This is a genomic window from Bradyrhizobium campsiandrae, from assembly GCF_014529705.1.
GTDB lineage: Bacteria > Pseudomonadota > Alphaproteobacteria > Rhizobiales > Xanthobacteraceae > Bradyrhizobium > Bradyrhizobium campsiandrae.
Genome location: NZ_JAANIH010000032.1, coordinates 1 through 57,671 on the forward strand (window position 1 = coordinate 1; position 57,671 = coordinate 57,671).

The following is a 57,671-nucleotide window of genomic DNA, read 5'->3' on the forward strand; positions in this document are numbered from 1 at the left end:
CGTCCGCGCAAACGCGCGGCGCTTTGGTCGCGAGGACTAGCCCCCGCTCCTGTACACCTGGATATCGAGATCCCGGATCTTCTTCCGCAGCGTGTTGCGGTTGAGGCCGAGCAGGTCGGCGGCGCGGATCTGGTTGCCGCGGGTGGCGGCGAGCGCGGCCGTCAGCAGCGGCACCTCGATCTCCTTGAGGATGCGGTGATAGAGGCCCGGCGGCGGCACGCCGTTCGGAAAGCCCTGGAAGTGCGATGAGAGATAGGCCTCCACCGCGCCGCCGAGATTGTCGACACCCTGCTGGACGGCGGCCCCCGGGCTGACCGAGGGCGGCGCCAGCTCACCGTCGATGACGGACGCCGTGATCACGTCCTGCGGATAGAGCGCGGCGAGGCGCCGGGCGAGGTTTTCGAGCTCACGCACGTTGCCGGGCCAGCGATGCTGCTTCAGCCGCTCCAGTGCCAGCGCATCGAGCTTCTTCGGCGGCAATCCGTCCTTCTCGGCGAGCGCGAAGAAGTGACGCACGAGATCCGGCAGGTCCTCGATGCGCTCGCGCAAGGGCGGCAGCCGCAGCGGCACGACGTTGAGGCGGAAGAACAGGTCTTCACGGAACAGCCCCTGCTGGATCAGCACGCGCAGATCCTTGTTGGAGGCCGCAACGATGCGCACGTCGGTCTTGATCGGGGTGCGGCCACCCACCGTGGTGTATTCACCCTGCTGCAACACGCGCAGCAGGCGGGTCTGCGCCTCCATCGGCATGTCGCCGATCTCGTCCAGGAACAGCGTGCCGCCCTCGGCCTGCTCGAACCGGCCGGAGGCCCGCGTGTTGGCGCCGGTGAAGGCGCCGCGCTCGTGGCCGAACAATTCCGATTCAATGAGGTCGCGCGGAATCGCCGCCATGTTGACCGCGACGAACGGGCCGTTACGGCGCTTGCCGTAATCATGCAGCGCGCGCGCCACCAGCTCCTTGCCGGTGCCGGACTCGCCCGTGATCATCACCGTGAGATCGGTCTGCATCAGCCGCGCCAGCACGCGGTAGATTTCCTGCATCGCCGGCGAGCGGCCGACCAGCGGGATCGCCTCCATCTCGGAATCGTCGTCCGGCGTCGCAACCCGCTCCTTCGGCTCGGCAAGCGCCCGGCCGACGATCGCGATCAGCTCCTTCAGGTCGAAGGGCTTTGGCAGATATTCGTAGGCGCCGCGCTCGGAGGCGCGGATCGCGGTCATGAAGGTGTTTTGCGCGCTCATGACGATGACGGGCAAGTTCGGCCGCATCTTCTTGATGCGCGGCAGCAGGTCGAAGGCGTTTTCATCCGGCATCACCACGTCGGTGATGACGAGATCGCCCTCGCCCTGGCTGACCCAGCGCCACAGCGTCGCGGCGTTGCCGGTCAGCCTGACTTCATATCCGGCCCGGGACAGTGCCTGGTTGAGAACCGTGCGGATGGCGGTGTCGTCATCAGCGACGAGAATGCTACCTGCGGGCATCGTTAATCCTCATTTTGCCCCCTGTGATGCAGACGACGACTTCCCGGCGGAGCCGTCGCGACTGCTGTGATCGGCGTGTTTGGCCGATGTCGAGTACATCGGCATCAGCACGCGGAAGGTGGTCTTGCGCGGCTGAGACTCGCATTCGATGATGCCCCCGTGATCGCCGATGATCTTGGCGACCAGAGCAAGACCGAGGCCAGAGCCGGTCTGCTTGGTGGTCACGAAGGGATCGAACAGATTGGGCAGAAGATCGTCCGGCACGCCCGGTCCATTGTCCCTCACGCAGAATTCGAGCGGCAGGGATACACGGGATTTTTGACCGGGGACTGACAGGCGCACGCCGGGGCGGAACGCGGTGGTGAGCTGGATTTCGGCGTCGGGGACGTCGATCAGGGCTTCGGCGGCGTTCTTCACCAGATTGAGGAACACCTGGATCAGCTGGTCCTGGTTGGCCAGCACCGGCGGCAGCGAGGGATCGTAATCCTCGATGAAACGGATGTTGCGGGCAAAGCCGGACTGCGCCAGCCGCTTCACGTGATCGAGCACGGAATGGATGTTGACCGGGCCGCGCACCACGGGCCGTTCGTCGCCGAACACCTCCATGCGGTCGACCAGCGTCACGATGCGGTCAGCCTCGTCGCAGATCAGACGCGTCAGCATGCGGTCCTCGGAAGACGCCTGCTGCTCCAGCAGTTGCGCCGCGCCGCGGATGCCGGAGAGCGGATTCTTGATCTCGTGCGCCAGCATCGCCGCCAGCGCGATCACCGAGCGTGCCGCGCTGCGGTGGGTCAGCTGCCGGTCCATCTTGTCGGCGATGGATCGCTCCTGCAGCATCACCACGATATGGCCGGGGCGCTCGGTCAGCGGCGCGACGTGGAGATCGACCTGGCGATCGCCCCCCATGCGCGGCGTGCCGAGATCGACCTTGTATTCGTTGACCGGCGAGTTCGACGAGCGCACCTGGTCGATCAGCGCCAGCAACGGACTGCCGAACGGCACCAGCTCTTTCAGCGACTGCCGCTTCAGGAACTGCGTCGAGATATCGAAGAAGGCTTCGGTCGCGATGTTGGCGCCGACGATCTTGCCGTCCGGCCCGATCAGCAGCACGGGATTGGGCAAGGCGTCCAGGATCGCATCGCTGTCGGACGACACATGCCGACGATGTTCAGCAGCTGAGCTCATGCAGCAGCGCTCCATGCGAAGTCGTCGAAGGCATCTTGCAGTGATCGGTCAACCTGGCCCGGGTCCTCGGACGTCAGGATCTTCCGGCGCCACGCCTTGAGCGTCTCGACCGGCGCACCGCTCGCATCGGCCGCGACATCAAGCGCCCAGCCGAGATGCTTGCGCGCATGCTTGAGGCCGACGCGCAGGCCGTAGAGCGCGCAAACGCCCTCATAGAGCCTGCGAATATAATGCAGCTGCGTCTGGAGCGACGGCGGGGCTTCGGCCGCCGCGCCCTTCAGCCGCCGGCCGATCTCGCCGGGCAACCAGGGCTGGCCATTTGCGCCGCGGCCGATCATCACGGCGTCGGCGCCTGAGGCCTGAAGCGCTGCGAGCGCCTTCTCATAAGAGGTGATATCGCCATTGACGACGAGCGGGATGGAGATGGCCTCACGCACCGCGCGGATTGCATCCCAATCGGCTTGCCCCTTGTAGAACTGGCAGCGGGTCCGGCCATGCACGGTGACGAGCTTGATGCCTGCGGCCTCGGCACGGCGCGCCAGCTCCGGCGCGTTGCGCGTGCGATCGTCCCAGCCGAGCCGCATCTTCAGCGTCACCGGCACCTTCACGGCTGAGATCGTCGCCTCGATCAGGCTCACGGCATGATCGAGATCGCGCATCAGGGCCGAGCCCGACTGGCCGCCGGTGACGTGGCGGGCTGGGCAGCCCATGTTGATATCGATGATGTCGGCGCCCTCGGCCTCGGCGATCCGGGCGCCCTCCGCCATCCAATGCGCCTCACAACCGGCAAGCTGGACCACGTGCGGCCCGACCCCGGTTGCTTCGCAGCGCAACCGCGACATGCGGTGGCCGTTGGCGAGCTCGTCGCTGGCCGTCATCTCGGAGACGACCAGACCGGCTCCCAACTCGGCTGCCAGCCGGCGGACGGGTGAATCCGTCACTCCCGACATCGGCGCCAGGAAGACCGGGGTAGCGATTTCAATATCGCCTATTTTCAATGGCTTGGAGCCTGGTCCTGCCGAGCCGGTCACAGTGGTCTCGTTGAAAGGGCAGCGCCTCATCGCGTCTGCCATGGTCTATCTTGCGCACAATTCTTGTGCAGTCAAGCGTCATGCCTACAGTTTAGACAGTTCTGCAGATCTTTCAAGTGCAGTGCAGCAAAATGCTGTTTCCCACAATCCGGGGAAACCCCCTTTTTTTGCGGGCCTGCCGTGCTAGAGGCATGCCGGCGATCACCCCCATACCCCGACGCTTCTCTTAACAATCGAATATTTGAGTCCTATGGCGAAATCACAGCGCACCGCAGTCGTTCTTGTCGCGGCCGGACGTGGCATGCGCGCTGGCGCCGGCGGTCCCAAGCAATATCGCGAGATCGGCGGCGTGCCCGTGATCTACCGCGCCATGGAAGCCTTCAGCACCCATCCCGACGTTTTCGCCGTGCAGCCGGTCGTGAACCCCGATGACAGCGCCATGTTCACGGCAGCGGTCGCAGGCCTCAGGCACGAGGCGCCAGCCAATGGCGGGGCGACGCGCCAGGCCTCTGTGCTGTCGGGCCTCGAAGCGCTTGCGAAGCACAGGCCCGACATCGTCCTGATCCACGACGCCGCGCGACCCTTCGTCTCTTCAGGCGTGATCTCGCGCGCGATCGAGGCGGCAAGCCGCACGGGGGCTGCGATCCCCGTCGTCCCCGTCACCGACACCATCAAGCTCACCAGTGCAGACGGCCATGTCGAGGACACGCCCGACCGCGCGCGCCTGCGAATCGCGCAGACGCCGCAATCCTTTCGTTTCGACGTCATCCTCGAAGCGCATCGTCGCGCGGCCAAGGACGGACGATCTGAATTCACCGATGATGCCGCGATCGCCGAATGGGCGGGATTGACGGTTGCGACCTTTGAAGGCGATGTTGCCAACATGAAGCTCACTACCCCCGAGGATTTCGTGCGCGAGGAAGCACGCCTGGCCAGCCTGCTCGGCGACATCAGGAGCGGCACCGGTTACGACGTCCACGCTTTCGGCGAAGGCGATCACCTCATGCTCTGCGGTGTGCGCGTGCCGCACACCAAGGGGTTCCTGGCGCATTCCGACGGCGATGTCGGCCTGCATGCGCTGGTCGATGCCATCCTCGGCGCGCTCGCCGACGGCGACATCGGCTCGCACTTCCCGCCGAGTGACGCCAAGTGGAAGGGCGCCTCCTCCGACCAATTCCTGAAATATGCCATCGAGCGCGTCACGGCGCGCGGCGGCCGCATCGCCAATCTCGAGGTCACCATGATCTGCGAGCGGCCGAAGATCGGTCCGCTGCGCGACACCATGCGCGCGCGCATTGCCGAGATCTCTGGGGTCGACATCTCGCGCGTCGCCGTGAAGGCGACCACCAGCGAGCGGCTCGGCTTCACCGGCCGCGAGGAAGGCATCGCGGCCACCGCGAGCGCCACCATCCGCCTCCCCTGGAGCCTGTAGGTCATGGCCGGCAGCGACGCACGCGCCCTCTCCCGCTCGCTGCTTGATCTCTGCCGGATGCGCAAGCTGACGATCGCAACCGCCGAATCCTGCACCGGCGGCCTCGTCGCCGGCGCCTTGACCGACATTCCCGGCTCCTCTGATGTCATCGATCGCGGTTTCGTCACCTATTCCAACGACGCCAAGCGCGCGATGTTGGGTGTCGAAGCAAGCACGCTGACCAATTTCGGCGCGGTCAGCAAGGAGACCGCGACGGCGATGGCGGTCGGCGCGCTCGAGCGCGCCGATGTCGATCTTGCCGTCGCCATCACGGGCATCGCGGGCCCGGGCGGCGCCACGCCGGGCAAGCCGGTCGGCCTCGTCCATTTTGCGGCTGCCGCACGCGATGGCCGCATCATCCATCGCGAGCAGCGGTTTGGCGCGATCGGCCGCACGACCGTCCGCCAGCGCTCGGTGGTCGAGGCGCTCCGCATGCTGATGGAGCTTGCCCGCGGCCCGCAAGCCGCCGCGAAGCCGCAACGCGCTGCCGCGAGCCGCCTGCGTCCCCGCGTCACGCGCACGCCGCGCCGCCACGTTGCCAAACGCAGGCCGCCAAGGTCGCCGCGGGGCTGACCGCACCCACACGCTGTTGCGCGCAACGCGTCGCGAGACGGCAGCGACGTGTTTGCTTGTCAAATTGCACGCAAATTTGTCGAAATCGATCGCGATGTGCGACGCAGCGCTGCGACCAAATCGTCGCTACGCCCAGGCGATCTTGCGTCGGAAAATATTGGCGCAATAATGCCGCTCTACGTTGTGGTCCGGAATCAACCGGACCAGCATTGTGGAGGGCGGCGAAGTGCTCGCTCGCACCGCGGCTTCGGCCGCACTTGTTGTCACTTTGGCCGCCTTTGATGGTGCGGCTGCGCAAACGGCCAATCAGCCGCCAGATACGATGGCGGCTCGGGTCGAGGCCTGCACGCCCTGTCACGGCAACAAGGGCGAAGGCACCAGCGATGTTTATTTCCCGCGCCTTGCCGGCAAGCCGGCAGGCTATCTCTACAACCAGCTCCTCGCTTTCCGCAGCGGCCGACGGAAATATCCGCCGATGAACTATCTGCTGGAATTCCTGCCAGATCCGTATCTGCAAGCGATGGCGGAGTATTTCGCCGGCGAACACCCGCCTTTGCCGCCGCCGGCGCCGAGCGAAGTCAGCAAGGACGTCCTCGCGCAAGGCGAGCAGCTTGCGACCAGCGGCGACGCCGGCCGCAACATTCCAGCCTGCGTGAGCTGCCACGGTCCCGGTCTCACCGGTATGCAGCCCGGTATCCCCGGTTTGCTTGGATTGCGCGCGCCCTATATCAGCGCCCAGCTCGGCGCTTGGCGGTACGGCACCCGCACCGCGAAATCGCCCGACTGCATGCAGGTCGTCGCCAGCCATTTGACCGAAGCCGATGTCACCGCGGTCGCCGCCTGGCTCGCGACGCGGCCTGCTCCCGACAATCGGGCTCCCGTGGCGAAGGGCACCTATGCGCTGTCCTTCGGCTGCGGCAGTCAGCCCAACTGACGAGGCGGATGATGGGCTCGAAACTGTCGATCGCACTCCTGGCTTTGGCCGCGCTCACCACGGTCGCGCGTGCGCAGGATAAGAATAGCGATGTCATTGCTCGCGGCGAATATCTCGCCCGCGCCGGCGACTGCACGGCCTGCCACACGGCACCGGAGGGCCGCTTGTTCGCCGGCGGCCGCGCCATGCCGACCCCGTTCGGCACGCTCTACACCTCCAACATCACGCCCGACCCGGAGACCGGCATCGGCAAATGGAGCGCCGACGATTTCTACAAGACCATGCACAGTGGCCGCTTCCCGGATGGCGGGCTGATCTATCCCGCGATGCCGTTCGCCTCCTACACCAAGGTCACGCGCGCCGACAGCGACGCGATCTTCGCTTATCTGCGGTCCATCCCCCCGGTGAACCAGAAAAACCGGCCGCACGAGCTGCGCTTCCCCTACGACAACCGCCAGCTCATCCTCGGTTGGCGCACGTTGTTCTTCAGCGAGGGTGAGTTCAAGCCCGATCCAACCAAATCCGACGAATGGAATCGCGGCGCCTATCTGGTTGAAGGCCTCGGCCATTGCGGTATGTGCCATTCGCCGATCAATGCGCTCGGCGGCACCTCGCAATCCGACGCTTTCAAGGGCGGCTTGATTCCGATGCAGAATTGGTATGCACCTTCACTCACCTCCAACCGCGAGGCGGGGCTCGGCGACTGGAGCATCAAGGACATCACCGATCTGCTCCAGACCGGCGTCTCCGCGCGGGGCGTGGTCTACGGCCCGATGGCCGAGGTCGTGCACAACAGCCTGCAATATCTCAACGATGCCGACACCAAGGCGATGGCGGTGTACCTGAAGGGCATTGCGGAGGCCTCCTCGCCTCCGCCGGCGAGCTCGACCCTGCCGAACACGGAGAGCAGCCTGCTCATCAGCCTCGGCAAGACCGTCTACGACAAGAACTGCGCGAGCTGTCATGGCACGCAGGGCGAAGGCAAGCCGCCGCACTGGCCGCCGCTCGCCAACAACCAGTCGATCGAGATGCAGTCGGCGGTCAATCCGATCCGCATGGTGCTCAATGGCGGCTATCCGCCGGGCACCAAGGGCAATCCGATGCCCTATGGCATGCCTCCCTTCGCCGGTCTGCTCTCCGACAACGAAGTCGCCGCCGTCGTTTCCTACATCCGCACCGCCTGGGGCAATCGCGGCACGCCGGTCTCGGCCCGCGAGGCCAACGAGCTGCGCTCCGCACCGCTGAACTGACGGGAGCCACATCCACCATGTTCAATTCCGATCCGCCGACAAGCCCGGCCGCTGCCGACCAGGCCGTCGAGGAAGTCGTTGCACAGGGGCCATCGGGCGCCATCGTGCTGGCCGGCATCGCAACGGCCTGCGTCGTTGCGATGTGGCTTGCGTTCTACCTGTTCGTCTTTCTGCCGCGCGGACCCCTGCAATGAGCGCGGAAGGCGCCCATGGCAGCAGTGCCGAAGTCGCCGCGCGTGTCGAGCGACGTTGGGCCACCGTTGCCGTGATCATCATCGTCGGCATGGCGCTGCTGGCGGCCTTCGCCGGCATCCATCGCGCGACCATGCCGCAGCCGCGTGTCGAGACCACCGATCCGTCGCGGATTCATCTCTCCGGCGAGTTCGTCGAGAGCAATCTCGGCAGCGTGCTCGAAGCCAACGGCAACGTCACCGTGCGTGCGATCGGCCAGCAATATTCCTTCACGCCGGCCTGCATCGTCGTGCCCGTGGATACGCCGATCACGTTGCGCGCCACCAGCGCCGACGTCGTGCACGGCATCCTGATCCAGGGCACCAACGTCAACACCATGCTGGTGCCGGGCTACATCTCCGAGCAGCTGATGCGCTTTACGAGGACCGGGGACTATCTGATGCCCTGCCAGGAGTTCTGCTCCTTCGGCCACGAAGGCATGTGGGGCAAGGTCAAGGTGATCGACAAGACCGACTTCGCAAATCGTGCGAAAGCCGGCGGGAGGCTGGGCTGTGTTGGTCAATAGGAAGCTCATTCTCGCCCATTTCTGGCTGGCGTTTGCGGTGTTCGGCGTCGCGTTGACGCTCGGCGCCTGGCAGATGTTCATTCGCAGCCCGATCGGGACATGGCTCTCCAACCCCGAGCTCTATTATCGCTCGCTGACCGCGCATGGCACCGTGATGGGCTACGTCTTCCCGACGCTGGTCGCGATGGGGTTCGGCTATGCCATCAGCGAATCTGCGCTGGAGCAGCGCCTGGTCGGCGTACGCTGGGCCTGGACCGGATTCTGGCTGATCGTCGCCGGCAGCGTCGTGGCGGTGATCCCGATCGCGCTCGGGCGCGCCTCGGTGCTCTACACGTTCTATCCGCCGCTGATCGGCAATGTGTTCTACTACCTCGGCGTCGTGCTGGTCGTCGTCGGCTCCTGGATCTGGGTTGCTTTGATGTCGGTCAACCTGCGGGTCTGGCGCAAGGCCCATCCGGGCGCGCCGGTGCCGCTGGCGATGTTTGCCAATGTCGCGGGCTCCTATCTGTGGGCCTGGACCGCAGTCGGCGCGGCGCTCGAGCTGCTGCTTCAGATCATCCCGGTCGCAGCGGGGCTGAAAAACACGATCGACGCCGGTCTCGCGCGCATCTTCTTCTCCTGGACGCTGCACGCCATCGTCTATTTCTGGCTGATGCCGACCTACATCGCCTATTACACGATTGTGCCGCGTGCGATCGGCGGCCGGGTCTATTCCGATACCATGGCGCGGATCTCCTTCATCCTGTTCCTGGTGGTGGCGATGCCGATCGGCATGCACCACACTTTTGCCGATCCAATGGTCGGTGCCGGTTTCAAGTTCATCCATTCAGCTTTCACCGCGCTGGTGGCGCTGCCGACGTTGCTGACGGTGTTCACGATCTGCGCCTCGGTCGAGATCGCGGCGCGGCTTCGCGGCGGCCGCGGCCTGTTCGGTTGGATGAGAGCCCTGCCCTGGGACAATCCGATGATGCTGGCGCTGGCGTTCTCGTTCGTCATGCTCGGCTTCGGCGGCGCCGGCGGTCTCATCAATATGAGCTATCAGCTCGATACCTCGATCCACAACACGCAGTGGATCACCGGCCATTTCCACCTGATCTTCGGTGGCGCCATCGTGATCATGTATTTTGCCATCGCCTATGATCTGTGGCCGCATTTGACCGGCCGCGAGCTGATCGATGTCAGGTTGATCCGCACCCAGCTCTGGCTGTGGTTCATCGGCATGATCGTGACCACCTTCCCGTGGCACTGGGTCGGCATTTTGGGCATGCCCCGCCGCATGGCCTATTTCGACTTCGGCGATCCCGCGATCGCGCCGCAGGCGCTCTCGGTGACGTTCTCCGCGATCGGCGGCTTCATCCTGCTCACCTCGGGCATCATGTTCATCGTCGTCCTGGCGCGCGGCATGCGTGCGCCTCGGGCCGACGCCGGCACCTATCGCTTTGCGGTCGCCGTGCACCAGCCGGCAACCGTGCCCGTCGCACTCAACACCCATGCGCTGTGGGTGGCGTTGATGATCGCGCTCACCATCACCAATTACGGCTATCCGATCCTCAACCTCGCGACCTCTGCGGGAACGTCGGTGCCAGCCGTCTATGTGGGAGCGCAGTGATGAGCAGGCGCGACCTCTTCACTTTCAGCAATCGCCACTTCTCGCTCGGCGTCGGCATCACCGCGGCGATTCTGATCGTGACCGCGATCGCCGGATTCGTCGTGCTGCCTTTCGCGCAGCCCTGGGTCCAATTCGCCAATGTCTGGGACGCGATCTGCAGCGCCGCCGGCGTGGTGCAACGCGCGGCAAACGTGACGGCGCCACAGCAGGAAAAACGCCTGTCGGAGGTCGTGCTGACTTCGCACACACTATCACGTCCAAGCCAGGAGGCGATCGGCCGCGGTGCGACGCTGGCGCAGCGCTGCGCGATCTGCCACGGCCCGACCGGCATCAGCCGCGCGGACTCGCCAAACCTCGCCGGCCAATATGCGGCTGTGATCTACAAGGAGCTGCATGATTTCCGCTCCGGCGCGCGCACCAACGCCGTGATGTCGCCCTTCGCCCTCAACCTGACCGACGATGAAATCGCCGATCTATCGAACTACTACGCTTATCTGCCGCGGCTGCCCGCCTACCATCCAACGCCGCAACTGCCCAAGCCCAACATCGTCATCTATGGCGCGCCAGTGCGCGGCATCGCGCCGTGCGGCGCCTGCCATGGCAGCCTCGACAACAAGACCGGCAGCCCGTGGCTGGAGGGACAGTCCGAGGCCTACATGAAAGCCCAGCTTCAGGCGTTCGCGGCCGGCGAGCGCCGCAACGATATCAGCCAGCAGATGCGCAACATCGCCCGCGCGATGACGCCACAGGAGATCGAGGCGGCCGCGGCGTATTACGCCTCGCAGCCGCCGGATGTGGTGAAGGCGGTGGATTGAAGTGAATGGTTCGTGCTCCGGACGTAGCGCTGCGCTTCTTCAGCGCTGCGCTGCAGAGCCGGGGCCCATCTATCGAGTGAGGGGTCTGTCGCTATCGGTCCCGGCTCTGCGTAGCAACGCTAAGGGCGTTGCAGCGCGTCCGGGACACGAGACTACGGGACACGAGACTACAAGGCTTACGTCGACGCCAGCTTCGGCCGGCCGTAGATCGCATCGGCCCGTTTCTCGAACGCGGTTGAAAACCGCGCGAATGCAGCGTCGAACATCGAGCCCATCAGCAATGCCAGCATGCGGCTCTTGAATTCGTAGGCGAGAAAGAAGCCGACGTCGCAGACATCGTTGCCGTCCTGCTGGCCTTTCGGCTCGAAGGTCCAGCGGTTTTCGAGGTTGCTGAACGGACCTTGCAGATATTCGACCAGAATTTTCAGATTGGCGCGGTCGAGCGTGACGCGGCTGGTGAAGGATTCCCTCACCAGCTTGAACGACACCGTCATGTCGGCGACCAGCACCTCGGTGCCATCGGGCTTGGCCACGCGCTGACGGATCTTCAGCGCGCTGCACAGCGGCACGAATTCCGGGTAGCGCTCGACATCGGCGACCAGATCAAACATCTCGGATGCGCTGTGATGGACACGGCGCTTGCTCGAAAATTTGGGCATATCGGTTCAGCGCGCGCTAGCTGCCCGCGCGGCCTTCAGTCTCGCAAAGTCCTCGCCGGCGTGATGCGACGAACGGGTCAGCGGGCTCGCCGACACCATCAGGAAGCCCTTGGTGTAGGCGACCTTTTCGTAGGAACTGAACTCGTCCGGCGGCACGTAGCGCATCACGGCGTGATGCTTGCGGGTCGGCTGGAGATATTGCCCGATGGTCAGGAAGTCGACGTCCGCCGAGCGCAGATCGTCCATCACCTGCTGCACCTCGTGGCGCTCCTCGCCGAGGCCAACCATGATGCCGGATTTGGTGAAGATGGTGGGGTCGAGCTCCTTGACCCGCTGCAGCAGCCGGATCGAGTGGAAATAGCGCGCACCCGGCCGCACCGTCAGATAGCGCGACGGCACGGTCTCGAGATTGTGGTTGAAGACGTCGGGCTTCGCCGCGACGACGACCTCGAGCGCGCCTTCCTTGCGCAGGAAGTCCGGCGTCAGGATCTCGATCGTGGTCGAGGGACACGCGGAGCGGATGGCGCGGATGGTCTGGGCGAAATGCTCGGCGCCGCCGTCGGCGAGGTCGTCGCGGTCGACGGAGGTGATGACGACATGGGCAAGACCCAGCTTGGCGACAGCCTCGGCGACGTTCTGCGGCTCGGCTGCATCCAGCGCGTTGGGCAGGCCGGTCTTGACGTTGCAGAAGGCGCAGGCCCGGGTGCAGGTATCACCCATGATCATGAAGGTCGCGTGCTTCTTGTCCCAGCACTCGCCGATGTTCGGGCAGCCAGCCTCCTCGCACACCGTGTGCAGGCCGTTGGCGCGCACGATGTTGCGGGTATCGGCATAGCCGCGGGTGTTGGGCGCGCGCACACGGATCCAGTCCGGCTTCGGCGGCGAAGCGGAGTCTGGGCGGTTCACCTTTTCGGGGTGGCGCGGGCGGAGCGGGTTCGTGATGGTATCGACAATAACGACCATGATCTGTCCGGTCTGTTCAGGTCCTACCTAGTCGGTCTGGGGGCCTGCCGCAACCCGGCTCGCGCCGCTTCAGGGAACATGGCAGATATGGGCAATATCCTGCTCTGTTCTCAGGCGATTCTCACCTCGAATGGCTCCAGTCTCGAAGACTTCCACGCCGCGGCTCGGCAAGGCCCTGAAGCGCGGCTTTTTCGATCGCGACGTCCGCGAGGTCGCGCCCGACCTGATCGGGGCGACCATGCTGGTCGACGGCGTCGGCGGGATCATCGTCGAAGTCGAGGCCTATCATCACACCGAGCCAGCGGCACACTCCTATAACGGGCCGACGCCCCGGAACCGGATCATGTTCGGTCCGCCCGGCTTTGCCTATGTCTACCGCTCCTACGGCATCCACTGGTGCGTCAACTTCGTCTGCGAGGCGGAAGGCTCGGCGAGTGCGGTCCTGATACGAGCGCTGGAACCGACGCATGGCCTCGCCGCGATGCGCCGCCGCCGCCATCTGCAGGATGTGCATGCGCTGTGCTCGGGCCCGGGCAAGCTGACCGAGGCCCTCGGGATCACCATCGCGCACAACACCCTGCCCCTCGATCGGCCGCCGTTCGCACTGCATGCGCGGACGGAGGATATCGAGGTCGCGACCGGCATCCGGATCGGCATCACCAAGGCGGTCGAGCTGCCCTGGCGTTATGGCATCAGGGGCTCGAAGTTCCTGAGCAAGCCGTTTCCGAAATAGCCTTACGACGCCTGCTTCAGCCGCTCCAACGCCTCCAGCAGCTTGGCCTTGCGGGCGAGCGCCGCCTCGCGCTTTTCGCGCTCCTCCTCGACGACCTCTTCGGCCGCGTTGGCGACGAATTTCGCGTTCGCCAGCTTGGACTCGGCACGCTTGATGTCGGCGTCGGCCTTGCCGATCTCCTTGTCGAGACGCGCACGTTCGGCGGCGAAATCGACCACGCCCTTCAGCGGCAAGGCGGCCACCTCGCCGCGCACCAGCAACTGAACCGCACCATCTGGCGCGCGGTCGGCGAAGGAGATGTCGGACAGGCGGGCCATGCGCTTGACGATTTCGGTCCAGCGCGGCGCGCGCTCCTTCGTCTCGGCCGAGGCGCCCGCGAGCACGAGCTCCGTCAGCGTCGCCGGGGGGATGTTCATCTCGGCGCGCACCGAGCGGATCTGCGTGACCAGGTCGATCACCCAGCCGATCTCGGCTTCCGCCTTGGGATCGGTGAAATCGGCATGGTCGAAAATCGGCATCACGAACGCGGGCGAGACCAACGGGTCGGTTGGTCCGGCCGCGGCGGCGAGCACCGCGAGCTGCTCCGGCGTCGGCCCGGATGGCTTCAGCGGCCACGGCGCCAACGCGAGCAAGCCGTCGCGCTTGGCCGTCACCTCCCACAGCTCTTCGGTGATGAAGGGCATGAAGGGGTGCAGCAGCTTCAGGATCTCGTCGCGTGCCCAGGCAACCATGGCGCGGGTCTCGTCCTTGGCGGGGCTATCAGGGCCAAGCAGCACGGGCTTGGCGAGCTCGACATACCAGTCGCAATAGACGTTCCAGACGAAGCGATAGATGCTACCTGCCGCATCGTTGAAGCGATAGGCTTCGATGGCTTCGGTCACCTCGCGCGCGGTGTGCGCGCTCTCATGCGCGATCCAGCGGTTCAGCGTCTCCTTGGCCTTCGCCGGCTCGAAGCCCTCGGGCACCGCGCAATGATTCATCTCCGCGAAGCGGGAGGCGTTCCACAGCTTGGTCGCGAAATTGCGGTAGCCCTCGACGCGGCTGGTGGCGAGCTTGATGTCGCGCCCTTGCGCTGCCATCGCGGCCAGCGTGAAGCGCAGCGCGTCGGCACCATATTCGTCAATCAGGTTGAGCGGGTCGATGACGTTGCCCTTCGACTTCGACATCTTGGCGCCCTTCTCGTCGCGGACGAGCGCGTGGATGTAGACCGTCGAGAACGGCACCTCCTTCATGAAGTGCAGGCCCATCATCATCATGCGGGCGACCCAGAAGAAGATGATGTCGAAGCCGGTGACCAGCGCGTTAGTCGGGTAGTAGCGCTGCACCTCGGGCGCGTCTTCCGGCCAGCCGAGCGTCGAGAACGGCCACAGCGCCGACGAGAACCAGGTATCGAGCACGTCCTCGTCTCGCGTAATGAAGCCTTCGCGCTTGTTGCGGTCGAGCGCCATCTCACGGCCCTGCTCGGCCGTGATCACTTCCTGCTCGACGTAATAGCCGAGCGCGTGGCTGATCGCCTCCTCCTCGGTCTCGGCGACGAACACCTTGCCATCGGGCCCATACCAGGCCGGGATCTGATGGCCCCACCAGAGCTGGCGCGAGATGCACCAGGGTTGGATGTTCTCCATCCACTCGTAATAGGTCTTTTCCCAGTTCTTCGGCACGAAAGTCGTTTCGCCCGAACGCACCGCCGCGATCGCGGGTTTTGCCAGCGTCTTGGCGTCGACATACCACTGGTCAGTGAGGTACGGCTCGATCACGCTGCCTGAGCGGTCGCCATGCGGCACCATGTGGGTGTGCGGCTCGATCCGCTCGACGAAGCCGAACGATTCCAGCCGCTCGACGATGCGCTTGCGCGCCGCGAAGCGATCGACCTTGTTGAATTCTTCGGCGAACTGCGAGGCGCCTTCCGGCAGATCCTTCAGATAATCCTCGTTGTCGACGAGGTCGAGGCAGCCTTCCCTGTCGAGCACGCTGATGCGGCGCAGGCCGTGGCGATTGCCGACCTCGAAATCGTTGAAGTCGTGCGCGGGCGTCACCTTGACCGCACCCGAGCCCTTCTCGGGATCGGAATATTCGTCGGCGACGATCTTGATCTTGCGGCCGACCAGCGGCAGGACGACGTTCTTGCCGATCAGTTTCTGATAGCGCTCGTCCTCGGGATGGACGGCGACCCCGGTATCGCCGAGCATGGTCTCGGGGCGCGTCGTGGCAACCACGATGAAGGTCGAGCGATCCTCTGGGTCGAACGTCTTGCCCTCGATCGGATAGCGCAGATACCAGAGGTGCCCCTTCACCTCGGTCTGCTGCACTTCGAGATCGGAGATTGCGGTGAGCAGCTTGGTGTCCCAGTTCACCAGCCGCTTGTCCTTGTAGATCAAGCCGTCGCGATGCAGCTCGACGAACACCTTGACGACGGCCTTCGACAGGCCCTCGTCCATGGTGAAGCGCTCGCGCGACCAGTCGCAGGAGGCGCCGAGCCGCTTGAGCTGGTTGATGATGGTGTCACCGCTCTCGGCCTTCCACTGCCAGACCCGTTCGAGAAACTTCTCGCGGCCCATTTCGCGGCGACCGGGCTGCTGGCGCTCCATCAGCTGACGTTCGACCACCATCTGGGTGGCGATGCCGGCATGGTCGGTACCCGGCTGCCACAGCACGTCGCGGCCGCGCATGCGCTCGAAGCGGCACAGGATGTCCTGCAGCGTGTTGTTGAGGGCGTGGCCCATATGGAGCGAGCCCGTCACGTTCGGCGGCGGGATCACGATGGTAAAGGGCGCGGCGTCGCGGCGGTCAGGACGGCCGGCCTTGAAGGCAAGGCTGTCCTCCCACACGACGGACATGCGGGCTTCGATATCGGCGGGCTGGTAGTTTTTCTCGATCATGGGGCTGCTAGAAAGCCGCGCGCGGGGTTCAAGTCAACGGAAAGCTCAGCGGCAAAAGGGCTTTCCGGCCCGACCGGCAGACCAAGTATGACACAGGAGCAGGGCTTTATCGGGGCCGCAGGCCCTGGCTCAGCGGCCGCCGCGCGAAACCCGCTCGATTTCAGCCTTCACGATGCGTTCGACGAGGCCCGGCAAGTTATCGTCGAGCCAGGATTTGAGCATCGGGCGCAGCATCTCCTTGACCAGATCCTCCAGCGTCCGTGCATTGCTGCTGAGCACCGTGTGGGCCAGGGAATTGAAGGCGGATTCGACCGCCGAGACCGTCGACTGGGCCAGGATCGGCTGCTGCGGCGGCAGTGGCGGCGCATCGTAATCGACCGGCGCGTAGGACGGCGCTGGCGCCGGACGAGGCGGCGGTGCCTCGGCGAATTCGAGATCGTCGCGCGGCTCGACCCTGCGGAAGCTTGGCGGCGGCGGCGCCGGTGTCGGCGCCGGATCCATCGCCATCTCGTCGGTCAGTTCGAGCACGTCGGGTTCAGGCTCCGGCTCGGGCTCGGGTTCGGGAGCCCGCACCTCGGGCGTAGGCGTGGCTTCGTCGAGGCCAGCCAGCAGCGCGTCGATATCGTCCTGGTTGTTGGGGCCCGCATCGGCCGCAGGCGCCGGTGGAGGCGGCGCGGGCTTCGAGGCCGGCGGCGGCGCTGGCTTCTCAGCGGCAGGTTTTGCGGGCGCAACCTTGGATGGTGGAATATCGGCCATCGCCTTTGGTGTGGGCGCAGCGGGCGCCGGCGCGGGCTTCGCAGCTTCCGCAGGCGGCGGCTTGGCCTCATCATCGGCAATGATGCGCCGGATCGAGGCCAGAATCTCCTCCATGGAGGGTTCTGTGACCTTTGCAGGCTGCGTCATCTCCGACTCCACATCATCAACGCCCTCGCATGCGTTGTTTTACACCAAGCACGACAGGATTGGCCGGTTCCGGATGTGCGCCCCGACATTTTCATCGCGGCAGCCAGACTTGTCCCCAGATCACGACGCAAAAGTGAGGCGGCGCGCCCCTGCCCCGTCACTCAAGCACGACGCATGCAACATCGAATGCGGGACGAATCGACCCGCACCTTCTTGCCAAGGCTATGTCAGGGATTTTGACGATTGCAAGCAAAGCGCCGGTCGGCCTCGGCTGTTTGCGAGGTCGACCGGAAGACTACGGCAATCAGCGTCCGTCGGGCGTGCGCACGCCGACCCAGCTGTCGCGGACCTGCTGGTAATGCACGCTCGGATCGTAAACGGTGGTGTTGAGGCCGAGCACCTGCGGTGCGAGGCGGCCAACCGCGCTCAGCACCGAATAGGACGCCACCACGCGGTCATGCTGGGCGGTGACGAGCGCGACGCGCGCGTTGACCAGCGCCTGCTGCGCGTTGAGGACGTCCAGCGTGGTGCGCTGACCGGCCTTGGCTTCTTCGCGCACGCCGTTCAGCGCGATCTCGGAAGCGGTGACCTGGGCCTGCGCCGACTGCACCTGCGCCTTGCCGGCTTCCAGCTGCCCCCAGGCCTGGACGACATTGGCCCGAGTCTGATCGCGGGTGGTTTCGAGATTGAGGCGCTGCTGAGCCAGGTTTTCCTTGGACTGACGGATCAGCGCATATTCAGCGCCGCCCTGAAAGATCGGCACGGAAGCCGTCGCGATGGCTGACGCGGTATTCGTTCGGAACACCGTCAGTTGCTGCTGATAGGCCGTGCTGGCGGTCGCCGCGACCGTGACCGTCGGCAGCAATGCGCCTTCGTTGATCTTGACCTGGAGATAGTTGACGTCGATCCCATACATCGCAGCGGTAACGTTGGGGTTCTCGACAAGGCTGAGACCCACGGCGGAGGCGATCGTCACAGGAAGGAAACGATCGACCGGGGAGCCAGGCGCGAGGTTCGTCGGCTCGTTCCCGATGATCCGGCGGAAATTCGCGCGGGTCGTCGTGAGATTTGATTCGGCGGTCAACGCTTGAGTCTTGCCCGCAGCCAGCTGAGCCTCGGACTGCGCCACGTCTGTGCGCGTGACCTCGCCGACATTGAAGCGATCGCGCGTTTGCTTGAGCGTCTGCTCGAGCACACGCACGTTGCTGCGCTGAACTTCGAGCGTCGCCGCATCACGCAGATAGTCCATGTAGGTCGTTGCCGCCTGCAACAGGACCGTCTGCTCGAGCACGCGCAATGCCTCGCGGGAACCCGAGACCTGACTCTCTGCCGCACGCGTCCTGTTGGCGGTCTGATTGCCGTTATAGAGCGTCTGGCTAACGGTCAGACTGGCGGCGTTGGGCTGAAGCGGCGGATCGCTATGAATCGCAAGACCCTTCTGCATCGCCTGGACATCCTGATATTGGTAGCCGGAGCTGAGGCTCAAATTGACCTTGGGGCGATAGCCGGACAGGGCCTGCGGCACGCCTTCGTCGGTCGAGCGCACTTGGGCGCGCTGTGCGTTGAGCTGCGGATTGTTTTGATAGGCGCGCACCAGCGCGGCCTCGATCGTATCCGCCAAGGCAGGCGCCGGCCCGGCAAGTGCCGCCAGGAGGACCGAAACCGCTGCTCCGGTGAAAAGCTTCACCCCATGCATCCCTGAAATTCCGTTCATTCTCACGCCAGGCTCGTGCCCGCGAGCCTGGTTACCGTATCCAAGTGGAGTCGTTGCCCCGCCGCAACATAGGATGCGGTCGAGCGCGACGGAACTACCTCCCGGTAGTTCTCAGTGGAAACTCTTCACGTGCAGCATCCCGGCCACACTTCTGATTCAGAACGGGATTTTAACAGGGTTTCGGCGCTCAGAAGACGAAGGCGGCGGCCCGTTCCAACCCCGGGAGCACGGGGGCGGCCGCATCGAACAGCGGCCGGTAGCCGAATTCGCCATGGGAACGGGTCACGATCATGGCCCTTGATGGCCGGGATTCGGCCGATACGCCCACCAGGCGTCCGCCCTCCTTGAGCTGGCCGAACAGTCCTTCCGGCGGGACCTCGGTGGCGCCGTTGAGAACGATCACGTCATAGGGCGCGGCGGACGAATCGCCCTCGGCACAGGCGGCGACCTTGCAGGTGACATTGGTGAGGCCGAGCGCGACGAAGGCCGCGTTAGCTTTCGCAGCCAGGGCCGAATCGCTTTCCGTTGCCGTGACTTGGCTTGCAAGCTTGGCGGTCAGCGCCGCGAGGTAGCCGGTGGCGCAGCCGACGACAAGCACATGGTCGCTCTCGCCGATCTCGGCGGCCTGGAGCAGCCTTGCGGTCAGCGCGGCCTTGATCAGATAGCGCTTGGCGGCGCCCTCGCTCACATCGAGGTCGAGGTCGAGATAGGCCAGGGCCTGCCGGCTGGCCGGCACGAACACCTCACGGGGAACCGTGAACATGGCGTCGAGAATACGGCGATCGGTGACGTCATTGGTACGCACCTGGCCATCGACCATTTTTTGGCGCGCGGTCGAGAAACCGGACATTTGCAGACCCTGCATGGCGGACGATGCCGCGGAGATGAGTTGGCGGCATCTTTGGAACAGGCTCTGCGAAAACGCAACACGTCCGTTGGCCGCTCGGCCAACGGCAAGACCCATGCGAGAGTCCGAGGCGGGACGGCCCCTATTCGATCGCGACCGCAAGGCGCCCGATCAGAGCCGCCACCTCGTCCAGTCGCGCCGAATCGGGAGTCTCGACGGCACGGGCGAGACAGGCCAAGCATTCATCGTCGCTGAGTTCTGGAATGTCAGCCGGCAGAATCGAAGGGGCCAAATGGGCGCGGTCGATCTGGATGTCGGGCATGGGAAACAGCTCCATAAGAGTCCGGCCCAGCCAAGTTCGAGTTGAATTAAGTCGATTTGGTGCCGCCGCCGCACACATCCACTTGAATGCGATTCTGCTGCGTTGAGAGCACAAGGACGTTGAGAGATCGAATGAGCGACATCGCGCCGCACATCAGGATACGATCGTAAGTCATTGAGAATAAGCTGAAATTTGGCTCCCCGGGCTGGATTCGAACCAGCGACCATCCGATTAACAGTCGGATGCTCTACCGCTGAGCTACCGAGGAAAAGGCGAACCAGTCGTTCGCGCGCGGCTGCGTATAACAAAGCCGGTTGCGCTTGCAAAGGACGAATTCGCCATCATTCGCTAAGCGTCGAGGAAGCGCTTATCCGGCCCCTCCTCGAGGGAGGTCAAGCCGAGGCTACTCGGCAATGAACGACGTGGTTTTGGTGCCGGGGTCATAGCGCAGCCGAAGCGCGGTCATCTTGCAGAGATTGACGTTCTTCCAGAGCACGGCTTCGTCGTAATTCTGCCAGTCCACGCGGATGTTCCAGACGCAGCCCTCGTCATCCTCGTCGAACTCGACATAGGTGCTGGCCTGGTTCTGCAAAACCTTGTCGAGCTCGTTGTCCCATTCGTCCAGGCCATCGTCGGGCGCGTTGAAGCCCAGGAACTTGATGGCATAGCCGGTCTCGTTGACGACGGTGACGTTGCGGGCGTCGGCGGCGAACGACGGGGCGGCGGCGATCGCAAGACCGATCGCGATCAGTCCAGAAAGAAAATACTTCATGTGAAATGCTCCGGATCGAAACGGGCTCCGGCGCCTGACGTCGATCGGCGCAGGCGCCGCGGCAACCAATGGCGTTGCCTTGATCGGTTCGTCCGGAGCGCGAACGAGAGGTTCGACACGCTCTCGATCCGCGCTCCGGCTCGTTGCACGACGCGAGACGCACAACGAGCCAGTTCATATCGTTTCGAATTCTCCGCAGCAATGAACCGGCATTCACAGTTCTGCGGCGCTCGTCTTCTCCGGCGCAGGGACCGCTGCCGGCGCAACAGCGGCACCATTGGCCTTGCCGGTCACGGCGCCGACCAGCGCCTTCACGGGATCATCGCCCGGCGCAAATCCGCTCTGGCGCAGGATCTCGTCGATCATCGGACGCAGCGCATGCACCTTGAGCAGCTCACCGGCAAGTCCCTCGCCGAAGCCCACGCCGCCGCCCGCAGCCCCGTTGCCGCCGAACGCACCGCCGGTGTGCAGGATGCGAACGTCCTTGAGGTTGGCGATCGGCCTCACCATCTCGGCCAGTGCCGACGGCATGGTCTCGATCCGCTTCTTGGCGATCTCGAAATCGATCACGTTGGCGCCGAGCTTGTTCTGCGCCTCGTTCTTCATGGTGATGACGGCCGCTTCCGCCTCGCCGATGTTGCGCACGCCGACCGCCTTGATCTTGTTGGACTCGGCTTCGGCCGTGGCCAGCGTCTTGACGGCCTCGGCGCGGTCGAGCGAGGCCTTCTTCTCGGCCTCCGCCGCGACGATCAGCTCGGTCGATTTGCGTTCGGCTTCCGTGCGCGCGGCGAGCACCTGGGTCAGACGGGCGCGGTCGGCGACCTCGACGGCGCGTGCCGTCACGACCTTTTCCTCGGCGGACACCGCGAGCGCTTCGGCCGCCTTGGCTTCGGCGACGGCTTCCGAGGTCTGCTTGCTCTTGGACGCGATCTGGATCTCGTTTTCCTGTGTCGCGATCTGGATCTCGCGCTGGGCGTCGGTCTTGCGCTTGTTGATGGCGAGATCCGACTCGATGACCGCAGTCTCCTTGACCTGCTTGGCACCCGCCTCCTTCTCGGCGACGGCGCGGTCGGTGTCGATGCGCGCATTCTCCTCGGTCAGGCGCGCAGTCTGGGTAGCGGTTGCGACCTCGGCGCGGGTGCTCGCGGTCTTGTTGGCGATGTCGCGTTCCTGCGACAATTCCGCTTCCTTCTTGGTCCGCTCGATTCCCAGCGTCTGCTGGCGCGCCTCGAGGTCCTTCTGCGCGATCGCGACCTCGTTGTCGCGAACGATGGCGTTGCGGTCGCGACGGCGCGTTTCGGTGATGGTCTTGAGCTGGGTGAGGCCTTCGGCGTCGAAGAAGTTTTCCGGATTGAAGAACTTGACGTCGGTCTGGTCGAGTTTTGTCAGTGACACCGACTCCAGCTCGAGACCGTTGGATTTCACGTCGGATTCCACGGTCGCTTGCACGTGCTTGACGAAATCGCTGCGCTTTTCCTGCAATTCCAGGATCGTCATGGTGGCCGCCACCGAACGCAGGCCGTCGACGAACTTGGCTTCGACCTGGTTGCGCAGGGCTTCGGCGTCATTGGTCAGGGCGCCCAAAGTCTGGCTCGCGAGCGCAATGCTCTCGTCGTCGGGCCGGACGCGGACATAGAATTCGGCGACGATGTCGACGCGCAGGCGATCCTTGGTGATGAGCGATTCCCGCTCCTTGCGCTCGACGGTGAGCCTGAGCGTCTTCAGATTGACGCTGGCATAGGAGTGGAAGATCGGCAGGATCATGGCGCCGCCGTCGAGCACGACCTTCTTGCCGCCGAGGCCGGTGCGCACGAAGGCCTCGTCGCGCGTGGCCCGCTTGTAGAGAATGGTGAAGATGATCCCGAGGACGACGATCAGCGCGACGCCGATCATGGCCGGGACTGCGATGTCGAACATGACTTTCTCCGCTAATGGACTTGCTGGCTTAGAGTGGCTTTGGACGGCTTGAGTTCATCGTCGGCCTTCACGGCGACGAAACGGGTGTCGACCCGGTCGACCAGGAGGACGAGGGTCCCCTGCGGCAATGGCGCCGAGTCGGGAGCCGCCACGGCCAGGACGAAATGCCTGTTGCCGTGGACGTCGGCGACGCTGACGCGACCGGGCGGCCCCTGGTCGAGCGGACCGACGACCACCTCCCCGACACGGCCGACGAGATCGCCAAGGCCGATGGCATAGCTCTCGTCCTTGGGAATGATCCGCGCGATACCCCGGCTCGCAGCTCGGACCAGCGGCACCGAGACGACGACCGCCGCGAGCGAGGCGATGCTCGCCGGCAGCGGCCCCGCCACCATGCGCGGGACGTCCTGGATCAGGAAGCCGGTGATCGAGAAGGCACCGAGCGCCAGCAACAGGAAGATCAAGAGCGGCACGCCGCCAACATTGATCCAGGAGATGGCATTGATCACGCCATTGTCGCTGGGATGGCTGAAATCGATGCTGGTGCCAAGCATCTCGCTCAAGGAGGCACCGACCAGCATCGTGACCACTTCGAGCGTGCCCACGATGAGGATCATGGCCGCCGCGATCGCGAACGGCCGGACCTCCGGCGCCATGACGTGTTCGAGCAATGTGCTCATGACACGATACTCGTCAGGAGCGCGACTTCAACCGCGCGAGCCTTGCCGCAATCTCCTTGTCGCGATGGAGCGCGCTGAGCTCGTCAATGTCGCTCGAATAGGGAATGCCCGGCGGAACACCCGTGACGCGCGACACCGCCCTGCCCGCTCGCAGCGCCTTCGCCGCCGCGGAACTGCCGCCACGTTTGCGCGGCGAGTTCGAAGCCTGGTGGCTTGCTTCCGCCTCGCTCTTTGCGAGATCGACGCGGCGCTGCTCGGCATCCTGGATCGCCGACAGCACCGCGCGCAGCGAGGTCACGCATTGCTCGATTTTCTCGTTGTTCTCGTCGATGGCGCGGGAGAGCACCTCGAACTGCGCCTCCAGGTCCATCTGCCGGGCGATGCCGGCGCGCGCGAGGTCGTCGCGGCCATCCGTGATGGCGCCCTCGATCTTGGCGGCAAGATCGGTCATCTCGCGTTCGATCTCGCTGCGGCGCGCATTGAGGCGGTATTCCTTGGCACGTGCGGCTGCGAGCGCATCGCGCGCCTCGCTCTCGGCGCGCTCGATCTCGCGGATGGCCTGGCCAACCACTTTCAGCTTGTTGTTGCCTTCCGCCTGCTCGATCGCGTCATAGGCGATGCCGGCGATCAGACGTCCGACCCGGGACAGGAAATTCTCGGGAGCGGCTGCGATGGTATCCATAGCGTTCTCCTCCTCTGGCAGACTGTTCGGCGTGACGCCGTAGTGAACCTCGAAACCGTCATCGGTGCGGATCAGATGCGCGGGCACGCTCTGGCCCCAGCCCTCCGCGTAGCCGGCGTAGTCGAAGGGCACGCTGAAGCGCCCCTGGACGGTCGAAATCGAAATGGTGGCCGGCCCCTTGATCTTGGCGAGCTTGTCGTCGAGCGGCAGGCGGCGGCCCTGCGCGGCGCGATATTCTGTGCGGTCGCGCAGCCCCAGCGTCACCAGCCGCGACGGCAGCGCGGTCTCTTTCCGGATCGGCTCATAGGCATGGGCGTGCAGCAGGACGACGTTGGAGCCCACATTATGGGTCCGCGCGACCTCATCCAGGATCTCCATCATGCGGTCATAGGCCCTGAACGTCGCCTCCATGGCGGCCTTGGCAGCCGGGTCAGGGGCAAGCCTGTATCGAAGCGCCGAGGGCGCATTCCGGGGCGACGGGCTCATGGAAAGCACTAAAGCACCATTTTGGTGCTTTACAAGAGGAAAGCTCGATCACGTTCCACTGATCCTGTTGTACTTACGGGTTAGTCGCTGTCGCCTGGAGCCGCGTTCAAGGCGGGTCATCACCACTAGATCACCGTCGATCAAGACTTCTTGCACGCAAAAGTTGCAATTCGAGGCGAAATGCAAGCTCTCGTGTTTCGGGCGCGCTGTAATGCAAGGCGTTGCTGTGCAGACCCGGGACCCGGGAGGCCACGCGGGTGGCGGCCACTCAGGCCCCGGCTCTGCATCCGCGCGGCGCTTCGCGCCCGGGCCTTGTCACGGCCGCCGGCACACCAGGTCGATCTCGATCAACGCGTCATAGGCAAGACCGGTGACACCGACGCAGGTGCGGGCCGGCAGCCTGCCCTCCGCGAAGAACGTGCGATACGTCTCGTTCATCGCGGCGTAGTCCTCCTTGAAACGCGTCAGATAGATTCGCGTCATCACGACATGCTCGAGGCCGAGATCGAGGCCGGCGAGCACGACCTTCAAATTCTCCATCACGGCGCGTGTCTGCGCGACGATACCCTCAGGCAGCACGCCCGGTGTCTGCGGCGTGTCCGGCATCTGGCCGGTGACGAAGACGAAGCCGTCGGTCTCGACGGCGTGGCTGAAGGGGGCGACCGGCTTCGGGCCGCCGCTGATCATGTGGAATTTCACCTGAGATATCCTTGTTAAGTCGCGTCCCGAAACAGGCGCTTGCTGAGGATGGCATGCACACCCCAATTGCCGTCGACGACCTGCGTGACGCCGAAATCGACGGCCGCCGACATCAACGCGATCGCTTCGTCTTCGCTGAGACCTTTGGTGTTCATCAGGAAGCGCCGCATCTTGCGGAATGCGTCCTTCATGGCGAGGTCGAGCGAGGATTTGGCGTAGACCTCGCTCTGGCCCTGCGCGCCGAACTCGGCGAGGTAATTGGGATGGCTGAAACCGGTCAGGACCCAGTCTGTCTCGGTCTCGATCAGGGGATAAGAGAGATCGGCGAAGGGACGACCGGCCAGATCGGCCTTCTTGTGCAGGATGACCTCGAAGGTGCCGGTCATCGAGCATTCGATTGCGGTGCCGCTGAGCTCGCCGTCGCCCTGCGTGGCGTGGGAATCTCCGACCGAGAGCAGCGCGCCGGGCACCGAGACAGGAAGATAGACAGTCGCTCCCTTCCCGAGCCGCCAATTGTCGAGATTGCCGCCGAAATAGGACGGCGGCACGGAGTCGACGAAATCGACCTCGCGCGGCGCCACCGCGATCACGCCGAAATGCGGCCGCAGCGGAATGCTGATGCCATCGAGCACGGCGTGGCGGCGCTTGATCGTGGCTGATACGACGGGAACGCCGGGATAGTCGTAGGTGGTGTGCACGACGCCGAAAGGGTCGGTCTGCGGCTCCCAGCGGTAGGAATACAGCGCGCGAGCGTGGGGCTCCTCGGGATCGTCGAAAATCTCGTAGATGGTGACGATCTCGCGCGGCTTGGGACCGCCGAGAAACTCGTTGTAGTGATAGCCCCACCAGGCCGCGACCGAGGAGCCGAACACACGACCGGCATATTTCGGATTGCGGCTTACGCGCGGCACGATGTCGAGGATGCGCACCTCCAGCACGTCGCCGGGCTGGGCATCCTTCACCGCCACCGGCCCCGTGCAGATGTGCACGCCAAAGCCCTCGCCCGCGCCGCGGCCGAACACGCTGGCATCCATCGGGCCGGCGCCGCGGCGATCGACGTTCTTCTTGTCGGCGGTCCAGCCGAACACGCTCTCCGCGCCGGCATCGCCCGCAATCATCAAGTCGGGATCGTCCGAGGCATGCTGCGTCAGTGTTTCGATCGTGATGGTGTCGCCGGAGGCGATCTCGATCTGCGGCGGCAACGATCGGCTGAAATAGCCCCAATGAACGCGGCTGGCTTCCACCGGGAGATGGTGATGCCGTCGCTCCGCTGAGCGCGTCTCTTCGCCACTGATGCGCGCGACGTCGCTGCGCGCCTCCGCGCTATTTTGATGCGCGCGCGCCAGCGCCTCCTGCGGCCAGCCGCGTTGTCCGGCGACACCATGCTGCGTGGTCGCCCGCTCCGCCTCCTGCTGGCGAAACTCGCGCGGCGGCAGGCCGAAACGATGGCGGAAGGCGCGGCTGAAATGGGCGGAATCGCCAAAACCATAGGCGTAGGCGATCTCCGAGATCGATCGATGTGATTCCGTCGGGTTGGACAGGTCGGCCCAGGCGCGCTGGAGCCGCCGCTCGCGGACGTAATGGGTAAAGTTGTCGCCGACCGTCTCGAACAGCTTTTGCAGGTAGCGCTCGGAAATCCCCTCGGCCTGTGCGACCCGCGCCGGCACCAGATCGGGATCGTCGAGCCGGCGCTCGATGGTCTGGCAAATCCGGTGCAGCAGCGCGGCCTGTGTCGCGCTCGATCCGGCATCCGATGTCGAGGCGGCCACTTGATGGGCAAGCGTCAAAAGCAGATCGACCAGTGACTGCGCCAGCGTCTTCCATTCGCCGTCGCTCAACGTGTCGAGCGTCCGCGCGGTCGCATCCAGCATACGCGCGAACACATCGGCGAAACCGCCTGGTGGGACCACGCGGGGCTCGCCGAGCCGCGGCTTGCCCGAACGGCGTCCGTGCAACGCCTCGGAGGTCACCGACAGGACGATGGCCCGCATGTCGCGCTGGAACACGATGCTCCAGTCGCCGTTGCGCGGCAGCAGCACGAGATGCCCGACCGGAACGATGCGATGACTGGCGCCGCTCTTGAGCACCATGCCGTCCTCAACCGGCATCAGCGCGATCGGAAGATCCTCGTTCGATGGCGTGAGTGGCGCGACGCTCTGCGCGCCTGCGGCCATGCGAGTCAGAGCAATGCCATCGGCATGACGATGCGATGCTGTGGCGTGTCCGTCGTAGAAGCTATGACTACCTGCCGGTTGCAGGCCGACCGCGGCCAGCACGTCCCGCCAGGCTTCGGGGCGGTCGTCTTGTGCGTAGGACTCGCTCGTGAATGGGCGGAAGCTCATCGGATCGACCCAGATTACGGTCGATCGAAGCAACCTCTGTGCCAGCCGCACGCGGTCATCCGTCGCAGCGACGGATCGCAAATGATCTCCGCCTGTGACGTGTTCATCTCGAAAACGGGCTATGCCTCAATGCATTAGTCGCAGCGAAAGATGTTCTTGCGGATCGTTCCGTGAACGCCCCAATTGGCATCCACGACCTGAGTGACGCCGAAATCGGCGCCGACCGACATCAGCGAGATCGCCTCGTCCTCGCTGAGGCCGTGCACGATCATCAGGAACCGGCGGAGCTTCCTGAACGCATCGCGCATCGCGCGGTCGAGGCTGGAGTGATTGGCAATCTCCGTTTGCGCGTCGGCGCCGAGCGCGGCGAGATAGTTCGGATAGGTGAAGCCGTAGAACGACCAGGTGTGGTCGGTCTCGAGCATGGGATGGTCGAGACCTTCGAGCTGTGTGCCGGCGAGATCAGCCTTCTTGTGCAGGATGAACTCGAAATCGCCGGTGAGTGAGGTCTCGATCGCGGTGCCGCCGAGCTCGCTGTCGCCCTGCGCGGCATGGGGATCGCCGACCGAGAAATAGGCGCCTGATACCGCGACCGGATAGAACATCCGCGCACCCTTGCCGATGCGCCAGTCGTCGATGTTGCCGCCAGTATAGCTTGGCGGGATCGAGCTGACGAAATCGGCCTCGGATGGCGCAAGGCCCATCGTGCCGAAATGCAGCCGCGCCGGCACCTTCACGCTGGAGAGGATGTTCTCGCGTTTCCTGATCGTGGCGTGATCGACGCGGACGCCGGGATAATCAATGGTGGAATGCACGATGCCGTCAGGATCGGTCTGCGGTGTCCAGACGTAGTTGTAGACGGCCTTCGCATAGGGCTCGCCCGAGGTGTCGAGCTCGAAGATGGTGACGACCTCGCGGGGCTTCGGCTCCTCGATCAGATCGTGATAGTGAAAGCCCCAGTTCGCCGAGACGTTAGAGCCGAAGCAGCGGCCGGCATGGCAGGCGCTGCAACTCGGCCGCGGCCTGACGTCGAGGATGCGCACCTCCAGAACATCGCCGGGCTCGGCGCCCTCGATCGCGACCGGGCCAGTGAGGAGGTGCACGCCGATTCCCTCGCCTGCGCCGCGGATGAACGGGCCTTCGGTCGGGCCCGAGCCGCGGCGCGCCACGGCCTTATGCTCGCGCGTCCAGTGGAACACGCTCTCGGCGCCGGGGTCACCCTGGATCATGCGCTCGTAATCATCGTTGGCGTGATGGGTCAGCGTCTCGATGGTGGCGCGATCGCCGGAGCGCAGCGTCAGGGCGGGCGGGACCTTCTTGGAGAAATAGCCCCAATGGACGGTCTTCGGCGAAACCGGCAGCGTGAAATGCTTCATGAATGGGCCTCTTCGGGAGTCTTGATTCTCGCGGAGGCCGCGCTCATCGCACCGCCTCCGGGGTTTTGTCGGCGTCCATTACGCTGAGGAAACGCGCGGTCAGCGGGTTGCGCGGGTTGGACAGCACCTCATGTGCCGGCCCCTCCTCGAGGATCGCGCCACCGGACAGGAATGCGACGCGGTCGGCGACCTCATCGGCGAAGCGGATCTGGTGGGTCGAGATGATCATGGTGAGCCCGTCGTCGATGGCGAGGCGGCGGATCACCTCCAGCACCTCGTTGACGAGCTCCGGATCGAGCGCAGAGGTGGGCTCGTCCAGCAGCAGCACGCTTGGATTGGGCGCGAGCGCACGTGCAATGGCGACGCGCTGTTGCTGGCCGCCGGAGAGGTGCCGTGGCAGCGCATCGGCGCGATGCGACAACCCGACGCGGTCGAGCAGCTCGGCTGCGCGGCGGTCGGCATCGATGCGGGTCATGCCATGGACCCAGCGCAGGGGACCTGCGATGTTTTCCTTCGCCGAGAGATGCGCAAACAGGTTGAATTGCTGAAACACCATGCCGACGCCGACACTGGCGCGTTCATTGGCGATCGCGCGCGGCGACAGCGGTTTGCCATCGCCGCCAAAACCGAGGCGCCGGCCCCCGACATGGATGATGCCGGCATCCCAGTTCTCAAGATGGTTGATACAGCGGAGCAGCGTACTCTTGCCGGAGCCGCTCGGCCCGAGTAGCGCCACCACTTCGCCGACGCGCACCGTGAGGTTGAGGCTGTCGAGAACTTTTTGCGGGCCGTAACTCTTGGTGAGGTCCCTGGCTTCCACGGCGATATTGTTGCGCGCGATCGTCGCCGCACGCCGAACGCGCTCCTCCCGGGTCAACGCCAGCGGCGGCGTGTCGGCGGGCTCCGGCTGTAAGGGTTCCGGCTTCTGCACGGTCGCATCGGCGAGGTCGGGTTGGGCGCCCAGATCGACGCGTCGCCATGGCAGATAGTCGGCCAGCCTGCGCCGGCGGCTCGTGGTGCGATCGAGATCAAGCAGCCGTTCGACGACGAGCTGGATGGCGCTGATGGTCGCGGTCAGCACGAGATACAATAGGCCCGAGGCAAAGAAGATTGAGAAGAAATCGAAGGTCGATGACGCGAGCTGAGTCGAGCGCAGCGTCAGCTCCTGGACCGCGACCACGGAGGCGAGCGAGGAGTTTTTCAGCGCGCTGACGGCCTCGTTGCCGAAGGCGGGGATCATGGTGCGGATCGCCTGCGGCGCGATCACGCGGCGCATCAGGACCTGTGGCGTCATGCCGAGCGCCTGCCCTGCCGTCACCTGCCCGCGGTCGACGCCGAGCACGCCGGCACGCAGCATCTCGGCGATGAACGGCGCCTCGTTGCAGGCCAGCGCAAGGCCGGCCGCAAGCACGGCCGGCAGCTTGAGGCCGATATGCGGCAACGCGTCGTAGGCGAACACCATTTGCAGGATCAGCGGCGTGCCGCGGAAGATCACGGTATAGGCCCTGGCGATCGCCGCCAGCGGCCAGAAGCGCGAAAGCTGCATGCCGGCGAGGATCAATCCGACGATCAGTCCGCCGCCGAGCCCGAGGGCAGTCACCTCCAGGGTGAGCTCGATGCCCTCGAGCAGATACGGCATGCTCAGGTAGTGGAGGAACAGCGACATCAGAGCGACATCAGTCGGCCGTCAGGATGTCGGGCTCCTTGAAGTTGTTCACATCGAGCCCATGCTTCTTCAGAAGCTCCATGTGCGTGCCGGCCTTCTGCACCTCGATCAGCGCAGCGAGCACCGCGTCGCGGAATTTCGGCTTGTCCTTGGGAACGGCGATGCCGACCGAATACGGGATCGTTACCGCGATCGCCTTCTCCAGCTTGTCCGGATAGGCCTTGACGGCGCTGTCGACGGTGTTGACGTCGTTGACATAGGTGTCAGCGCGGCCGGCAAGGATCGCCTGGATGCAGTTGGCGTTGTTGTCGTAGAGCTGCACGGTCGGCTCTGCCTTGCCGGCCTTCTTGCATTCGGGCGCCAGGGCCTGGACCAGCGGCACCTCGACATAGCCGGTGTTCTCGGCCGCGGCCGCGCCGCACATCGACATGTTGATGCCGTTGATGCCCTTCGGATTGCCCTTGGCGACCAGCACGCCGTCGAACACCTTCGAATAGGTGATGAAGTCGGCGGCTTTCGCGCGCTCCTTGGTGGCGTAGATGTCGGAAATGACGATGTCGGCCTGACCTGCCGACAGCGTGGTCAGGAGTGCGGCGAACACCACCGGCTTGTAGGTCAGCTTGAAGCCGAGGCATTCGCCGATGGCTTCGCCGAGATCGATATCGAAGCCGATATATTTGCTGGGATCCTTCGGATCGATCGTCTCATAGCCCGGCGTGTGCGGGTTGATGGCGTTGACGAGCGTCTTGCCCTTCCAGTCCGGATATTTCTCCTGGAGTGCGGCACAGGCCGCGGGCGGGGCGGCTTGCGCGCTGAGCGGCGCCGCGGCGACGAGGCCGCAAACCATGGCGGCGCCAAGCGCGGCCTTGCGCCATGACAACGCGCGCGACATCCCCCGGCGCGCGTGATGCAGTTGCTTGGGCAATCCCCGTCTCTCCATCGTCCCACTCCTTCGAATTGTCATGGCGCTCGCCATGTTCCAGATCTCGGGAGCGAGCCTAGGTGGAGTGCGCCGGGGAAAGCTTGTCCGCAGGCGTACAAAAAATTGGATGGAGCGGGCCCGCGATTTGGGCACCAAGCTGCACAAAATCTGTTCGCGGGCAGGAGGCAGCGGGATGCGCAATTTTCGAATTCGGGAGAACCAAATGATTGCGGATGATGCAGAGATCGGCCGATCAGGACATCATGTGGTGAAGCGGCTTGACGGAGATATGACGCCACCCGGCGCATCTACCCGCTGCGTTCGCCAGACCTCACGGCCATCCACAGGCTGTCCGCAGCATATCCACAGGCTGATTGTGCCGGATTCGTCAGCCTGCGCGAGGGACTTGCTGCGCACAAACCCACAGGCCAGCCATGTCAGCCGCCGGCCTGGTCGAACACGGTGCGGCAAGCCTCGCTCAAGCTTGAGCGGTTACGGCGCAGGCAGGCCGTAATGGCGCGGACGTTCGGGATTTCGCCGGCGCAGAGCCGGTAGACGTCGGGCGTGCAGGCCCGGCGCTGCTCCGGCGTGCCCTGCTGGGCCTGGGCGGCCGATGCAAACATCGTCAGGAACAGCCCGACTGTCGAGGCGCGATGCGCCCGGCTTCTCACACCTGCAAACCGCAAGAACCTCGCCTTCATGACCAGTCTCCTGTCTGCCCGCCCGACCCGCATTGGCCGGTGCGCACAGGGGTAGGAGAAATAAATCTCTGAGAATGTGATCTCTTTCACATTGGCCGCCGGCCCGAGGAACGATGGTTCCCGTGGGGATTTTTAGGAAGCGCTAACCAAACAGACCCCGATCGCCTGATCGTTAAAATGCGAACGATCGGGTCAATCGGGAAACAAACCGGCTTTGCGACAGTGCGCCATCCGCGTTCCGGAGGGTGTGATGAGCGAAGCCGAATTCAATTTGATGCTGGATGCCGTTCGGGACGCCATGATCAACGAAGATTTCGCGACCTTGCCGGAGGAGATTTTCGTGCCGCATTCGTGGAGCTTCGACGCGACGCCCAAAGCCGCGAATGACAATGAGGGCGCCTGGCCCTTGCTGCCGTTTCCGGACGGTTGGTACGCCGCCTGCTGAGACCTCTTAGCTGAGCCTGAGGCAAAACCCGCGCGGCCACGCAACCCACGATCAGGTCTTGACGCTCTCCTCGCCGCCCCGTGGTGCCCGGTCGGGCGCCGCTGGCGGAAAGATGCTGTCGTAGATCGCGCGCGCCTCGGCAATAAGGCGTGCCCGCTCCAGCTCGGATTTCGGGATAAATCGGACAATCTCGCCCACGTCTGCTCCTGCGCTTGTTGGGGCTTGCATCCCTTCGCAGATGCGAAGTCTATGCCATCGGGCCTGAATCGAGGGTTTCCGACAAGCCCCGGGCAAACCCGGTGGGCATGGGCGCGCAGGCTCCGTCCGCGCGATCTCGCGGGACGCGATCAAATATAGATTTAAGCTGGAAAATCAGAAGCTTATGATGGAGGCCACGACCAGAATTGAACTGGTGTACACGGTTTTGCAGACCGTTGCGTAACCACTCCGCCACGTGGCCCCGTAAGGGCGGACCAATATAGGGGATCAAGAGCTTAGGCAACCCCGACCGGCCGGCTAGACCTTCGCACCGCCGAGATATCGACCGGGAACAGGTTCGGTCGCGCCGGCCACCGCGATGCGCCCGCGCCGGCACCGTCTTGATCGGTGACGCGCGTCAGGCCCGTTTTTTGCCGCGGCGGAAATCGCGCCGGCGGCCCTTGGGCGCCGGCTTGGGCGCCAGTTCCGGCAACTCGGCCTGAACCTCGCGATAGCGCCTCAACATCCGTTCGAAGCTGGCGTTCAGCGTCTCGGCGATGTCGGGGCGTCGCTCGAGGCCGGCGAGCAGCGTAGCGGCGGCCTCGATGGTCGACAGTCCGTCCTTGCGCGGCTCACGCCGCAGCCGGCCATAGCGCGATGGGTGCGCCGGATTGAGGATGACGCGCTGGCATTTCAGCATCCAGGGATTGCGCCACCACAGCGCCTTGGCCTGGCTCCAGGTGCCGTCCAGCAACACCACGCCTTCGAGCTTGCCGAGGATGGCGCGCTGATTCTCCGCAACCTCGCCCTTGCGGTTGAGCGCGACGATCTCGCCCTCCACGTCGAGGTCGGCGGCGCGCGCCGAGCCCAGATAGAGCACGGCCCAGTGCGAGGCGTTGTCAATCGGGCGCCCCAGCGCCTTCGACAGGCTCGGCCAGGACAGCCCGACCCGCACGGTGGCGTCTGCGAAGTGCCTGGCAAGCAGCCGCGCCGTGCCGAGCGCCCTGTCCTGCTCCTGCGGATGCTGCAGGATCAGGAGCGACAGCTTGTTCTCGATCGGCGTGACGCTGTCGCAGATGCAGAGCGGCATCGGCTTCTGGCAGTGCGGGCATTCGGGAATGGGCTCGGGCGCAGCGGCCGTGGTCTCGGCTGGGTTCGACATGATCGCCGCTATACGCTTCGCGCGGCGGTCCAACAACCTATTCCGCCGGCGCCGCCAGCGCGCGCGGCTCCGATCGCCGCCGCAGGCGGTCGATCAGGAGGTAGATCACGGGCGTGGTGTAGAGCGTCAGGACCTGCGAGACGAACAATCCGCCGATGATGGTGATGCCGAGCGGGCGCCGCAGCTCGGTGCCGGGACCGGTCGCGACGACGAGCGGAATGCCGGCGAACAGCGCCGCCATGGTCGTCATCAGGATCGGTCGGAAGCGGGCCTGGCAGGCCTCGAAGATCGCCTCCGCCGATGACAGGCCGCGCTGGCGTTCGGCATCGAGCGCAAAGTCGACCATCATGATGCCGTTCTTCTTGACGATGCCGATTAGAAGGATGATGCCGACGAAGGCGATCACCGTCAGCGGCGTGTTGGTGATCTGCAGCGCGAGCAGCGCGCCGAGCCCGGCCGACGGCAGTGTCGAGATGATCGTCAGCGGATGGGCGAGGCTCTCGTAGAGCACCCCGAGCACGATATACATCGCCACCAGCGCGCCGAGGATCAGAAGCGGCTGGCGTCCGCTGGTCCTGGCGAAATCGCCGGCATTGCCGTCAAAGCTGCCGCGGATGCCCTCCGGCATGTGCAGTTCGTCGACCGCGCGTTGGATGTTTTGCGTCGCCGCCTGCAGCGGCACGTCGGGCAAGAGATTGAACGACACCGTGGTCGAGGGCACCGACTGCGAATGGTACACCGCAAGCGCCGCAAGCCCGCGCGTCGCGTGCACAACCGCGGACAGCGGCACCTGCACGTCGCCCGCGCCGGCGACATAGATGCGATCGAGATTGGACGGATCGACCTGGAATTTCGGATCGATCTCCAGCACGGTCATGTACTGGTTGCGCTGGGTGTAGATGATCGAGATCTGGCGCTGCGAGAAGGCGTTGTTCAGCGCATTGTCGATGTCCTGCACCTTGACGCCGAGCGTCGCGGCCTTCTTACGGTCGATGTTCAACGTGAGCTGAAGTCCGCCGGGATCGCGATCGCTCGAAATGTCGGTGATGCCCTCGACGGTTTCCATGCGCTTGGCGACGATCGGCGCCCATTTCTGCAACAGGTCGAGATCGGTCGACGCGAGCGTGTACTGATAGTCGGAATCGCTCTGCCGTCCGCCGGCGCGGACGTCCTGGGCGGCGAACATGAAGAGCCGGATGCCGGGCACGGGAAACAGCGCCTTCCTGAGACGGTCGATCACGACCTGCGTCGAGACGTGGTCGCGCTCCTCCGGCGGCTTCAGGGTGATGAACATGGTGCCGCGGTTGGAGGTCGCCGCGCCCGGACCCCCGCCTCCGCTGCCGACGGTCGAACCGATGCCGGCCACGGCCGGATCCTGCATCACGATGTCGGCGAGCCGCTGCTGCAGCGTGAGCATCGACTGGAACGAGATGTCGGCCGAGGCACGTGTCGCGCCGATGACGAAGCCGGAATCGTCGGTCGGGAAATAGCCCTTGGGCACCTTGGCGTAGAGCAGCACCGTCAGGCCGATGGTGGCGAAGAACACGAGGAGGGTCAGCAGCGGGAATTCCAGCACGGCGCGCAAGCTGCGGGCGTAGAACGCGACGATGCGCGACAGCGAGCCTTCGATCAGGCGGTCGAACAGCGTCGCAGATCCCGACGTCGTTTGCCTGATGTAGTGGGCGCAGATCATCGGCGTGACCGTCAGCGACACCAGCGTCGAGACCAGAATCGCAAAGGTCAGCGTCAGCGAGAACTCGCGCAGCAGCCGGCCGACGATGCCGTCCATGAAGATCAGCGGCGTGAACGCCGCAATCAGCGACAGGCTGATCGACACCACCGTGAAGCCGATCTGCCTCGCGCCCTCCAGCGCCGCCTGCATCGGCCGCATGCCGTGTTCGAGATTGCGGTACATGTTCTCGATCATGACGATGGCGTCGTCGACCACGAAGCCGACCGAGATCGCCAGCGCCATCAGCGACAGATTGTCGATCGAGAAGCCGGCGACCCACATCCCGGCGCAGGTGCCGGCCAGCGCCAGCGGCACGGAAATGCCGGCGGCGATCGTCGGTGTCAGCCGCCGCAGGAACACGAACACCACGACCATGACCAGGACGGCGGTCGCGAGCAGGGTCCACTGCATGTCCATCACGCTGGCGCGGATGGTCGTAGTGCGATCGACCAGGATGGAGACATCGACGCCGGCCGGGATCCACTGCTTCAGCTCGGGGATCAGTGCCTTGACCCGGTCGACGGTCTCGATGACGTTGGCATCGCCCTGCTTGGTGATCTGGATCAGCACCGCCGGCTGCTTGTTGAACCAGGCGATCGAGCGCGCGTTGCGGACGCCGTCCTCGATATCGGCGACGTCGGCGAGCCGGACAAAATTGCCGTTCGAGCTCTTGATGACGATGTCGCGGAATTCCTGCGCCGTACGCATCTGCCGGTTGAGCGCAAGCGTCTCGCTCTGGCGCTCGCCGTTGAAGATGCCGACCGGGCCGAGCGGGTTGGCGTTGACGATCGCGGTTCTGACGTCGTCGGTCGCGATCCCCGCATTCGACAATGCCACGGGGTTGAGCTGGATCCGCACCGCCGGCTGATCGGCGCCCGACACGGTCACGTCGCCAACCCCTGGCACTTGCGAGATACGCTGGGCCAGCACGGTATCGGCGACGTCGTAGATGGCGCTGGCAGACAGCGTCTTCGAGGTCAGCGCCAGCACGAAGACGGGCGCGCCAGCCGTGTTCGCCTTGCGGAACCGCGGCAGCGCCGGCAGATCGCTCGGCAAATCGACCAGGGCGGCATTGATGGCGGCCTGCACATCGCGTGCGGCCTTGTCGATGTTGCGGCCGATGTCGAACTGGAGCTGGATGTTCGCCGTGCCGAGCGAACTCGTCGAGGTGATCTGGTTGATGCCGGCGATTTCGCCGAGCCGCCGCTCGAGTGGCGCGGCCACGGTGGCTGCCATCACGGACGGATCGGCGCCGGGCCGGCTGGCCGAGACGAAGATGGCGGGGAAGTCGACGTTCGGGACGGAGGCGACGGGCAGGAACTCGTAGGCGACGCCCCCCAGCAGGAACAGCCCGATCGACAGTAGCGTGGTCGCGACGGGCCGGCGGATGAACGGCTCCGAGATCGATGCCATCACTGCATCCCCTCGGTCGCGCCGGCCGTGGGCGGCTCGGGCTCCGGCGGCGGCAACGCCTGCTCGAGGCGGCGGTTGATGCGGTCGAGCGCGAGATAGATCACGGGCGTGGTGTAGAGCGTCAGCAGCTGGCTCAGCAGCAGGCCGCCGATGATGGAGATGCCGAGCGGGAAGCGCAGTTCGGCGCCGGTGCCGCTCTCGATGGCGAGCGGCAGCGCGCCGAACAGCGCCGCCAGCGTCGTCATCATGATCGGGCGGAAGCGCAACAGGCAGGCCTGCACGATGGCCTCATGCGCCGGCATGCCCTGCCCGCGCTCGGCCTCGAGCGCGAAGTCGATCATCATGATCGCGTTCTTCTTGACGATGCCCATCAGGAGGATGATGCCGATCAGGCCGATCACAGACAGGTCCTGCCCGCACAGCATCAAGGCCAGGATGGCGCCGACGCCGGCCGAGGGCAGCGTCGAGAGGATCGTGATCGGATGGATGTAGCTCTCATAGAGCACGCCCAGCACGATATAGATCGTGATCACGGCCGCGAGCAGCAGCCAGGGCTGGCCGGCGAGCGCCTTGGCGAATTCGGCCGCGTCGCCGGCATAGACGCCGACGATGCTGTTGGGCATCTCGATCCGGGTCTCGATCGCCTTCACCGCCTCGACCGCGTCGCCAAGCGCGGCGCCCGGCGCGAGATTGAAACTGAGCGAGATCGCCGGGAATTGCGCCTGGTGCGAGATCGCCAGCGGCGCCGTGGTGCGCTTCAACGTCGCCACCGCATCGAGCGGCACCTGGGCATTGGGCGCACCGACCACGGAAGAGCTGGCCCCGCCCGGCAAGTACAGCTTCGACAGGATCGAGGGATCGCGCTGGTACATCGGCAGCGCCTCCAGCACCACGCGATACTGGTTGGCCTGGCCGTAGATGGTCGAGATCTGCCGCTGCGCGAACGCATCGTTGAGCGTGTCGGTGATGGCTTGCAAGGAGACGCCGAGCTGGCCCGCGCGGGTGCGGTCGACGTCGAGCTGCGCGCGCAAGCCGCCTTCCTGCGCCTCGGACGAGACGTCCCGGAACAAGGGATCGCGTCGCATCTCATCGACGAGCTTGCGCGCCCATTCCGACACCAGCGCCGCATCGGTGCCGGTCAGCGTGTACTGGTATTGCGAACGGCTCGACTGGGTCGAGATCTGCACGTCCTGCACCGGCTGGAAATAGACGGTCATGCCGGGAATGCCCGCCACCCGCTCCTTCAGCCGGGTCACGACGACGCTGACATCGTCGCGCCGCTCGCCGCGCGGCTTCAGCGTCATGACGAGGCGGCCGACATTGGTGGTCGGGTTGACCGAGCCGGCGCCGATCACGGAGACCACCCCTGTCACGTCGGGATCGGCCTTGATGGCGTCGGCGGCCTCGGCCTGGCGCTTTTGCATCTCGCCGAAGGAGACGTCAGGCCCGGCTTCGGTCACGGCCGTGATCGAGGCGGTGTCCTGGAGGGGCAGGAAACCCTTGGGCGCGACGGCGTAGAGGATCAGGGTGGCAATCAGCGTGACAAACGTCACGATCAGCGTGGCGCGCTGTCGCTCGAGCACCCAGAGCAGCGTGCGGTGGTAGAATTCGACGGTGCGGTCGATGAAGCGGCTGATGGCGGCGAGCCCCGGCACGGCCAGCTCCTGATGAGCGTGCTTGAGCAGCCGCGAGCACATCATCGGCGTCAGCGTCAGCGACACCACGGCCGAGGTCACCACTGCAATGGTCAGGGTCAGCGCGAACTCGCGGAACATGCGCCCCACCAGGCCCGACATGAACAGCAGCGGGATGAACACGGCGATCAGCGATACCGTCAGCGAGATCACGGTGAAGCCGATTTCGCTGGCGCCCTTCAGCGAGGCCGTCATCGCGCTGTCGCCGTTCTCCATGTGACGCACGATGTTCTCGATCATCACGATGGCATCGTCGACGACGAAACCGGTACCGATGGTGAGCGCCATCAGCGACAGATTGTCGAGACTGAATCCGGCAAAATACATGATGCCGAAGCTCGTGATCAGCGACAACGGCAGCGCCACACCCGCGATCAGCGTGGCGCGCAGCGAGCGCAGGAACAGCAGCACCACCAGGGTCACCAGCACGACGCTGAGGATCAGCGTGAACTGCACGTCATGGACGGAGGCGCGAATGGTGACAGTACGATCGGAGACGATGGTCAGGTGCACGCCGGCCGGAATCGCGCGCTGGACCTTGGGGATCTCGGCCCTGATCTGGCTGACGACGTCGATGACATTGGCGCCGGGCTGGCGCTGGATGTCGATGATGACGGCTGGCGTGCCCTGGTACCAGCCGCCGGTGCGGTCGTTCTCCAGGCCATCGACGATCTGGGCGACATCGCCGATGGTGACCGGCGAGCCGTTGCGGTAGGCGATGATGATGGGCTTATAGGCGTCGGCGGCCGCGATCTGGTCGTTGGCCGCGATGATGTAGGATTGCTGGGCACCGTCGAGCGAACCCTTGGGACCCGAGACGTTGGCGTTGGCGATCGCGGCGCGCAGATCTTCCATCGCGATGCCGTAGGCCGCGAGCCGGGCGAGATCCGCCTGGATGCGGACAGCCGGCTTCAGCCCGCCGAGTACGGACACGCGGCCGACGCCGGAGATCTGGCTGAGCCGCTGCGCCAGCAGCGTGTCGGCGATGTCGCTCATCGCCCGCAGCGAGATCGTGTCCGAGCGCAGCGCCAGCGTCATGACGGGCGCGTCCGCCGGGTTCACCTTGGCATAGGTCGGCGGATAAGGCAGCGTCTTGGGCAAGACGCCCGCGGCGGCGTTGATCGCAGCCTGCACGTCCTGGGTCGCGCCATCGATGTCGCGGTTGAGGTCGAACTGGAGCGATATCTGGCTGACGCCGAACGAACTCGTCGAGTTCATCGCCGTCAACGACGGGATCTGGCCGAGCTGTCGCTCCAGCGGCGCCGTGATCAACGAGGCGATCACGTCGGGACTCGCGCCCGGCAGCTGCGTCGAGACCTGCACCGTCGGGAAATCGACCTGCGGCAGCGCGGACACCGGCAGCGCGAAATAGCCGAGCGCGCCGCCAATCAGCAGCGCAATGCCGAGCAGCGAGGTCGCGATCGGCCGGCGAATGAAGGGTTCGGAGACACCCATGAGATGTGCCCGCCGCTCAGGCGGCTGTTGCCGGGATCATGGCTGCTTGGCTCCAGATCCGGATGGTTGTGCCCCCGGCCCCGGCGCCGGGCCGGTCTGGCCTTTCTGGTCGCCTTCGCTGCTCTTCCGCTTGGCGCGGAACTCGCCGTCCTTGCCCTGCCCGTCGTTCAAGCCTTCCTTCGAGCCATCCTTGGCGCCTTCCTTGGCGCCATCCTTTTTCTGAGCATCCGGCGCACGGCTGCGCTTGCGCGGGGCGAGATCGGCCGATGGCGTCTGCTCGTCGCGGCCGATGATGACCTTGGAACCATCGGACAGGTTGGCAAAGCCCGTGGTGACGACCTTGTCGTTCGCGGTGAGCCCGCTGGCAATGACCGCATCATGCTCATTCTGCTGCGTCACTGTCACCGGCTTGGCCGTCACGACGTTGTCCGCGCCGATGACGTAGCTGAACGTGCCGATCGGCCCGCGCTGCACCGCCGACGTCGGCACCACCAGCGCCTGTGACAAGGTCTCGACCTTGAGGCGGACATTGACGAACTGGCCGGGCCAGAGCTGGTAATTCGCATTGGGGAATTCAGCCTTAAGCTTGAGCGTGCCGGTGGTCTGATCGACCTGGTTGTCGATGCCGGTGAGCTTGCCGGTGTCGATCACGGTGACGCCGTCATTGCCGAACACGTCGACCGCCAAGGCACCCTTCGCGGCCGCCGCATTGACGCGCATGATCTGCTGCTGCGGCAGGCTGAACCACACCGCGATCGGCTGCAATTGCGTGATCACGACGAGGCCAGTGGTGTCGGAGGCGTGGATGATGTTACCCTGGTCGACCTGGCGCAGGCCGACCCGCCCCGAGATAGGCGCCACGATCTTGGTATAGCTCAGCGTCGCCGCCGCGTTGTCGATCGCGGCCTGGTCGGCCTTGACCAGCGCCTCGGTCTGCGCGACCGCGGCGCGCTGGGTGTCGGCCTGCTGCTTCGAGCCGGCATTGGAGGCAGCTAGCTGCTCATAGCGTGTCAGGTCGATGCGCTGATTGGCGAGCTGGGCTTCGTCCTGGGCCTTCTTGGCGACAGCCTGGTCATAGGTCGCCTGGTAGAGCGCCGGATCGATCTCGCCGAGCACATCACCCTTCTTGACGTCCTGACCTTCGGTGAAGTTGACCGCTATCAGCTTGCCGTCGACCTGCGAGCGCACCGTCACCGTATTGAGCGCACGGATCGCGCCGACGCCGTCGAGATAGACAGGCACGTCCTGGACGCGAGGCGTTGCCGCCAGCACCGGCACTGGCAGATCCGGCCGCTGCTGCCCACGACCGCCGCCAGCCTGCTGCGGCTGCTGATGCATCACGGTCCAGCCGAGATAACCGAGGCCGCCGAGGATCGCGAGCGTGATCAGGGTCATGACGTAGCCGCGGCCGCGCGACTTCTTCGCCGTCCCGTGTTTCGCGCCGTCGTTCGTCTCCGGCTTAAAGAGCATTGACCGGTTTCTCCATTCGCGGCTCCCAGCCGCCGCCGAGCGCCTGATACAGGCTGACAATGGCAAGAAGGCGTGCGAGCTGCGCCTGCCACAGCGCATCTTCGGCCTGGAACAGCGTCAGCTGGGTGTTAAGCACGGTGACGATATCCGCCGTGCCGGCGCGCAGCTGCTGCTCGGCCAGATCGAAGGCGCGCCGTGATGCGTTGACGACATCGCGCTGCAATTGCAGCTTGATTGTGGTCTGCTTGATCGAGAACAGCGCATTGTCGACGTCGGTGAAAGCCTGGACGATGGTCTTGCGATAGGTCTGGAGCAACTCGTCCTGCCGCGCCTTGGCAAATTCGAAATTGCCGAGGATCTTGCCGCCGTCGAAAATCGGCTGGGTTGCGCTGCCGACCAGCTGGAAGAACGCCGCGTGGGGCTGGAACAGCGAGACCAGCGCCGAGCTCTGATAGCCGCCATTGCCCGTGAGCTGGATGGTCGGGAAGAACTGCGCGCGGGCATTGCCGACATTGGCCGTTGCCGAGGCGAGCTGCGCCTCTTGCCTGCGGATGTCCGGCCGCTGCGTCAGCAGCTCAGACGGCAGGCCGGGCGTCACCCTTGGAATCGCGATCCGGTCGAGCGAGCCGCCCGCGAGGCGCACGCTCTCCGGTGGGCGGGATACCAGCACAGCGAGCGCATTGGCGTTCTGGTCGAGCGTCTGACGCAGCGGCGGCACCAGGGCCTTCTGGTTGGCGAGCACACTCTCCTGCTGAGCGACGTCGAGATCGGTGCCCGTACCGGCCTTGCGGCGCTCGCGGATGGCATCGAGGATGCGCTGCGCGCTCGCGATGTTGCGCTGGGCGGTGCGCAAGCGATCTTGCGAAGCCAGCACCTGGAAATAGGCGTTGGCGACGGCCGCGAGCGTTGTCAGCGCGACGGTGTCGCGGTCGAACCGGTTGGCATTGGCGGTCTCCTCCGCCGTTTGCAGCGCGTCGCGGTTCTGGCCCCAGAAATCGAGTTGGTAGCTGGCACTCAGCGAAGCCTGGTAGTTGACGACCTCACGGCCGCCATTGGTGAGTCCGGACGCGGAGGAGCCCGAGGTGCGCGAATAGGCCTCTTGCCCCGTCCCGGACAGACTGGGCAACAAGGCAGCGCCCGCCTGCCGCGCCTGCGCGTCGGCCTCGACGATGCGCGAGACCGCGGCGGCAATGTCGAGGTTGACGGCCTGCGCCTCCTCCATCAGCTGCGTCAGCTCAGCCGAGCGAAAGCCGCGCCACCAATCGAGCGACGGCGGCGCATCCGCCTTCCCGGCGTATTTGTATTGCGCGGGAACGTCGAGCGCGGGATCGGGCAGGTCCTGGGTCAGCACGCAGGCGCCCGAGCTCGAGGCCAGGCACACCACGGCGACCGCACGCAGCGTTCGGGATGCCGATCCAATGAACTGCCGCATGGCTGGAATCCGCTGTGTCACGTGCAACCCCCTGCCGGGCAGATCGTGCCACCGCCGCGCGGCCGGATTAGCCGATTCGCGGGCGGACGGCCGGAGGCTTCTCTGTAACTCGTTCACAGCGTGATGCTTTCTGCGGAACCTGAAGGTTATACTAGCCGGGCTCGCAACTGCGGGACAGTCCCGCACCTGCGAAACGCACAGCCGAACGTGGCCGCACGCAGGACATTAAAATGCAAGAAGTGCCTGCCTTGCAGTCGTTTCTTGTATTCTGGTGGGCTTCGAAAACGTCAGCAAGCTTACCAAGATTTCATGTGGTATTGGGGCCACACTGGTCCTGAAGTCACTGAACCGGGACTTGGTCTCCACTGAAACCTGCGCCGCAACGCACCGTAGCTTGTCCAGCACGAGGCAGGGACATTGACACATGCGCATCGCGGTCATCGGAACGGGCATTGCCGGCAACACGGCGGCCTGGACGCTTTCCCAGCGCTATCCAGTGACCGTCTATGACCGCGAGCTGCGACCGGGCGGCCACAGCCACACTGTCACCATCGACTATCAGGGCACACCCGTGACCGTCGATATCGGCTTCATCGTCTACAACGAACTGAACTATCCCGACCTGACCGCCATGTTCGCCCATCTCGGCGTCGAGACGGTCGCGAGCTGCATGAGCTTTGCCGTATCCGCCGATGGCGGTCGTTTCGAATGGCGCGGCGGCGGCACTGATTGGTGGGCGACCGGAGCTGGCTTATTTGCTCAACCAAACAATCTGCTCTCCCCATCTTATTTGCGGATGCTGACGGAGATTCCGACGTTCGGCCATCAAAGCGTCGACGACCTGCGCAATGGCCGCTTGAGCGGACTGACGCTCGGCACCTATTTCCGGCAACGCGCGTTCTCAAAACGCCTGCTGACCGACTATCTCGCCCCGATGGGGGCTGCCATCTGGTCTGCTCCGGCCGGCGAAATACTGGATTTCCCGGCCGAAAACTTCGTCGCCTTCTTCGACAATCATCGCCTGCTGCACTACGACCGGCCGGTTTGGCGCACCGTCAGGGGCGGCAGCCAGACCTATGTCCGGAGGCTTCAGGCCGCATTCAGGGACCGCATCCGGCTTGGCTGCGCCGTGACGTCGATTGCGCGCACCGCCCATGGCGTCGTGGTCGGTGACAGCCACGGCCGGCACGAGAGCTTCGACCATGTGGTGATCGCGGCGCACAGCGACCAGGCACTTGCCATGCTGTCGGATGCAGACCCGCGCGAGCGCGACATCCTCGGAGCGATCAACTATTCCCCGAACAAGGTCTATCTGCATCGCGACACCAGGTTGATGCCAAAGCGGCGCCGGGCCTGGGCGTCGTGGAATTTCCTGCGCTGGCGGCGCGAGGGAGCAGCGATGAACGACGTCGCGGTGACCTACTGGATGAACAACCTTCAGGGCATCGATGCCGACAAGCCGCTATTCGTCAGCCTCAATCCCCCCTTCGAGCCAGCGCCCGAGCTCACTTTCGGCCGATATCTCTGCGAACATCCGCAGTATAATGCGGCGGCCTTTGCCGCGCAGAAGCGGCTCGCCGAGATCCAGGGGCCGCGGCACACCTGGTTCTGCGGCGCTTGGACCGGCTATGGCTTTCACGAGGATGGGCTGCGTTCAGGGCTCGCTGCGGCCGAGGCGCTCGGAGCAACCGCACCCTGGCGCGCGACCTCGGTTGAGCTCGCGGAGGCCGCGGAGTAGCGCGATGGTGACGACAGCCCTTCCCGCGACCGATGCCGCCTCGCTCTATTTCGGCGACGTCATGCATGCGCGGCTAAAGCCGATCGGCCATCGCTTCAGCTACCGCGTCATGAGCCTGCTGCTCGATCTCGACAGGCTGGATGAGGCTAACAGGCAGTCGGCGCTGTTCGGCGTCAACCGCGCCGCGCTCTACAGTTTCCACGAGAAGGACCACGGCCCGCGCGACGGCTCGTCGCTGCGCGCCTATGCGGAGCGCTGCGCAGCCTCCCACGGCGTCGATCTCGTCGGCGGCCGGATCGCGCTGCTCTGCTATCCCCGCCTGCTCGGCTACGGCTTCAATCCGCTGTCGGTCTATTTCTGCTATCGTGCCGATGGTGAACTGGCGCTGATGATCTACGAGGTGCGCAACACCTTTGGCGAGATTCACCATTATGTCCTGCCGGTCAAAGCAGGCGAACTGAACGCTGCCGGTCTGCGTCAGCAACAGGACAAGCTGTTCTACGTCTCACCCTTCGTGCCGATGGCAATGCGCTACCATTTTCGCGTGCTGCCGCCGTCTGATGCGGTCAAGCTGCGCATCCTGGAGACCGATCGCGACGCCCCGTTGCTCGCGGCGACCTTCCACGGCCGCCGCCATGCTCTGACCTCGCGCGCGCTGCTGCGATCATTCCTTGGCCTGCCCCTCGCAAGTCTCAAGGTGATGGCGGCGATCCATTGGGAAGCGTTGCGGCTTTGGCTGAAGGGGGCGCAACTGGTGCCACGGCCTGATGCCGCAGGGCCGCACAATGGCAAAGCCACCTTGGCGCGCGGCAAGAGGCGCCCCTATATTATTGGTCGTTGACCGTCTGCGGGCGCGCTCGGATCCGACGACATGAGCAGGATCGGCATGCGCGACGGGCGGTCGGACAGTGTCCGCTGAGGTCATGGATCTGCCGATGTCGAATGCCATCTCGGTGACGCCTGATGACGTCGAAACAGTGCTTGGCGACTTGCCGCGGCTCGCTCGCCTCGCACTGAGCTTCGGCGCGCGACTGCGGCGCGGCACCCTCGATGTCACCCTGCCGGACGGGCGCCTCGTTCGGCTCGGCGGACTGGAGCCGGGTCCGAACGCCGCGATGCGTCTGCACAATTACGGCTTCGCCTCGCGCCTGATCAACGCCGGCGACATCGGCATGGCCGAAGCCTATCTCGCCGGCGATTGGGATACGCCTGATCTGACGCAGTTTCTCTACCTGTTCTGCGTCAACCACGATCTGATCCAGGCTATGCTGCGCGACAAGCCGTTGATGCGGTTCGTGCAGATGGTGCAGCACTGGTTCAACCGCAACACCCGCCGGCAGGCACGGCGCAACATCCACGCCCATTACGACATCGGCAACGCGTTCTACTCCGCCTGGCTCGATCCCAGCATGACCTATTCGTCGGCTCTGTTCGAGGAATCGACCACGGACCTCACGGCCGCGCAAACCAACAAATATCGCCGTCTCGCCGAAGCGATCGACCTCAAGCCCGGCCAGAAGCTGCTCGAGATCGGATGCGGCTGGGGCGGCTTTGCCGAGTTCGCCGCCAAAACGTTTGGCGTGCGCGTCGTGGGGTTGACCATCTCCACCGAGCAGCGCGACTTCGCGCAGAAGCGTATCCAGGAGGCGGGCCTTGTGGAGCAGGTCGAGATCCGCCTGCAGGATTATCGCGACGAGCGCGACCGCTATGACCGGATCGCCTCGATCGAGATGATCGAGGCGGTCGGCGAGCAATTCTGGCCGCGCTATTTTGCCCAGCTGCGTGACCGGCTGTTGCCGGGTGGGCTTGCCGGCATCCAGGCCATCACAATCCAGGACAAGCTCTTCCAGGGCTACCGGCGCGAGGTCGACTTCATCCAACGCTACGTCTTTCCCGGCGGCATGCTGCCCTCGCCGGCGGTGCTGAAATCGCTCGGGGATCGCTTCAGTATGCCTGTCATCCGAGAGCGCATCTTCGGGCAAGATTATGCCAAGACACTCGCAAGCTGGCGGAATAATTTTCGCGCGGCCTGGCCGCGCCTGGTGCCACTCGGCTTCGACGACCGGTTCCGGCGACTGTGGGAGTACTATCTCGCCTATTGCGAGGCCGGCTTCCTCTCCGGAAATATCGACGTCCGACAGGTCATCTTCGCAAAGCAGCAATAAGAAGTTCCGGCCTCGTCTTGTGCGGTTGGAGACCCTACTTTAGGGTCTGACGAATTGTCGCCTCCAGCCGGTAATTGCCTGACATGACCATCAAAAACGACGTTGTCGAAGCTATCGGCAACACCCCGCTCATCAAGCTCAAGCGCGCCTCCGAGCTGACCGGCTGCACCATCCTCGGCAAGGCCGAGTTCATGAATCCGGGCCAGTCGGTCAAGGACCGCGCCGGCAAATGGATGATCCTCGAAGCCGAGAAGCGCGGCGAGCTGAAGCCGGGCGGCCTCGTCGTGGAAGCGACCGCCGGCAATACCGGCATCGGGCTGGCCGTGGTCGCAAGCGCGCGCGGTTATCGCACGCTGATCGTGATCCCGGAAACGCAGAGCCAGGAGAAGAAGGATTTTCTGAAGCTATGCGGCGCCGAGCTCCTGGAATCGCCGGCGCTGCCCTACTCCAATCCGAACAACTACCAGCATGTCGGCCGCCGTCTTGCCGACGAGCTGCGCAAGACCGAGCCGAACGGCGTGCTGTTCGCCGACCAGTGGAACAATCTCGACAACGCCAAGGCCCATTACGACTCGACCGGCCCCGAAATCTGGGCGCAGACCGGCGGCAAGGTCGACGGCTTCGTCTGCTCGGTCGGCAGTGGCGGCACGCTTGCCGGCACCAGTCGCTATCTGAAAGAGAAAAACAAGAACATCAGGATTGCCTGCGCCGATCCGCATGGCGCCGGCATGTACGAATATTTCCGGACCGGCGAGCCCAAGGCAACGGCCGGCGACTCCATCACGGAAGGCGTCGGGCTCGGCCGCAAGACCGCGATCGTCGAAACTGCGAAGGTCGATGATGCCTATCTCATTCCCGACGCTGAAGCTGTCATGGTGATCTACGAGCTGCTCCAGCACGAAGGCCTATGCCTCGGCGGCTCGACCGGCATCAACATCGTCGGCGCAATGCGCCTTGCCGAGCAGCTTGGACCGGGCAAGACCATCGTCACCATCCTCTGCGATTCCGGCAGCCGCTATCAGTCGAAACTGTTCAACGCCGACTTCATGCGCGCCAAGAATCTTCCGGTGCCGGAATGGCTGGAGAAGCGCAGCAACATCAAGTTGCCGTTCGTCTAGCGCAGAGCGATTGCGTCTATCAGCTCCAGGTCGGACGTGCCGCCCCCTGCGACACGCGCGCAATGCGCTGGTCCGACGCCGACGGCTTCTTGACCGCCCGCGCCGGCGGCTCGAAGGGGTTGGTATAGACACCCTCGCGCTCGGCACCAGGCCAGAACGTGAGCGCCAGCATCAGCACCAGATTGACGATGCCGCCAAGCATCGTGCCCTGATGCTCGGCGCCGATCGCCCAGGCCGGATACCGGCCCGCCACCACGTGATCGACGACCATGAGCGCGATCCAGGCCGGTATGACGCAGACCGGATCCCAGCCGATGTCGCGGATGCGCATCGACTGCAGCGTCAAGGTCGCAAGCCCAAAGACGACCATCGCGGCGATGATCGCCCAATTGTGGGTGAGATCCTCGGGGCGGATCATGCTCGGAGACGTCGTGCGCAGCGCCGTCATCGCGATGCCAAAGCAGATCGCCGTCATCACAACTGCCAGCGCGATCGTGGCGAGGAAGAAATGCAAGCGCCCGAGCCGGGCATTGAGGCCGAATATGAAGCCGAGCATTAAGGCACTCCTTTTGGCCGCCTTATGCGCAGAAAGAGCTTTCCGACGCGTGAAGCCCGCCGGCGTCGGTGGCGGCATGGTTTTTGTCCGGCGACGAAATTGCGTAAAATTCTAGGGATCGGCTACGAGGTCATCGCGGCACAATAATCGCGCCAGAACTGGCGATAGCCTGCCTCGACCCGGCTGGCGTAGACCTCGACATTGCCCGCAGGCGAGGCCACGATCCGTGCCCGCAGCTCCGCCCGCAATTTCGCCAGATCATCCGGCTGCGCCGCATATCTGCACGCGATCGCGGCATAGCCCTCGTCGTCCTCGGCCACCCAGTCCTCGAGGCCGACGGCGGCCACGATGGAGCCGCCGGCACGCGAGGACGACGCGTTGCCGAGCTTGGCAACGACGGGAACGCCGGCATAGAGGGATTCCCAGGTGCTGATGCCGCCGTTCTGCGGGAACGGATCGAGCGAAATGTCGACCTGCGCAAAGGCGCCCAGATGCTCGTGGCGCGAGGTCGAGCCCAGGCAGGTGATATTCTCCTCGGCGACACCGTGCGCGACGAAGCGCGCCACGAGGCCCTCCCGCACCAGGGGGTCGTCGAGCAGGGTATGCTTGATGATGATCCTCGACCCCGTCACCTCGCGCATCACTTTCGACCAGACGCGGATGGCATCGTCCGAGATCTTGTTGATGCGGTTGAACACGCCGAAGGTCACATGGCCGTTGCGGAGCATCGGAAGCTCCGACTGCGGCACATCCACGATCGGATCGATCGTGTTCAGGCACGGCAGGTCATAGACCTTTTCGGCGAGCAAATGACGCGCCGATTCCGGAATGAAGATCGGATCCGCAAACACGTAGTCCATGGTCTGAAGGCCCGTCCCGGAGGCGTGTCCAAAGCCCGAGACCTGGATCGGAGCCGGCTTGCGGGCGAATACGGGAAGCCTGTTGCCGGTGGTATGGCCGGACACGTCGATCAGGATGTCGACCTTGTCCGCCTGAATACGTTCGACCAATTCGTCGTCCGAAAGCTGCCAGGTGTCGACCCAGACGTCCGCCAACTGCTTGAAGCTGGCGGTCACCTCATCCTGTGTCGGCAGGCACGAATAGCAGACGACTTCGAATTTGGCGCGGTCACGATGCCGCAGCAGCGGCAACAAGGCGAACGCCGCCGAGTGATACCAGAGCTCGGCAGAGACATAACCGATCACGATCCGCCTGTCGGGATCGAGCTGGCGGGGGGCCAGCGTCGTTTGCGGCAATCTGACGCCGACCGTATCCCACCATTGCTTTCGCGCCGCCTGCTGGACCGCGAAATCGGCGTCCGGGAGAAAATCCAGGAAATAGATCTTCCGCCCGATCAAACCCGCGTCCGGCGCAATGGCGATCGCAGCGTCGAGCAGCTCGATCGCCGATGCGATCTCGCCCTGATTGGCAAAGCAGGCGCTCAATAGCGCCATCGCGACCGCCGAGCGCGGATTTTCCTCGAGCAAGGTGGTGCAGGCCAGGATTGCCTGCGCCGTATTGCCCATGTTGAGCGAGACCTGTGCCTTGCCCTGCAACGCCACCTCGAGCCTGGGGGAAATCGCAAGTGCTGCGTCGAAATCCGCCGCCGCCTGCTCCCATCTGGAGAGCTCGAGATTGACCCGTCCGCGGTTCGCCAGAATCTTCGCCGAGCCCGGCCTGAGCGCGAGCGCCGCTTCAAGCGCGGTCTTGGCCTCGTCGTAGTTCTTGAGCTCGATATTGACGAGACCTTTGCCGGCCAGTGCCTCGACGTGTCGCGGCTGAAACAACAAGGTGCGTTCGAAGCTTTGTCTGGCGCGGTCGAATTGGTGCAGAGCCAGTTCGGCGAGGCCCCGGTTGCACAGCGCATCGACATAGTCGGGCTTCAGCTTGATCGCGCGGTCGTAGCATTCAATCGCGTCCTGGACGCGGCCGAGGTGCAGCAAGGCGTTGCCGAGGTTGGCCAGGGCCATCGGGAAGCCGGGCTTCAGCGCGGTCGCCTTCTCCAGATGGTTGCGCGCCTCCTCATATTGCCCAAGGGCGAAATGCGTCGCGCCCAAATCGGAAAAGGCCTGTGCCGAGCGCGGGTCGGCGATCACGGCCTGCTTGAGCGCCAGCTTCGCTGCCTCGAAATTCTGCGTCGAGAATGCGCACAATCCGAGCAGGTGCAAGGCGCTGAAATGCTCCGGGAGCTCATTGAGGATCTGGCGGCAAAGTGCCTCGGCCTCCGCATAGCGGCCCTGGCCATAGGCTGTATTGGCGGTGGCGATGAGAGCCTCCGCCTGCTTCCTGAATTTCTTCTGCAATCGCGCGTTCTGGAACGCGCGTGCGCCGGCGCTGCTCTGCAAGGTCGCTCTCCCGGGGATGGCCGACGGGGAGTCTAGCTGATTCGCCGCCCTCACCGGCTGCGCGGCCGGCCCTCCGGGATGTTGCGGAGATCAGCGCAGGATCTGGCTCAGGAACAGTTTGGTGCGGGCGTGCTGAGGGGCCGCAAAGAATTCGTTCGGGGTGTTGGCCTCGATGATCTGGCCGGCATCCATGAACACCACCCGGTTGGCGACTTCCTTGGCAAAGCCCATCTCGTGGGTCACCACCAGCATGGTCATGCCCTCCTCGGCGAGGTCGACCATGGTGTCGAGGACCTCTTTGACCATCTCGGGGTCGAGCGCTGACGTCGGCTCGTCGAACAGCATCACCTTGGGATTCATGGTCAGGGCGCGCGCGATGGCGACGCGCTGCTGCTGGCCGCCTGACATCTGGCCGGGAAACTTGTTGGCCTGGTGCGGGATCTTGACCCGCTCCAGGAACTTCATGGCGGTCGCCTCGGCATCCTTCTTGGGGATGTTGCGCACCCAGATCGGGGCCAGCGTGCAATTGTCCAGCACGGTGAGATGCGGGAACAGATTGAAGCTCTGGAACACCATGCCGACCTCGCGGCGGACCGCGTCGACATGCTTGAGGTTCGGCCCGAGCTCGATGCCGTCGACGACGATCTCGCCCTCCTGGAACTCCTCCAGCGCGTTGACGCAGCGGATCAACGTCGACTTGCCCGAGCCCGAGGGCCCACAGATCACGATGCGCTCCCCCTTCTCGACCTCGAGGTCGATGTCGCGCAGCACGTGAAACTCGCCGTACCATTTGTTGAGGCCGGAAATGTTGACGATGGGGTCGGACATGGTGACCTCGATCAGTTGCGGCGGTGGGCGTTGAGACGACGCTCGACGAAGAGCGAGTAGCGCGACATTCCAAAGCAGAAGATGAAGTAGATGATGCCGATGAACGCGAACCCGGTGAACGCGGTCGACGGCGTGGTCCAGACCGGATCGGCGAATGAGGCGCGTAGCGAGCCGAGCAGGTCGAACAACGCGACGATCGAGACCAGCGAGGTGTCCTTGAACAGCGAGATGAAGCTGTTGACGATGGCGGGAATGACGTGGCGCAGCGCCTGCGGCAGCACGATCAGCGAGGTGGTCTTCCACCAGGACAGCCCGAGCGCGGAGGCCGCCTCGCTTTGCCCGCGCGGCACCGCCGCCAGACCGCCGCGCAGGTTCTCCGCCTGATAGGCGCCGGTGAACAGCGACACGCCGATCAGCGCCCGCACCAGGCCGTCAACCGTGAAGTTGCCCGGCAGGAACAGCGGCAGCATGTAGGTCGCGAAAAACAGCACCGTGATCAGCGGCACCCCGCGCCAGAACTCGATATAGGTGATCGAGAAGATCCGGATCAGCGGAATGGTCGAGCGCCGCCCGAGCGCGAGCGCGATGCCAATCGGCAATGACGCCACGATGCCGGTGATCGCGATCACCAGCGTCACCAGCAGCCCGCCCCATAGCCGCGTATCCACGATCGGCAAACCGCCATGATCGAGCCCCATCAGCTTGATCACGGCGGCAATTCCGGCAAACGTGGCGAGGCTGGCCATCAGGGGCCGCGAGCCGGCGCGCGCGCCGCCGCCCAGCATGAACAGGATCACCGAGACGATCACGGCGGTGATCGATAGATCGAGCCAAGGCCCCTGCCCGGCCGCCTGCATCTGATCGCGCAGCCAGGTCAGTGGAAAGATCACCCAGTGCAGCAACGTGCCGATCAGCGCGGTGAGGCTGCCCGCCGCCCAGAGCAGCGGGCCAGCGGCCGAAGTCTTGCTCAGACCGACCAGGATGGCACCGGCGCCGCTGATGCTGTCGGCGAACAATTGAAGCAGGCCTGCAACCCAGCTGACGCCGAAGCCAGTGATGCCGCCGCCGTGCAACAGGAAGAATGCGACCGCGGGAAAGGCGAAGAAGAACAGTCCGGCATTCAGGCTCTTCGCCGGCAGCCGCGGAACGAGCAGCGGCAACAGCAGCACAGCGCCGAGCGCGAAGGTCAGATTGACCCGCCAGCGCTCGGCCTCGGGATAGAAGCCGTAGAACAGCTGCGTGGACTTGGCCTGGATAAAGGGCCAGCAGGCGCCGACCGGATGGCCGGCATTCTCGGCGAGGCAGGCCGTGCGATCCTTGCCGCTCCAAACTGCATCAACCAGCAGGAACTTGATGGCTGGAACGACGGTGTACCAGACCAGCAACAGACCGAGGATCGTCAGCAGGATATTGGTCGGCGAGTTCAACAGGCGTGTGCGGACGAAGCCGACGAAGCCGGACGTCTTCACGGGCGCCGGGCGCTCGGCCACCAGGTCCTGCCGGACAAAGGACGAGGCGACGATATCGGTCATGCACCCAGGCTCCGGCTGATGCGCCAGCCATAGACGCTCATGATGGCGCTGGTGACGAGCGAGATCAGGAGATAGACGCCCATCGTCATGACGAGGATCTCGATCGCCTGTCCGGTCTGGCTCAGCGCCGTGCCGGCGAACACCGAGACGAGATCGGGATAGCCGATCGCGACCGCGAGCGACGAATTCTTGGTCAGGTTGAGGTACTGGTTGGTGAGCGGCGGCACGATCACGCGCATCGCCTGCGGGACCACGATCAGCCGCAACGTCGCGCCTCGGCTGAGGCCCAGCGACGAGCCTGCCTCCATCTGCCCCTTATGGACCGACAGGATGCCGGCACGGACGATCTCGGCAATAAAGGACGCCGTATAGGTCGACAGCCCGACCGTCAGTGCGACGAGTTCCGGAATGACTCGCGTGCCGCCGGCAAAATTGAAGCCCTTGAGTTGCGGCAGTTCGAACGTGACGGGCGGACCGAACGCAGCGATCGTGCCGAGCGGCAGTCCGACCAGCAATGCCAGCACGTACGGCCAGGTCCGGATCGCACGGCCCTGGTTAAACAGCGCCCGCCGCGCGTAGCTGCGCAGCGCCAGTGACGCGACGAGGCCGAAAGCGAGCACCGCAAGGAAGGGAATGAGGCCCGGCTGCCCCAGCAGCGACGGCACGATCACGCCGCGATTGTTGAGGAAGAAGGCACTGAAGATCGAGATGCTTTGCCGCGGCGGCGGCAATGCCGCGAGCACGGCGAGATACCAGAACAGGATCTGGAACAGCAGCGGCAGGTTGCGGATGGCCTCGACATAGAGACCGCCGACGCGCGACACCAGCCAGTTGGGCGACAGACGGCAGAGGGCGACGACGAAACCGATCACGGTGGCAAAGAAGATGCCGACCACCGAGACCAGCAGCGTGTTCAGCACGCCGACGATGAACACGCGGAACTAGGTATCAGACCCCGAATAGGAGATCAGGGTCTGATTGACGTCGAAGCTGGCGCTGTTTTGCAGGAACCCGAAACCCGCGGCGATATGCTGGGTTTCCAAATTGGTCCGCGCATTCGATATGATCTCATAGGCAATCCAGGCCAGGATCGCGCCGAAGACAAGCTGGACGGCGACGCCGTTCCAGCCTGCCTTGCCACCGAGCGCGCGCTTCAGCTTCAGCGCGATTTGCAGTGGCGGTTTCCGGGCCTCGGCGGCCATCGGCGCAGCCTGCGCGCTTGCCGATCAGCGGATCGGCGGCGCGTATTGCAGACCGCCCTTGGTCCAGAGATTGTTGAGGCCACGGCTGATGCCAAGCGGCGAGCTGGTGCCGACATTGCGATCGAAGGACTCGCCATAATTGCCGACCGCCGTCACGATCCGGACCACCCAGTCCTTGGTCAGGCCCAGCTGTTCGCCGAGATTGCCGTCGCTGCCGAGCACCCGCTTCAGCTCCGGCTTGTCCGATTTCGCCATCTCGTCGACGTTCTTCTGGGTGATGCCGAGCTCCTCGGCCGTGACCATCGCAAACAGCGTCCACTTCACGACGTCGAACCACTGGTCGTCGCCATGACGAACCATCGGACCCAGCGGCTCCTTCGAAATGATCTCGGGCAGCACGACATGGTCGGCGGGGTTGGTCAGCTTCAGGCGGCTGGCATAGAGGCCCGACGAATCGTCGGTGAAGACGTCGCAGCGACCCGACTCGTAGGCCTTCACCGCTTCGTCGATCGTACCGAACGCGATCACCTCGTACTTCATGTTGTTGGCCTTGAAGTAGTCGGCAAGGTTGAGCTCGGTGGTGGTGCCGGTCTGCACGCAGACCGAGGCGCTGTTGAGTTCCAGCGCCGAATTGACCTTGAGCGACTTCTTCACCATGAAGCCCTGCCCGTCATAATAGGTGACGCCGGTGAAGTTGGCACCGAGCGAGGTGTCCCGCGACACCGTCCAGGTGGTGTTGCGCGACAGCACGTCGATTTCACCGGATTGCAGCGCCGTGAAGCGGTCCTTGGCCGACAGCGGCACGAATTTGATCTTGGTCGGATCGTTCAGGACGACGGCCGCAATGGCGCGGCAGACGTCGACGTCGATCCCGGTCCAGTTGCCTTTGTCGTCGGGCGCCGAGAATCCCGGCAGGCCCTGGCTGACGCCGCAGGACAGCATGCCCCGGTCCTTGACGGTCTTGAGCGTTTGCGCGTCGGCGGCTTGGGCAGAGAGGCCGGCGGCGAGAGCAAGAGTGAGAGCCAGGGATACGCGTTTCATGGGCTGAAGGCCTTTCAAGGTCGTCTCAAGGTCAGGAATGTTGTCTCAGGATCGTCTCTGCCAGGGCAATCCGACTTAGGACCCGCCTTGCAAGAGTCATGCTGGGAACTCTTGCCGAACACCCGCCCATCCGAGAGGCCATACCCTAATCCCCGCCGCTGGCGCCCCGCCTTCTGGCTGTGACGCAAGGTCCGGTCAGACGATGGATCGAAGGTCGCGGCTGCCCCTCAACATGCGGCGACTGAATAGCACCTGCGCATCACAGAACGACTGGCGAGCCGGGTCAAGGGGTTGACGGGACTCTTCTGTGTTCTGTTATTAACATCCACGGCCACGGCGCCGTCCCGCCCGTGCGATCCGCGCCCGGCGGGAACGCGCTTTTGAAAGCAGACGCATGGATTCTTCGTCCCCCACACCGCAGCACGCCGAGACCCGGCTGGTCACCTCCGGTCGCGACACCAAGGCGCAGAAGGGGTTCGTCAATCCGCCGGTGTTCCACGGCTCGACCGTGCTCTATCCGACCGCCGAGGACCTGCACGCCCATCGCGGCGAGTTCACCTATGGCCGCCACGGCAGCCCGACGACCCGGGCGTTCCAGGAGACGTTGATGGCCCTGGAGGGCCCGGACTGCGCCGGCATCGGCATCGTGCCATCCGGCCTGTCGGCGATCTCGACCACACTGCTCTCGGTGCTGAAGGCCGGCGACCACATCCTGGTCGTCGACAACGTCTACCGACCCTCCCGCAATTTCTGCAACGGCATGCTCGCGCGCTACGGCGTCGAGACCACCTATTTCGATCCGCTGATCGGCGCCGGCATCGACAAGCTGTTCAAAGCCAACACGCGCGCCGTGCTGGTCGAGGCGCCCGGCTCGCAATCCTTCGAGATGCCGGACATTCGCGCCATCGCCGAGGTTGCGCATGCCAAGGGCGCACTCGTCATCGACGACAACACCTGGGCAACCCCGCTCTATCACCGCTCGCTCGAACAGGGCGTCGACATCAGCATGCAGGCGGCCACCAAATATATCGGCGGCCATTCCGACATCATGTTCGGCACCATCTCGGCCAACGCCAAGACGTGGCCCCAGATTTCCGAAGGCATCCGCCTGCTCGGCGTCTGCGCCGGCCCTGACGACGTCTTCCTCGCCCTGCGTGGCCTGCGCACGCTGTCGGTGCGTCTCGCGCAGCATCATCGCTCGGGTCTTGAGATGGCGCGCTGGCTCGCGGACCGGCCGGAGGTTGCGCGCGTGCTGCATCCCGGTCTCGAGACCGATCCGGGTCATACGATCTGGAAGCGCGACTTCACCGGCGCCTCCGGCCTGTTCAGCATCGTGCTGAAGCCGGCACCGCAGACAGCGGTCGACACCATGCTCAACACGCTCAAGCTGTTCGGCATGGGATTCTCCTGGGGCGGCTTCGAGAGCCTGGCAATTCCGTTCGATTGCGACGCCTATCGCACCGCGACCAAGTGGGCGCCGGGCGGCCCGACTCTCCGTCTGCATATCGGGCTCGAGAGCACCGAGGATCTCAAGGCGGATCTCGATCGCGGCTTCGCTGCCCTCAAGGCGGCGATGTGAGCAAGGCCGCCGGATTCGGCCTTACATCGCGCTAAATGCAGGTAGATTGAATTCCAGCACCGTGATGGTGTCGCGATTGGCGATGGCGAAGCGGCCACTCGTGGGGTCGAACGCCATGGGGGGTGGCATCGCGTCGTCGCTGAGGCCCCACATGATGCTTCCATCCTGACGGCCAGAGGACAATTCGGTCCAGGCATGG

47 protein-coding genes, 2 tRNA genes and 1 pseudogene (1 of these 50 running past the window's edge) are annotated in these 57,671 nt (G+C 64.7%); 15 read left to right on the forward strand and 35 right to left on the reverse strand.

What is annotated here, in order from left to right:
* Positions 1–36 precede the first annotated feature (36 nt).
* From ntrC to dusB, 3 genes are read right to left on the reverse strand one after another with little or no spacing between them, the layout of a single operon-like run.
* Positions 37–1,479: a nitrogen regulation protein NR(I) gene (ntrC, locus tag G8O24_RS23035; RefSeq protein WP_188103306.1), complete on the reverse strand. Its 1,443-nt coding sequence runs from the start codon at positions 1,477–1,479 to the stop codon at positions 37–39.
* A gap of 9 nt (positions 1,480–1,488) precedes the next feature.
* Complete coding sequence (locus tag G8O24_RS23040; RefSeq protein ID WP_188103308.1) at positions 1,489–2,664, reverse strand: two-component system sensor histidine kinase NtrB; 1,176 nt, start codon at positions 2,662–2,664, stop codon at positions 1,489–1,491.
* Positions 2,661–3,662, reverse strand: coding sequence for a tRNA dihydrouridine synthase DusB (gene dusB, locus G8O24_RS23045; RefSeq protein ID WP_188103441.1), 1,002 nt, complete (start codon positions 3,660–3,662; stop codon positions 2,661–2,663). The genes G8O24_RS23040 and dusB overlap by 4 nt, the downstream gene beginning before the upstream one ends.
* A 283-nt stretch (positions 3,663–3,945) precedes the next feature.
* On the opposite strand from dusB, the gene G8O24_RS23050 reads away from it, so the two are divergent.
* From G8O24_RS23050 to G8O24_RS23085, 8 genes are all read left to right on the forward strand, one after another.
* Positions 3,946–5,127, forward strand: a complete 1,182-nt coding sequence (locus tag G8O24_RS23050; RefSeq protein ID WP_188103310.1) for a bifunctional 2-C-methyl-D-erythritol 4-phosphate cytidylyltransferase/2-C-methyl-D-erythritol 2,4-cyclodiphosphate synthase — start codon at positions 3,946–3,948, stop codon at positions 5,125–5,127.
* 3 nt (positions 5,128–5,130) lie between these two features.
* The gene (locus G8O24_RS23055; RefSeq protein WP_188103311.1) at positions 5,131–5,739 is read left to right on the forward strand and encodes a CinA family protein; all 609 of its coding nucleotides are present in this window, start codon (positions 5,131–5,133) and stop codon (positions 5,737–5,739) included.
* Positions 5,740–5,965: 226 nt separating this feature from the next.
* Positions 5,966–6,673, forward strand: coding sequence for a c-type cytochrome (locus tag G8O24_RS23060; protein WP_188103313.1), 708 nt, complete (start codon positions 5,966–5,968; stop codon positions 6,671–6,673).
* An 11-nt stretch (positions 6,674–6,684) separates the two neighbouring features.
* Positions 6,685–7,923 carry a c-type cytochrome gene (locus G8O24_RS23065; protein WP_188103316.1) on the forward strand — a complete coding sequence of 413 codons (1,239 nt, stop codon included), beginning with the start codon at positions 6,685–6,687 and terminating at the stop codon, positions 7,921–7,923.
* 17 nt (positions 7,924–7,940) lie between these two features.
* Positions 7,941–8,117, forward strand: a complete 177-nt coding sequence (locus tag G8O24_RS23070) for a hypothetical protein (protein ID WP_188103317.1) — start codon at positions 7,941–7,943, stop codon at positions 8,115–8,117.
* Positions 8,114–8,680 (forward strand): cupredoxin domain-containing protein, encoded by a 567-nt coding sequence (locus G8O24_RS23075; RefSeq protein ID WP_188103319.1) that lies wholly within the window; start codon positions 8,114–8,116, stop codon positions 8,678–8,680. The genes G8O24_RS23070 and G8O24_RS23075 overlap by 4 nt, the downstream gene beginning before the upstream one ends.
* Positions 8,667–10,289: a b(o/a)3-type cytochrome-c oxidase subunit 1 gene (locus tag G8O24_RS23080; RefSeq protein WP_188103321.1), complete on the forward strand. Its 1,623-nt coding sequence runs from the start codon at positions 8,667–8,669 to the stop codon at positions 10,287–10,289. Before G8O24_RS23075 ends, G8O24_RS23080 begins: the two co-directional genes overlap by 14 nt.
* Positions 10,289–11,104 (forward strand): c-type cytochrome, encoded by an 816-nt coding sequence (locus tag G8O24_RS23085; RefSeq protein WP_188103322.1) that lies wholly within the window; start codon positions 10,289–10,291, stop codon positions 11,102–11,104. The genes G8O24_RS23080 and G8O24_RS23085 overlap by 1 nt, the downstream gene beginning before the upstream one ends.
* 176 nt (positions 11,105–11,280) lie before the next feature.
* Here the strand turns inward: G8O24_RS23085 and G8O24_RS23090 are convergent, their stop codons facing one another.
* The gene (locus G8O24_RS23090) at positions 11,281–11,763 is read right to left on the reverse strand and encodes a type II toxin-antitoxin system RatA family toxin (protein WP_188103324.1); all 483 of its coding nucleotides are present in this window, start codon (positions 11,761–11,763) and stop codon (positions 11,281–11,283) included.
* Positions 11,764–11,769: 6 nt separating this feature from the next.
* On the reverse strand, positions 11,770–12,726 hold the full coding sequence (gene lipA / locus G8O24_RS23095) for a lipoyl synthase (RefSeq protein WP_188103326.1): 957 nt from the start codon (positions 12,724–12,726) through the stop codon (positions 11,770–11,772).
* Positions 12,727–12,856: 130 nt separating this feature from the next.
* On the opposite strand from lipA, the gene G8O24_RS23100 reads away from it, so the two are divergent.
* A complete protein-coding gene (locus tag G8O24_RS23100) occupies positions 12,857–13,459 on the forward strand; it encodes a DNA-3-methyladenine glycosylase (RefSeq protein ID WP_188103328.1) in 603 nt (200 codons plus the stop codon).
* Positions 13,460–13,461: 2 nt separating this feature from the next.
* Here G8O24_RS23100 and G8O24_RS23105 read toward each other — a convergent pair whose 3' ends face one another.
* The 16 genes from G8O24_RS23105 to G8O24_RS23180 form a co-directional block, all read right to left on the reverse strand.
* Positions 13,462–16,338 (reverse strand): valine--tRNA ligase, encoded by a 2,877-nt coding sequence (locus G8O24_RS23105; protein WP_188103330.1) that lies wholly within the window; start codon positions 16,336–16,338, stop codon positions 13,462–13,464.
* 129 nt (positions 16,339–16,467) lie between these two features.
* Positions 16,468–17,241, reverse strand: a complete 774-nt coding sequence (locus G8O24_RS23110; RefSeq protein WP_188103331.1) for a PopZ family protein — start codon at positions 17,239–17,241, stop codon at positions 16,468–16,470.
* A gap of 304 nt (positions 17,242–17,545) precedes the next feature.
* Entirely contained in the window at positions 17,546–18,937 is a 1,392-nt protein-coding gene (locus G8O24_RS23115; protein ID WP_188103333.1) for a TolC family outer membrane protein, read from the reverse strand.
* Between the two features lie 205 nt (positions 18,938–19,142).
* Positions 19,143–19,805: a protein-L-isoaspartate O-methyltransferase family protein gene (locus G8O24_RS23120; RefSeq protein WP_188103335.1), complete on the reverse strand. Its 663-nt coding sequence runs from the start codon at positions 19,803–19,805 to the stop codon at positions 19,143–19,145.
* Between the two features lie 139 nt (positions 19,806–19,944).
* Positions 19,945–20,124 carry a hypothetical protein gene (locus G8O24_RS23125; RefSeq protein WP_148752283.1) on the reverse strand — a complete coding sequence of 60 codons (180 nt, stop codon included), beginning with the start codon at positions 20,122–20,124 and terminating at the stop codon, positions 19,945–19,947.
* Positions 20,125–20,317: 193 nt separating this feature from the next.
* Positions 20,318–20,392 (reverse strand) — tRNA-Asn (locus G8O24_RS23130).
* A 135-nt stretch (positions 20,393–20,527) separates the two neighbouring features.
* Positions 20,528–20,896 carry a hypothetical protein gene (locus G8O24_RS23135; RefSeq protein WP_188103337.1) on the reverse strand — a complete coding sequence of 123 codons (369 nt, stop codon included), beginning with the start codon at positions 20,894–20,896 and terminating at the stop codon, positions 20,528–20,530.
* Between the two features lie 213 nt (positions 20,897–21,109).
* Positions 21,110–22,813 (reverse strand): flotillin family protein, encoded by a 1,704-nt coding sequence (locus G8O24_RS23140; RefSeq protein WP_188103339.1) that lies wholly within the window; start codon positions 22,811–22,813, stop codon positions 21,110–21,112.
* An 11-nt stretch (positions 22,814–22,824) separates the two neighbouring features.
* Positions 22,825–23,493: an OB-fold-containig protein gene (locus G8O24_RS23145; protein WP_188103341.1), complete on the reverse strand. Its 669-nt coding sequence runs from the start codon at positions 23,491–23,493 to the stop codon at positions 22,825–22,827.
* A 13-nt stretch (positions 23,494–23,506) separates the two neighbouring features.
* Complete coding sequence (locus G8O24_RS23150) at positions 23,507–24,670, reverse strand: PspA/IM30 family protein (protein ID WP_188103343.1); 1,164 nt, start codon at positions 24,668–24,670, stop codon at positions 23,507–23,509.
* A gap of 306 nt (positions 24,671–24,976) precedes the next feature.
* The gene (locus tag G8O24_RS23155) at positions 24,977–25,360 is read right to left on the reverse strand and encodes a RidA family protein (RefSeq protein WP_188103345.1); all 384 of its coding nucleotides are present in this window, start codon (positions 25,358–25,360) and stop codon (positions 24,977–24,979) included.
* Between the two features lie 14 nt (positions 25,361–25,374).
* Positions 25,375–27,702 carry an acetamidase/formamidase family protein gene (locus G8O24_RS23160; RefSeq protein WP_188103346.1) on the reverse strand — a complete coding sequence of 776 codons (2,328 nt, stop codon included), beginning with the start codon at positions 27,700–27,702 and terminating at the stop codon, positions 25,375–25,377.
* Positions 27,703–27,836: 134 nt separating this feature from the next.
* Positions 27,837–29,078: an acetamidase/formamidase family protein gene (locus G8O24_RS23165; RefSeq protein ID WP_188103348.1), complete on the reverse strand. Its 1,242-nt coding sequence runs from the start codon at positions 29,076–29,078 to the stop codon at positions 27,837–27,839.
* A gap of 43 nt (positions 29,079–29,121) precedes the next feature.
* Complete coding sequence (locus G8O24_RS23170; RefSeq protein WP_188103350.1) at positions 29,122–30,744, reverse strand: amino acid ABC transporter permease/ATP-binding protein; 1,623 nt, start codon at positions 30,742–30,744, stop codon at positions 29,122–29,124.
* Positions 30,745–30,754: 10 nt separating this feature from the next.
* Complete coding sequence (locus G8O24_RS23175; RefSeq protein ID WP_376708077.1) at positions 30,755–31,591, reverse strand: ABC transporter substrate-binding protein; 837 nt, start codon at positions 31,589–31,591, stop codon at positions 30,755–30,757.
* Between the two features lie 512 nt (positions 31,592–32,103).
* Entirely contained in the window at positions 32,104–32,367 is a 264-nt protein-coding gene (locus G8O24_RS23180) for a hypothetical protein (RefSeq protein ID WP_188103352.1), read from the reverse strand.
* A 250-nt stretch (positions 32,368–32,617) separates the two neighbouring features.
* Between G8O24_RS23180 and G8O24_RS23185 the strand changes: the two genes are divergently transcribed.
* Positions 32,618–32,812: a hypothetical protein gene (locus tag G8O24_RS23185; RefSeq protein ID WP_188103354.1), complete on the forward strand. Its 195-nt coding sequence runs from the start codon at positions 32,618–32,620 to the stop codon at positions 32,810–32,812.
* 51 nt (positions 32,813–32,863) lie between these two features.
* Here the strand turns inward: G8O24_RS23185 and G8O24_RS23190 are convergent, their stop codons facing one another.
* The 7 genes from G8O24_RS23190 to G8O24_RS23220 form a co-directional block, all read right to left on the reverse strand.
* Positions 32,864–33,010, reverse strand: coding sequence for a hypothetical protein (locus G8O24_RS23190; RefSeq protein ID WP_188103356.1), 147 nt, complete (start codon positions 33,008–33,010; stop codon positions 32,864–32,866).
* A gap of 188 nt (positions 33,011–33,198) precedes the next feature.
* Positions 33,199–33,272, reverse strand: a tRNA-Cys gene (locus G8O24_RS23195).
* A gap of 156 nt (positions 33,273–33,428) precedes the next feature.
* On the reverse strand, positions 33,429–34,172 hold the full coding sequence (locus G8O24_RS23200) for a tRNA-uridine aminocarboxypropyltransferase (protein WP_188103358.1): 744 nt from the start codon (positions 34,170–34,172) through the stop codon (positions 33,429–33,431).
* 37 nt (positions 34,173–34,209) lie between these two features.
* Complete coding sequence (locus tag G8O24_RS23205; protein ID WP_188103360.1) at positions 34,210–37,317, reverse strand: efflux RND transporter permease subunit; 3,108 nt, start codon at positions 37,315–37,317, stop codon at positions 34,210–34,212.
* Positions 37,317–40,466, reverse strand: a complete 3,150-nt coding sequence (locus G8O24_RS23210; protein ID WP_188103362.1) for an efflux RND transporter permease subunit — start codon at positions 40,464–40,466, stop codon at positions 37,317–37,319. Before G8O24_RS23210 ends, G8O24_RS23205 begins: the two co-directional genes overlap by 1 nt.
* 36 nt (positions 40,467–40,502) lie before the next feature.
* On the reverse strand, positions 40,503–41,936 hold the full coding sequence (locus tag G8O24_RS23215) for an efflux RND transporter periplasmic adaptor subunit (RefSeq protein WP_188103364.1): 1,434 nt from the start codon (positions 41,934–41,936) through the stop codon (positions 40,503–40,505).
* Positions 41,926–43,368: an efflux transporter outer membrane subunit gene (locus G8O24_RS23220; RefSeq protein ID WP_244645963.1), complete on the reverse strand. Its 1,443-nt coding sequence runs from the start codon at positions 43,366–43,368 to the stop codon at positions 41,926–41,928. Before G8O24_RS23220 ends, G8O24_RS23215 begins: the two co-directional genes overlap by 11 nt.
* A 424-nt stretch (positions 43,369–43,792) precedes the next feature.
* Between G8O24_RS23220 and G8O24_RS23225 the strand changes: the two genes are divergently transcribed.
* The 4 genes from G8O24_RS23225 (at position 43,793) to G8O24_RS23240 (ending at position 48,389) form a co-directional block, all read left to right on the forward strand.
* Entirely contained in the window at positions 43,793–45,106 is a 1,314-nt protein-coding gene (locus G8O24_RS23225) for an NAD(P)/FAD-dependent oxidoreductase (protein WP_188103368.1), read from the forward strand.
* Positions 45,107–45,110: 4 nt separating this feature from the next.
* A complete protein-coding gene (locus G8O24_RS23230) occupies positions 45,111–45,947 on the forward strand; it encodes a DUF1365 domain-containing protein (protein ID WP_188103370.1) in 837 nt (278 codons plus the stop codon).
* 94 nt (positions 45,948–46,041) lie between these two features.
* Complete coding sequence (locus G8O24_RS23235; RefSeq protein WP_188103444.1) at positions 46,042–47,271, forward strand: SAM-dependent methyltransferase; 1,230 nt, start codon at positions 46,042–46,044, stop codon at positions 47,269–47,271.
* Positions 47,272–47,354: 83 nt separating this feature from the next.
* A complete protein-coding gene (locus G8O24_RS23240) occupies positions 47,355–48,389 on the forward strand; it encodes a cysteine synthase A (RefSeq protein ID WP_188103372.1) in 1,035 nt (344 codons plus the stop codon).
* A 19-nt stretch (positions 48,390–48,408) separates the two neighbouring features.
* Here G8O24_RS23240 and G8O24_RS23245 read toward each other — a convergent pair whose 3' ends face one another.
* The 6 genes and pseudogenes from G8O24_RS23245 to G8O24_RS23270 form a co-directional block, all read right to left on the reverse strand.
* Entirely contained in the window at positions 48,409–48,945 is a 537-nt protein-coding gene (locus tag G8O24_RS23245) for a DUF805 domain-containing protein (RefSeq protein WP_188103374.1), read from the reverse strand.
* Between the two features lie 122 nt (positions 48,946–49,067).
* On the reverse strand, positions 49,068–51,290 hold the full coding sequence (locus G8O24_RS23250; RefSeq protein ID WP_188103376.1) for an O-linked N-acetylglucosamine transferase, SPINDLY family protein: 2,223 nt from the start codon (positions 51,288–51,290) through the stop codon (positions 49,068–49,070).
* Positions 51,291–51,380: 90 nt separating this feature from the next.
* Entirely contained in the window at positions 51,381–52,118 is a 738-nt protein-coding gene (locus tag G8O24_RS23255) for an amino acid ABC transporter ATP-binding protein (protein ID WP_188103378.1), read from the reverse strand.
* A gap of 11 nt (positions 52,119–52,129) precedes the next feature.
* Positions 52,130–53,650: an amino acid ABC transporter permease gene (locus tag G8O24_RS23260; protein ID WP_188103380.1), complete on the reverse strand. Its 1,521-nt coding sequence runs from the start codon at positions 53,648–53,650 to the stop codon at positions 52,130–52,132.
* Positions 53,647–54,852, reverse strand: a pseudogene (locus tag G8O24_RS23265) (amino acid ABC transporter permease). Before G8O24_RS23265 ends, G8O24_RS23260 begins: the two are co-directional and overlap by 4 nt.
* Positions 54,853–54,876: 24 nt before the next feature.
* Positions 54,877–55,893, reverse strand: coding sequence for an amino acid ABC transporter substrate-binding protein (locus tag G8O24_RS23270; RefSeq protein ID WP_188103382.1), 1,017 nt, complete (start codon positions 55,891–55,893; stop codon positions 54,877–54,879).
* Positions 55,894–56,287: 394 nt separating this feature from the next.
* Between G8O24_RS23270 and metC the strand changes: the two genes are divergently transcribed.
* Positions 56,288–57,472, forward strand: a complete 1,185-nt coding sequence (metC, locus tag G8O24_RS23275) for a cystathionine beta-lyase (protein ID WP_188103384.1) — start codon at positions 56,288–56,290, stop codon at positions 57,470–57,472.
* Between the two features lie 21 nt (positions 57,473–57,493).
* Here the strand turns inward: metC and G8O24_RS23280 are convergent, their stop codons facing one another.
* On the reverse strand, positions 57,494–57,671 hold the 3' portion of the coding sequence (locus G8O24_RS23280; protein ID WP_188103386.1) for a hypothetical protein. 863 nt of this gene lie beyond the right edge of the window; the window shows 178 of its 1,041 coding nt (coding positions 864–1,041); its start codon lies beyond the right edge, outside the window; its stop codon occupies positions 57,494–57,496.

Bases quoted from the DNA above. Each gene is read 5' to 3' on its own strand.
- G8O24_RS23170 (WP_188103350.1), bottom strand. From the start codon at position 30,744: ATGTCGCTGTTCCTCCACTACCTGAGCATGCCGTATCTGCTCGAGGGC.
- G8O24_RS23100 (WP_188103328.1), top strand. From the start codon at position 12,857: ATGGCTCCAGTCTCGAAGACTTCCACGCCGCGGCTCGGCAAGGCCCTG.
- G8O24_RS23245 (WP_188103374.1), bottom strand. From the start codon at position 48,945: ATGCTCGGCTTCATATTCGGCCTCAATGCCCGGCTCGGGCGCTTGCAT.
- G8O24_RS23055 (WP_188103311.1), top strand. From the start codon at position 5,131: ATGGCCGGCAGCGACGCACGCGCCCTCTCCCGCTCGCTGCTTGATCTC.
- G8O24_RS23145 (WP_188103341.1), bottom strand. From the start codon at position 23,493: ATGAGCACATTGCTCGAACACGTCATGGCGCCGGAGGTCCGGCCGTTC.
- G8O24_RS23240 (WP_188103372.1), top strand. From the start codon at position 47,355: ATGACCATCAAAAACGACGTTGTCGAAGCTATCGGCAACACCCCGCTC.
- G8O24_RS23205 (WP_188103360.1), bottom strand. From the start codon at position 37,317: ATGGCATCGATCTCGGAGCCGTTCATCCGCCGGCCCGTCGCGACCACG.
- G8O24_RS23120 (WP_188103335.1), bottom strand. From the start codon at position 19,805: ATGTCCGGTTTCTCGACCGCGCGCCAAAAAATGGTCGATGGCCAGGTG.
- G8O24_RS23110 (WP_188103331.1), bottom strand. From the start codon at position 17,241: ATGACGCAGCCTGCAAAGGTCACAGAACCCTCCATGGAGGAGATTCTG.
- G8O24_RS23220 (WP_244645963.1), bottom strand. From the start codon at position 43,368: ATGCGGCAGTTCATTGGATCGGCATCCCGAACGCTGCGTGCGGTCGCC.
- G8O24_RS23215 (WP_188103364.1), bottom strand. From the start codon at position 41,936: ATGCTCTTTAAGCCGGAGACGAACGACGGCGCGAAACACGGGACGGCG.
- G8O24_RS23235 (WP_188103444.1), top strand. From the start codon at position 46,042: ATGTCGAATGCCATCTCGGTGACGCCTGATGACGTCGAAACAGTGCTT.
- G8O24_RS23140 (WP_188103339.1), bottom strand. From the start codon at position 22,813: ATGTTCGACATCGCAGTCCCGGCCATGATCGGCGTCGCGCTGATCGTC.
- G8O24_RS23135 (WP_188103337.1), bottom strand. From the start codon at position 20,896: ATGAAGTATTTTCTTTCTGGACTGATCGCGATCGGTCTTGCGATCGCC.
- G8O24_RS23160 (WP_188103346.1), bottom strand. From the start codon at position 27,702: ATGAGCTTCCGCCCATTCACGAGCGAGTCCTACGCACAAGACGACCGC.
- G8O24_RS23070 (WP_188103317.1), top strand. From the start codon at position 7,941: ATGTTCAATTCCGATCCGCCGACAAGCCCGGCCGCTGCCGACCAGGCC.
- G8O24_RS23040 (WP_188103308.1), bottom strand. From the start codon at position 2,664: ATGAGCTCAGCTGCTGAACATCGTCGGCATGTGTCGTCCGACAGCGAT.
- G8O24_RS23225 (WP_188103368.1), top strand. From the start codon at position 43,793: ATGCGCATCGCGGTCATCGGAACGGGCATTGCCGGCAACACGGCGGCC.
- G8O24_RS23105 (WP_188103330.1), bottom strand. From the start codon at position 16,338: ATGATCGAGAAAAACTACCAGCCCGCCGATATCGAAGCCCGCATGTCC.
- G8O24_RS23065 (WP_188103316.1), top strand. From the start codon at position 6,685: ATGGGCTCGAAACTGTCGATCGCACTCCTGGCTTTGGCCGCGCTCACC.
- lipA (WP_188103326.1), bottom strand. From the start codon at position 12,726: ATGGTCGTTATTGTCGATACCATCACGAACCCGCTCCGCCCGCGCCAC.
- G8O24_RS23185 (WP_188103354.1), top strand. From the start codon at position 32,618: ATGAGCGAAGCCGAATTCAATTTGATGCTGGATGCCGTTCGGGACGCC.
- G8O24_RS23125 (WP_148752283.1), bottom strand. From the start codon at position 20,124: ATGCCCGACATCCAGATCGACCGCGCCCATTTGGCCCCTTCGATTCTG.
- G8O24_RS23200 (WP_188103358.1), bottom strand. From the start codon at position 34,172: ATGTCGAACCCAGCCGAGACCACGGCCGCTGCGCCCGAGCCCATTCCC.
- G8O24_RS23255 (WP_188103378.1), bottom strand. From the start codon at position 52,118: ATGTCCGACCCCATCGTCAACATTTCCGGCCTCAACAAATGGTACGGC.
- G8O24_RS23180 (WP_188103352.1), bottom strand. From the start codon at position 32,367: ATGAAGGCGAGGTTCTTGCGGTTTGCAGGTGTGAGAAGCCGGGCGCAT.
- ntrC (WP_188103306.1), bottom strand. From the start codon at position 1,479: ATGCCCGCAGGTAGCATTCTCGTCGCTGATGACGACACCGCCATCCGC.
- G8O24_RS23270 (WP_188103382.1), bottom strand. From the start codon at position 55,893: ATGAAACGCGTATCCCTGGCTCTCACTCTTGCTCTCGCCGCCGGCCTC.
- G8O24_RS23210 (WP_188103362.1), bottom strand. From the start codon at position 40,466: ATGGGTGTCTCCGAACCCTTCATTCGCCGGCCGATCGCGACCTCGCTG.
- G8O24_RS23085 (WP_188103322.1), top strand. From the start codon at position 10,289: ATGAGCAGGCGCGACCTCTTCACTTTCAGCAATCGCCACTTCTCGCTC.
- G8O24_RS23260 (WP_188103380.1), bottom strand. From the start codon at position 53,650: ATGACCGATATCGTCGCCTCGTCCTTTGTCCGGCAGGACCTGGTGGCC.
- G8O24_RS23165 (WP_188103348.1), bottom strand. From the start codon at position 29,078: ATGAAGCATTTCACGCTGCCGGTTTCGCCGAAGACCGTCCATTGGGGC.
- G8O24_RS23075 (WP_188103319.1), top strand. From the start codon at position 8,114: ATGAGCGCGGAAGGCGCCCATGGCAGCAGTGCCGAAGTCGCCGCGCGT.
- G8O24_RS23175 (WP_376708077.1), bottom strand. From the start codon at position 31,591: ATGGTTTGCGGCCTCGTCGCCGCGGCGCCGCTCAGCGCGCAAGCCGCC.
- G8O24_RS23090 (WP_188103324.1), bottom strand. From the start codon at position 11,763: ATGCCCAAATTTTCGAGCAAGCGCCGTGTCCATCACAGCGCATCCGAG.
- G8O24_RS23050 (WP_188103310.1), top strand. From the start codon at position 3,946: ATGGCGAAATCACAGCGCACCGCAGTCGTTCTTGTCGCGGCCGGACGT.
- G8O24_RS23230 (WP_188103370.1), top strand. From the start codon at position 45,111: ATGGTGACGACAGCCCTTCCCGCGACCGATGCCGCCTCGCTCTATTTC.
- G8O24_RS23115 (WP_188103333.1), bottom strand. From the start codon at position 18,937: ATGCATGGGGTGAAGCTTTTCACCGGAGCAGCGGTTTCGGTCCTCCTG.
- metC (WP_188103384.1), top strand. From the start codon at position 56,288: ATGGATTCTTCGTCCCCCACACCGCAGCACGCCGAGACCCGGCTGGTC.